The following is a 53744-nucleotide window of genomic DNA, read 5'->3' as shown; positions in this document are numbered from 1 at the left end:
GGGGCGTGAGATGACAAACAAGGAACATCATGGTCTGGCGTTGAGCGACGCGGTCAGGCTGGACGAATTCAATTTCGCCGAGATCGTCAAGGGTTTGCCGGCGAAGGCGCGCATGGTGCTGTCGGCGGCCATGAACCTGCCGCGCGGATCGCTGAAGGTCAGGATGCCGGACGGACGCGCCGTCCTGGTCGGCGGCAAGGGACCGGGCCCGGACGCCGAACTGGTGCTCAAGAACTGGCGCTTGCCCGGCCGTGCCTTTTCCGGCGGCACGATCGGCCTTGCCGAATCCTACATGGACGGCGATTGGGAAAGCCCTGACGTCACCAGCTTCCTGGAGCTGTTCGTGGTCAATTCGGCCATCGGCGAACGCGTTGCTGGTGGCGCCAGCTGGCTCATCAACACCGTCCAGCGCATCCGGCACTGGTTCAACGAGAACACGCGCACCGGCTCGAAGCGCAACATTTCGGCGCATTACGATCTTGGCAACGCCTTCTACAAGGAATGGCTCGATCCGAGCATGACCTATTCCTCGGCCCTCTATGCCAACGGCGCCAACGACCTCGAAAGCGCCCAGGCCGCCAAATATCGCGCACTGGCCAAGGATACGGGGATCGGTCCGAAGGATCACGTACTGGAGATCGGCTGCGGCTGGGGCGGCTTCGCCGAATTCGCGGCACGCGAGATCGGCTGCCGTGTGACCGGGCTGACGATCAGCCGCGAGCAGCACGACTTCGCCAAGGCGCGCCTCGCCAAGGCCGGGCTTGCCGACAAGGTCGACATCAAGCTGCAGGACTATCGCGACGAAACCGGCACCTACGACCGCATCGCCTCGATAGAGATGTTCGAGGCGGTCGGCGAGAAGTACTGGCCGGTGTTCTTCGGCAAGATGAAAGCCTGCCTGAGGCCTGGCGGCACTGCGGGCCTGCAGATCATCACCATCAACGAAGCCGCCTACGACACGTATCGCGCAAGGCCGGATTTCATCCAGCGCTATGTTTTTCCGGGTGGCATGCTGCCGACGCCGTCGATCCTGAAGGCACTCGGCAACGATCACGGCCTTGCCCATCTGCGCGAGCGCGTGTTTCCGGACGACTATGCGCGCACGCTCGCCGAATGGCGCCAGCGGTTCTGGGCGTCATGGGAAAAGATCGTCCCGCTCGGCTTCGACGACCGCTTCAAGAAGCTCTGGGAATTCTACCTGCATTATTGCGAGGCCGGCTTCCGCGCCAGCTATATCGACGTGCGCCAGGTGGTCTACAAGGCATAGGTCCACGCTGCCGTACCGGCGCGGACCTATGCCGACGGTCAGAGAAGGATTCGGTATTTCGCAAATCCCGCTTCGCCCTCTCCTACCGGCTCGATCTTCAGCGACTTCACCTCGGCAATGAAATCCTTGGCCTTGGCGCCGGTCTCGAACACGACGCTGGTTCCAGGCAGCGGCGCGAACGACCAGTTGCCGTCCGCCGACGGATTGATCGTGCCCTCGCTGACGATGTAGCGAACGATCACGTCGCGATTGGTGTCCGGCGCCTCGTAGATGATCTTCGAGGCATTGATGTCGGGGAAATTGCCGCCACCGCCGGCCCGGTAGTTGTTGGTCGCAACGACGAATTTCTGTTTGGGATCAATTGGCTTGCCGTCAAACATCAAGTCGACGATGCGATTGGCGCCGGCGTTCGCCAGTCCCCCCTTGGCATCGTATTTCGGCGGCTGCGACAGGTCTATCTTGTAGGTCACGCCGTCGATGACGTCGAAATTGTAGGACGGGAAGTCGGTGTTGATGAGGGCCTGGTCGGCCTTGCCCGGTTCGATCCGGTTGAAGATGCCGGCCGACATTTCCAGCCATTCCTTGACCTGCGCGCCGGTGATTTCCACGGCTCGCACGGTGTTCGGGTAGAGGTAGAGATCGGCGACGTTTTTGATGGCGATGTCGCCTGCCGGCACGTCTGTATAGTAGTCGGCGCCGCTGCGTCCACCGGCCTTGAAGGGTGCGGCGGCCGACAGCAGCGGCACGTCCTTCCATTGCGTGTTCTTGAGAATATCCTTCAGGTACCAGGTCTGCGCCTGGCTGACGACCTGCACCGACGGATCGTCGGCGACTAGCGCGAAATAGGAATACAGCGGCGCCGAGGTCTTGCCGACGGGACGGCGCACATAGGCCAGAGTTGCCTGGTGGTCCTGTTCGAGTGCCGCGATGATGCGCTTGTCGTCGGGGACGATCGACTTGGCCTTGTTGTCGACGCGTTCGAAGATCGGCCGCGCCTCGGAGGTGGCGGAAACGACCTTCCAGTTCGACCCGTCGCGCTCCAGCATCAGGTCGATCAGCCCCATATGCGAGCCCCAGAAGCCGCCCATCACGGCCGGCTTGCCCTGCAGCGTGCCTTTTTGCGTGTCGACGCCGTCCAGCGACTGGAAGTCCTTCTTGCCGGGAAAGACCAGATGCTGGTGGCCGGTGAATACCGCATCGATGCCGTCGACACCGGCGACGAAGAACGACGCATTCTCCATCATGTCGCCCTGCTTCACGTCGATGCCGGAATGTGAGAGCGCAATCACGATGTCGGCGCCTTCCTCCTTAATCTGTGGCACCCAGGCGTTGGCCGCCTCGACGATGTCGCGTGTCTTGACGTTGCCCTCCAGATTCTTGAGATCCCAGACCATGATCTGCGGCGGCACGAAGCCGATGATGCCGATCCTGATCGGCTGCTCGGCGCCTGACCCGTCCCTGATCTTCTTGTCGAGGATGACATAGGGCTTGAGATAAAGCTTGTCGTCACGCGGGTTCGCAGCAAGCTCGGTGCCGCGGATCAAATTGGCGCAGACAAAGGGGAAATTGGCGCCAGCCAGCACCTTGTCCATGAACGACAGGCCGTAATTGAACTCGTGGTTGCCCAGCGTCGAGCATTCGTAGCCGAGCAGGTTCATGGCCTTCATGATCGGATGCAGGTCGCCATCCTTCATGCCCCTCTCATAGGCGATGTAGTCGCCCATCGGATTGCCCTGCAGCAGGTCGCCATTGTCGATCAGCATCGAATTGACGGCTTCCTTGCGCACTGCGTCGATCAGGGAAGCCGTGCGCGACAGGCCCATCGTGTCGTTCGCTTTGTCGGCGTAGTAATCGTAAGGCAGCACGTTCACATGGATGTCGGTGGTTTCCATGATCCGAAGATGGGCCTGGTTGGCCTGGGCGCGGGCGGAGAACGGATGCAGCATGATCAACGCTCCTGCGGCGGCGGCACCGCCAAGGAGATCGCGGCGGGAGACGGGATGGAGCAGTCGAGACATGTTTTCTCCTTCGACGACGTGACAAGCCCTGCCCCGAAGCGAACTTTGCGCTGAAACCCATCCGAGTCCATTCAAGAAATTGCGCGCATCGGAACGCCACTCGATCAGCAACAGATGACGTGCGGATGAACGGGTCTGGGGAGAAGAAATCAGCCCTTGTCGTCGTCGCCCTGGGTGATCAGCCGCGCGCTGCGCTGGCCCGTCGCGTAGATCCATAGCCAGCTCAGTGAAACCGCAAGCCGGTTGCGAAAGCCGATCAGGAAATAGATGTGGGCTATGCCCCACAGCCACCATGCCGCCCAGCCGGTCAGCTTGATCCAGCCGAAATCAATCACGGCGGCGCGCTTGCCGATCGTGGCGAGGTCGCCGTTATGCCTGTAGCGGAACGGCCGTGGGCCGGTGTCGCCGGCAAGCCGCGCCTTCAGCGTGGCGGCGACATGGCGGCCCTGCTGCTTGGCGGCCGGAGCCACGCCGGGAACGGGCCGCCCGTCCGGCCGCAGCACATGCGCGGCATCGCCGACGACGAAAATCTCCGGGCTGCCCGGCACGCTCAAGTCAGGCTCGACGAGCACCCTGCCCGCCCGGTCCGCCGCCGCGCCTAGCCATTCGGCGGCCGGCGAGGCGGCAACGCCCGCTGCCCACAGGATTGTGCCTGCCGACAAGTGCCTGTCGCCGAAGACTACGCCCTCTGCGTCGCACCGTGTAACAGCCCGGCCGAGTTCGATTGTCACACCGAGCCGCTCGAGCGCCTTCACCGCGTAGTTGGAAAGCCTCGGTGCAAAATTGGCCAGAATACGATCGCCGGCCTCGATGAGCATGACACGCGTTTGTCGTGTATCGATGTTGCGGAATTCACCGCGCAGCGTGTCATGCGCCAGTTCGACGATGGTGCCGGCAAGCTCGACGCCGGTCGGCCCGCCACCGACGATCGCAATGGTCAGCAGCGCCTCGCGCTTGACGGGATCGGCCTCCCGCTCGGCCTGCTCGAAGGCCAGCAGAATGCGCCGCCGAACCGTGGTGGCATCCTCCAGCGTCTTCAGGCCGGGCGCGAAAGGTTCCCATTCATCGTGGCCGAAATAGGCGTGGCGCGCGCCGGTGGCGAGCAGCAGCGTGTCATAGGCGACCGCACTGCCATCATCGAGCAGCACGCGCTTGCCGGCGCGATCGACGCCGACGACATTGGCAAGCAGCGTCGTCACATCCTTGCGCTTGCGCAGGAGGTGGCGGACCGGCCATGCAATTTCGGACGTCGCCAGCGCCGTGGTCGCCACCTGGTAGAGCAGCGGCTGGAAGAGGTGATGATTACGCTTGTCGATCATGGTGATGCGGACCGGCGCACCGCCAAGCGCTCGGGTGAATTCGAGACCGCCGAAACCTGCGCCGACAACAACGACATGATGGCTGGCGTGGTTCATCTCATTCACCGCTAACGGGCAAGATTGCCTAGGCTAGATGTAGGTACTTTTGTGCATCGCAGCAACGCGGGGGAGGTGCCTGAGACTCGTCGTTCTATGTCGTGAACGCACATGTCGTATCGTGTCACGAGGTATAGCGTGATCAAATACGCGATGAGGTAAAGCATGGCTAGCAATCATGACGACCAAGGTCCGGCGCAATATGCCTCTCCTCCCTGCTTCATGCATGAACTCGATCCCGCGTTTCAGACACCACTAGCCGACTGGACCGACGTCCGGCGCTGGCGCAAGGCCGAGCGCGAACGCCTGATCGCCGCGCGTCTCGCCGTTTCGGCCGACGCGCGAACGGTGATGTCGCAGCGCATTGCGCAAGGTCTCGACGCAATCGTCGGCGAGATCGTCGGCCGCATGGTCAGTCTCTACTGGCCGTTTCGCGGCGAGCCGGACCTGCGCCCATGGATGGCGTCCGTCAATGCGCGCGGCGGCCGCACCGCCCTGCCCGTTGTCATCGAGAAAGGTCAGCCGCTGATCTTTCGCCCCTACGCGCCGGGCGACCGGCTGGAAAAAGGTGTCTGGAACATCCCGATCCCGGCCGAGGGCGATCCGGTGCTGCCCGACATCGTCATTGCGCCAATCGTCGGCATCGATCCTCGAAACTACCGCCTGGGCTATGGCGGCGGGTTCTTCGATCGCACGCTGGCGGCGATGCCGTTCAAGCCGCTGGTGATCGGCGTCGGCTATGAGTTGCAGCGTATCGCCACCATCTACCCGCAGCCGCACGACATCCCGATGGATCGGATCGTCACCGAGGCCTAACACCCTGTTTGGAAAATGAGACCGGCTGGATTTCTGTTCCGCTGCGAAGCAGCGCAAATGTCATGTGACAAAAATCCGACTTGGTCGATAAATAGTCTGATCTTCAAGGGAACCATGCCGCGGCGTTTCGACATGCGCTCCGGGCGGATCCAACAGTGTCCGGTAACTCCTAGGATTGGCTGCGTCACAACGGATGATAAGATGATCGGACGAACCACAGCGGCTGCCCTTGCAATTGCGTTTTCCGTTTCGCCTTCGCAGGCGCAACCACAGCATCGTTTACCGAGCGGCTATAAATGGGGCCGCTGCCTGCTTACTGTTGACGGTCAGACTCGCATATCCGGAAGATGCTACTATCAAATCGAGAAGGGCGGCGATTTTAATATCCAGGGGCCTCGGCAAGTTTTTGCAGGTATCGACTATCCTGATACGCATAGTGGGGCTGGTGAAATGTCCAAAGACTACTGGGCAGTTGTTTACAAGGACGGTGATCTTTGGGAAGGCTATAGCAACTCGGACGTTTCCGAAACTCACGGTGACGAACGCTGGGAAGACCTTCGCCGCGAAGGGGCATGCTATGTTGGGAAGGACGTCCGGGTATGCCTTTGGCGTTAAGCCATTTCCGGCTTCATGCCCATCGCCGTGCGGTCGACGATCTCACGCAAGGCGAATGACGAGTTGATCTTGGTCACATGCGGCATCGCCGACAGCCATTCCTTGTGGATGCGTTCGTAGTCGACGAGATCCTTGGCCGCGATGCGCAGGATATAGTCGTATTCGCCCGACATCAGGTGGCAGGACAGCACATTCGGGCAGCGCTTGATTGCCGCCTCGAAATCCGACAGCGTCTTCTCGAACTGTCCTGACAGCGAAATATGCACGATCGCCGTCATCTGATGGCCAAGGGCGGCATTGGAAAGCCGGGCATGGTAGCCGCGGATGGTTCCGGATTTCTCCAGATTGTCGAGCCTGCGCGAACAGGCCGACTGCGACAGGCCAACCTTCTCGGCCAGTGCAGCATTCGGTATCCTGCCATCCTTCTGCAAAGTCTCGAGAATGGCGATATCAATCCTGTCGAGCGGCATTTTCCGTGAATCCTGCGAATATCTCACCACTTTGCGCAACGATTATCGAAAACCGCCCGTTGGCGCAAGCGCATTCGCAAACACCTGCGCAGCGATTTGTGGTTCACTCCACCTATACAGGGAACGAGCCCAAAAGGGCCGGATCAGGAGAAGAAAATGCGCGTCGGCTGCCCCAAGGAAATCAAGAACCACGAATATCGCGTCGGCCTCACGCCCGGCTCCGTCCGCGAATATGTCGCCCACGGCCATGAAGTGCTGGTCGAGACCGGCGCCGGCGCCGGCATCGGCGCCGATGACAATGCCTATCGCGCTGCCGGTGCGACAATCGCCAAGACGGCTGCCGATGTGTTCGCCAAGTCGGACATGATCGTCAAGGTCAAGGAGCCGCAGCCCAACGAATGGGCGCAGCTTCGCGAAGGCCAAATTCTCTACACCTATCTCCACCTGGCTCCGGACCCGGAGCAGACCAAGGGCCTGCTCGCTTCCGGTGTCACCGCAATCGCCTACGAAACCGTCACCGACGACCGTGGCGGCCTGCCGTTGCTGGCGCCGATGTCGGAAGTTGCCGGTCGGTTGTCGATCCAGGCCGGCGCCACGGCGCTGCAGAAGGCCAATGGCGGCCGCGGCGTGCTGCTCGGCGGCGTGCCCGGCGTGCTGCCCGGCAAGGTCACTGTGCTCGGCGGCGGCGTCGTCGGCCTGCATGCTGCCAGGATGGCGGTGGGGCTTGGCGCTGACGTCACCATCATCGATCGCTCGATCCCGCGCCTGCGCCAGCTCGACGACCTCTTCACCGGCCGCGTGCACACCCGTTACTCGACCGTCGAGGCGCTCGAGGAAGAGTGCTTCTCGGCCGACATCGTCGTCGGCGCGGTGCTGATCCCCGGCGCCGCGGCGCCGAAGCTCGTCACGCGCGAAATGCTGTCCGGCATGAAGAAGGGTTCCGTGCTGGTCGACGTTGCCATCGACCAGGGCGGCTGCTTCGAGACCTCGCACGCCACTACCCATGCCGAGCCGACGTACGAGGTCGACGGTGTCATCCATTACTGCGTCGCCAACATGCCCGGCGCGGTACCGGTGACGTCGGCCCACGCGCTCAACAACGCGACGCTCCATTATGGCCTGCAGCTTGCCGACAAGGGCCTGAAGGCGCTGGTCGATGACCACCATCTGCGCAATGGCCTCAATGTCCACAAGGGCAAGATCACCAACCGCGCGGTCGCCGAGGCGCTCGGCTACGAACTGGTTGAGCCGAAAGCCGTTCTCGCGGCCTGATTCTCCTTCAGAATTCCTCCGTCAGCCCGCCGGTTCTTGCCGGCGGGTTTTTTCTTGGGCGCGAAGGTTTTCTTGAGCGCGAGGCCGGGCAACAAAAAAGCGGAGCCAAAGCCCCGCTTCCTCGATATCGAGATTTGCCGCCGGTTCATCCGCGGTCGGCAAATCGATCGACAATGGCTTTCTAGCGCGATTGTGCGACGGGAGTACGACAGGCCCTCGCCCAGCGTTCCAATGCCTCAGACGCGCTCGATGCGACACTGGTAGCAATTGTTGCGTGCCGAGCGGACATGAACGTAGGCGATATCGTCGCGCTCGAAGAGGGCCTCGGCTCGCGCTGCAATTCTTCCGGTCGGGATGACACCGCCGCTGCCGTAGACGATACGATTATCCCTGCCGTAGCCGCGCACGATGTAGTCAGGGCTTTCGAGAATCTCAGGTAGCACCTCGCTCTCGGCGGCGCGGTCGCATTCTTCGGCATGCAGGAAGATCGGCCCGGTTTCGGCATAAGGCTGAAGCTCCGGGAATGGCCGATAGGCCAGAACGAGGTAAACGTCGCCAGCGGCGATGTTCCTCAGACAGTGCCGACAAGGCATGCCATCGCCGTCGGAAATCTTTCGTTCGGGCGTTTGGCCGTAGGCATCCGAGCCGCCGTGCTGCAATGCCCTGACATTTTCGGTCGGCAGCGCTTTGAACTGAATGGTCATGGTGGGATCTCCGGTGTAGTCCACCGGAAATTATGCCCTCAAGTTGACGCTTCCCACCCGATTCCTGCGCAGTGGCGGATGCTTCGGATTTTTGGCTGATGTCACGGCCTCATGACGCTGGCCGAGCGTTCTCCGAAAGGCAGCGGATGCACGATTTCCTTCTTTTGCGCCACCGGCGCAAAGCCGAGCTTCTGGTAGAGCGGCAAAGCCGCCGGATGATCGAGTGTGCAGGTCTGCACTGTCACCCGCTTCGGCCCGTACGACCACGCTGCTGCGATCGCCGCCCCCAGGAACCAGCGGCCGATGCCTTGCCCGGTCGCATGTTCCATCATGCCGAAATAGGCGAGCTCGACTTCTTCCGGCAGATGCGGCTTGAGGTCGAAGAAGCCGGCCGGCGCGCCGTCGAGGTAGAGCACTCTGATGTCGCGGTCCTCGCGGTGGATGCCGGCCGAAAGCTCCTCGTCATCCAGCCTCAGCACGTTGACCCAGTGCCATTTGCGTCCCACCCTATCCATCAAATAGCGGTAGAAATGCAGGGGAATGTCCTTGGTCTTCAGCAGGGCGACCTGACGGTTGTAGGGCACCGGCGGCGAATAGGCTGGAGGCACATGCATTTCGAGGAACGTGACCGTGACATCGATGTCTTCCAGCGCACCGTTTTCCATCGTCTTCATTCCTTGCCGGTCACGACCGGCGTGTCGGAGAGCCCACCCCACTCCGTCCATGAGCCGTCGTAAAGTCTGTTGTCGGTATGGCCAAGCGTTTCCAGCGCCAGCGTCGCCACCGCGGCTGTAATGCCGGAACCACACGAGGTGATGACGGGTTTCGACAGATCGATGCCGGCCGCCTCGATCACCTTGCGCAAGCGGTCCTTCGACAAGAGCTTGCCATTTTCCGACAGCGCCGAGTAGGGCAGATTGCGCGCGCCAGGCATATGGCCGGAGCGGATACCGGCGCGCGGTTCTGGCTCCGTGCCGGCAAAGCGGCCCGGTCCACGGGCGTCGGCGATCTGGCTTTCCCCGGTATCGACGATCCGGCGCATGTCGGCGAGGCTGGCAACGCGACCGGCGTCGAAATCGGCATGAAACACACTTGGCGCGATCCTGGTCGGTTCGGCCGTCACCGGCCGGCCGGCCGCTTTCCAGCCATCGAAGCCGCCGTCCAGAATATAGGTCTGGAAGACGCCCATCACTCGGAACATCCACCACGCCCGAGGCGCCGAGAAGAAGCCCGGACCATCATAGATGATGATGGTGTCGTCGGCCGAAACGCCCATCGATCCGACATACTGGGCAAAATGCTGCGGTGACGGCAGCGTATGCGGCAGCGGCGAATCCGGGTCCGAAACCGCGTCCTGATCCAGAAATCGTGCGCCCGGAATGTGGGCCGCGCCGTATTCGCCGCGCGCATCGCGCTTTTGCGCCGGCAGATACCAGGATGCGTCGATGATCGTCAGGCCCGGCTCGCCGAGGCGCTGCTGCAGCCAATCCGCGTCGACGGTGAAAGGACTGTCCTCGGCCATTTTTTCTCCTGCTCGCCGTTTGGCGGTGATTGTCCGATTAAAGTGCGTCGCGTTGAAGCGGATTCAAGCGACGCGCTTTAAGTCTTTGTTCTCATGCAAGTCGTTGACCCAACATCGAGGCCACTTTCTTGGGCGACATGCATCAGGTCGCCGGCATCGTGCCGAAGCGGATGCGGAAGCGTCTGTTTTCACGGCCCTTCTTCTCGATCTTGCCGATATGGATTTCGCCGACCTCACCAGTGCTTTTGACATGGGTGCCGCCGCAGGGCTGGCTATCGACCGAAGCGTTATCACCGATGCAGACCAGGCGGATCTTACCGGTGCCAACAGGCGGCCGGACGTTCTTGGATTTCACCAGGCCCGGGTTGGCGGCCAGCTCCTCGTCGCTGATCAGCCTGGTGAAGATCGGGTGATCGGCCCGCACCAGATCCATCAGGCTCGCCGTTACGTCTTCCCTGGTGAAGCTGGCGTCGGGAATATCGAAATCGACGCGGCTGTCATCCTCGGAAACGGACGCACCGGTGATCGGGAACGGGCAGACCACAGTGAGCAGGTGGCAGGCCGCGTGCATGCGCATCAAAAGATGCCGGCGCTCCCAGTCGATCGCCAGGCTCAAGCGTTCACCGACCTCGGGAACCCTCTGCTCCAACGCCGGGACATGGATGATCTCGTCCTTGGTCTCGCCCGTAATGGTGGCGGCGATGGCGATGCGGCTGCCGTCGGCGCGCTCCAGATGACCGATATCGCCCGGCTGGCCGCCCGATGTGGCGTAGAAGATCGTCCTGTCGAAAATGATGCCGCCGCGATCGTTGACGGCAATGATTGTGGCGTCCGCTGTCCGCAGATAGGCGTCGTCGCGAAACAGCGCTTCGGTCCTGTGCGCCATCACGCGACCTTTTCGAACGGCACAGAAATCGTGCTCCGCTGCTCCATCCAGCCCGGTATCGGCAGGTTCTTCTCGCGCAGGAATTCCGGGTTGAACAGCTTCGATTGATAGCGCGTGCCATAGTCGCAAAGAACAGTCACGATGGTGTGGCCGGGGCCCAGTTCGCGCGCCAGCCGGATCGCGCCGGCAATGTTGATGCCGGTCGAACCGCCGACGCACAGTCCTTCTTCCTGGATCAGGTCGAAGACAATCGGCAGCGCATCTTCGTCCGGGATCTGGAACGAAAAATCCGGCGTGAAGCCATCGAGATTGGCGGTGATGCGCCCCTGCCCGATGCCTTCGGTGATCGAGCTGCCATCGGACTTCAACTCACCGCTGGTGTAGAAACTGTAGAGCGCGGCTCCCAGCGGATCGGCCAGCGCGATCTTGACGTCCTTGCGCCTGGCCCTCAATCCGAAGGCGACGCCGGCCAGCGTTCCACCCGAACCGACCGCCGAGACAAAACCGTCGACCTTGCCGCCGGTCTGGTTCCAGATTTCCTCCGCGGTGGTGCGGATATGGCCGTCACGGTTGGCGACATTGTCGAACTGGTTGGCCCAGATGGCGCCGTTCGGCTCCGTCCGCGCCATCTGCTCGGCCAGCCGCCCCGACAATTTCACGTAATTGTTGGGATTCTTGTAAGGTACCGCGGGCACCTCGATCAGCTCGGCGCCGAGCAGTCTGATGGTGTCCTTCTTTTCCTGGCTCTGTGTGTCTGGAATGACGATGACCGTGCGGTATCCCAGCGCCTTGGCGACCAGCGTCAGCCCGATACCGGTGTTGCCGGCCGTTCCCTCGACGATCACACCGCCGGGCCTCAGCAGCCCGCGCTGCTCGGCGTCGCGGATGATGAACAGGCCGGCGCGATCCTTGACCGACTGGCCTGGATTCATGAACTCGGCCTTGCCCAGGATCTCGCAGCCGGTTTGTTCAGACGCTTTGTTGAGGCGGATCAGAGGCGTGTTGCCGATCGCGTCGATCACAGAACGGGGCATTCAGGATTCCTTGTGCAGCTGTGCCGAAACCGTAGAAACCCGAAGCTTCGGTTTCAAGGCAAGAATTTGTCTGGACCAGTCGCATTTGCGGCATTGTTATCGCGGCCAACGCTTCTCAATATCGCCTTCATGCGCCACAGTTCATTTCCTCACTGTGATGAAAGCACTCTTTTCATTCGATTTCTTCATCGCTAGAGCAAGGTACGAGCAAGTCGACAGGGCGCAGCATGACACTCTATCGGGCCAATCCGAAGCACGGCGTCGCCTGGATCACGGGCGGCAGCAGCGGCATTGGCCGTTCGCTGGCCAGGGATCTTGCGGCCCAAGGCTATACCGTCGCGGTGACGGCGCTCGACGACGATCCGATCGACACGCTTGTCGTCGAGACCGCGCAGATGCCGGGCAGTGTCACGGCCTTTCCCTGTGATGTCACCGACGAGCCGCGCATGGCAAGGACGGTCGCCACGATCGAGAAGGAACTCGGGCCTATCGTGCTCGCCGTCTTCAATGCCGGGAACTACATTTCGACGCCGGGTGAGAATCTTGTCGTCAACGACTTTCGCCGGTCCTTCGATGTCAACTATTTCGGCATCATCAACGGCCTGGTGCCGGTCATCCAGCGCATGCGTGTGCGGGCACGCGGCCATGTCGTGCTGGTCGGCTCGGTCACCGCCTATTTCGGCTGGCCGACCACGGCCGCCTATGGCGGCACCAAGGCGGCGATCAACATCCTGGCCGAGTCGCTGAAATACGACTTCGACAAGATGAATGTGCGTGTCCAGGTGATCAACCCGGGCTTCATCGACACCGCTCTTACAGAGAAGAACATGCTGCCGATGCCGGGGCTGATGCCAGTCAGCCGCGCGACGCGCCGCATGGCGCGGGGCATCAAGTCCGGCGGCTTCGAAGTCACCTTCCCGCGCCGGCTGAGCTGGCCCCTGAAAGTGCTCAGCCTGCTGCCGAGGCCGCTGTGCAGAGGGGTGATCGGCCTGATGACCAACTGGAAGGCGCGGCCGCTGCACTACGACCGGAAGCCCCAAAGCGAATAGAACGCCATCGAGATTGGCAGGCTCCCTCTCCGGGGCATGGCGTTGCCCGATAGTGACCGCCGCCATAGGTTGAGAAATTGTTCTTTGGAGTCTGCGATGGGGCGACGGATCGTGCTTGCTGTGCTTGGCCTTGTCGTTGTCCTCGCACTGGCTTTCGTGCTTGGCCCGCGCGTACCCGTCGACACCACGATCCGTTTCGATCCCTCGGTCATCGGCGACGATCCGCAGGCCTATGTGGCGAAGACAGAGGGCGCCATACCCGGAATCCGTGACGGGCTGGAGAAAGAGATCGTCTGGGCCAATCCGATGGTGCATGCCAGGACGCCGCTGTCGATTGTCTATATCCACGGCTTTTCCGCATCGAAGGGCGAGGTCCGCCCGCTGTCGGACGAGGTGGCCGACCAGCTCGACGCCAATCTGTTCTACACCCGCCTTACCGGTCACGGGCAGGACGGCGCGGCGATGACGCAAGGCAGCGTCAATGCCTGGATCAACGACTATGAGGAGGCGCTCGCCATCGGCAGGGCGATTGGCGACAAGGTGATCGTCATCTCGACCTCGACAGGCGGCTCGCTGGCGACATGGGCTGCAACGCAGCCGGGCGCATCGGACGGGGTGGCGGCGATCGCGTTCATCTCGCCGAATTTCGGCGTCAGGGCGTCCGGCGCCGAACTGCTGACCATGCCCTGGGGCAAGCAGATTGCCGAGCTTGTCGGCGGCAAGGAACGCAGCTTTCCGACCCGTAACGCCCTGCACGAAAAATTCTGGACGCACAAATATCCGATGGCCGCGACACTGCCGATGGCGGCGCTGACGGAGCTCGCCTACGCAGCGCCGGTGGAAAAGGCGACCATCCCTGCCCTGTTCATCTTTTCCGATTCCGACAGGGTGGTGCGCGAGGACCGCACCCGCGAAATCGCCGGGCGCTGGGGCGCGCCGCATGAACTAGTGCCGGTCGACGACACTGGCGATCCCGACCACCACGTCATCGCCGGCGACGCGCTGTCGCCTTCGACCACGGCCTATCTCGCGCAAAGGATTGCCGTCTGGGTCGAGGCGGTGGCCAAATAGGCTCCTGACGAAAAAAGGGCGACCGAAGTATCGCTTCGGCCGCCCTTTCCTTGTCAGTCACGGCAATCAGCCAGCCCAGGCTTGACCGATTACAACGCGGTCTGGCTTACGCAGCCCGCGCCGCCGGACGCTTGCCGCCGAAGCGGCGCTTGTTGTTGCCCTTGAAAGGCTTGGCGCCTTCCGGCTTACGCTCGCCAGCGAAGGCCGGCTTGTCGCCGAAGCGCTTCTTGCCGAAGCCGTTGCCCTTGTTCTCACCACCCGGCCGCCTGCCGTCACGACGACCATTGCGGTCGTTGCGGTCATTGGCGGGCTCGAAGCGCTCGTTCTTTTCAGCCGGATTGCGCAGCGGATCAGGGCTGCCGAGATGGTCGGCAACGATCGGCAGCTTGGTGCGGATGATGCGCTCGACCTGACGCAGCTTGCTGTTCTCCGAAGGATCGCAAAGCGTGATGGCAATGCCGTCCATGCCGTTGCGGCCGGTCCGGCCGATGCGATGGACATAGCTTTCGGCTTCGTCCGGCAGGTCGAAATTCACGACATGGCTGATGCCGGGCACATCGATGCCGCGCGCCGCAATGTCGGTCGCCACCAGAATGCGCACCGAGCCCTCACGGAAATCGTTCAGCGCCTTCTGACGGGCGTTCTGCGACTTGTTGCCGTGGATGACGGCGGCCTTGAAGCCGTCGCGCTCGAGGTCCTTGGTCACCCTGTCGGCACCGTGCTTGGTGCGCGAAAAGATGATGACGGACTTCATCGCCTCGTCGGCGAGCATCGTCGACAGCACCTGGCGCTTCTGCTTGGTGCGGGCAAAGACGACGCCCTGCACGATCTCGGCGGCCGCGGTGCTTTGCGGCGCGACTTCGACGCGGATCGGGTTCTTCAGCAGACCCTTGGCCAGGTCGGCGATTTCATTGGGCATCGTCGCGGAGAACAGCACCGTCTGACGGTCGGGCGCGGTCGCCTTGGCGATGCGCTTGACGTCGTTGATGAAGCCCATGTCGAGCATGCGGTCGCCCTCGTCCAGCACCAGCCACTTGGTGTCGGCAAGCATGAGGTCGCCTTCGCGCACCAGATCGGTCAGGCGACCGGGCGTTGCGATCAGGATGTCGACGCCGGGCGCGACCTTCTTCACCTGGCTGAAGCGCGAGACGCCACCCAGCACAAGTGCGGTCGAGACATGCGCGCCCTTGGCGAGGATCTTGATGGTGTCCTCGATCTGCACGGCAAGTTCGCGCGTCGGCGCCAGGATCAGCGCACGCGCCGTCTTCGGCCGGCGCTTGGTGCCGAGAGCGATGATCTTCGACAGGATGGGCAGCGCGAAGGCAGCCGTCTTGCCGGAACCAGTCTGGGCGATGCCGAAAATGTCACGGCCTTCCATCTGCGGCGGGATCGCCTGCGCCTGGATCGGCTTCGGATCGGTAAAGCCGGCGGCATGGGTCGCCTTGAGCAGCGCACCCGTAATTCCCAGTGCTGCGAAACCGGAGAGTTCCCCAGTTTTATCAGCAAGCAAAGTGTTTTCGTTGGTCAAAATATTCTTCTTTCACGCGGCCTCTGGCCGCAAACATCAATGGCGGCAGGGCGCAACCTGCCGTCGGATAAATTGTCATGGAACGACAAGGCGGGCGGACGGTTTCGTCCACTCGGCTGCGCTGTCGTGCCCGCAGGCATCATGCCACGGGGCTTTTTCGCCACTTTGTGATTTACCGGAAAGAGGGGCCGATATACCGGAAAGAGGGAAAACAGACGCAACCAGTCTCATTTGTCGAGAAGGCCGGATTGTTCCCGGCCCAAGCGCCTATGTCGCCGCATATGGCCCAGTTCGCGGTCAAATGCAAGGGCCGTCATGCTGCAGCGCAACAAAACCACGGCGCAAGCGGTCCTTGCGCTCGCCCGCCCGCACGATTACCACGAAATGCCGCTGGCTTGGGAGGTAACCGATGAAGGACGTGCTGAAAGAACTCGAGCGCCGCCGTGACATCGCCCGCATGGGCGGCGGCCAGGCCCGCATCGATGCACAGCACAAGAAGGGCAAACTCACCGCGCGCGAACGCATCGAGGTGTTTCTCGACGAGGGCTCGTTCGAGGAGTTCGACATGTATGTCGAACACCGCTCGACCGATTTCGGCATGGAGAAGACCAAGATCGCCGGCGACGGTGTGGTCACCGGCTGGGGCACCGTCAACGGCCGCCCGGTCTATCTCTTCGCCAAGGACTTCACCGTGTTTGGCGGTTCGCTGTCGGAAGCGCATGCCGAAAAGGTCATCAAGGTGCAGGAGATGGCGCTGCGCAACCGCGCGCCGATCATCGGCCTCTACGATGCCGGCGGAGCGCGTATCCAGGAAGGCGTGGCCGCACTGGGCGGCTATGCCGAGATCTTTCAGCGCAACGTGCTCGCCTCCGGTGTCATTCCGCAGATTTCGCTGATCATGGGCCCCTGCGCCGGCGGCGACGTCTATTCGCCGGCGATGACCGACTTCATCTTCATGGTGCGCGACACCTCCTACATGTTCGTCACCGGACCGGATGTGGTGAAGACCGTCACCAACGAGACGGTGACCGCCGAGAGCCTTGGCGGTGCCTCGGTGCACACGACGAAATCCTCGATCGCCGACGGCGCCTATGACAATGACGTCGAGGCGCTGCTGCAGATGCGCCGGCTGGTCGACCTGCTGCCCGCCTCCAACACATCGGAGCTTCCGGAGATCGAATGCTATCAGTCGGTGACCGACCATGATCAGTCGCTCGACCGGCTGATTCCCGACAACGCCAACAAGCCGTACGACATCAAGGAGTTGATCCTTAAAGTTGCCGACGAAGGCGACTTCTTCGAGATCCAGCAGAATTTCGCCAAGAACATCGTCACCGGGTTCGGACGGGTCGAGGGCCGCACCGTCGGCTTCGTCGCCAACCAGCCGATGGTGCTGGCCGGCGTGCTCGATTCAGACGCCAGCCGCAAGGCGGCGCGTTTCGTGCGCTTCTGCGATTGCTTCTCAATCCCGATCGTCACCTTCGTCGATGTTCCGGGCTTCCTGCCCGGCACGGCGCAGGAATATGGCGGGCTGATCAAGCATGGGGCGAAACTCCTGTTCGCTTATGCCGAGGCCACCGTGCCGAAGATCACCGTCATCACCCGCAAGGCGTATGGCGGCGCCTATGACGTGATGGCGTCAAAGCATCTGCGCGGCGACATGAACTATGCCTGGCCGACGGCGCAGATCGCCGTGATGGGCGCCAGGGGCGCGGTCGAGATCATCTACCGCAAGGACATCGGTGATGCAGAAAAGATCGCAGCCCATACAAAGGCTTACGAAGATCGCTTCCTGTCGCCCTTCGTCGCCGCCGAGCGCGGCTATGTCGATGAGGTGATCATGCCGCACTCGACCCGTCGCCGCATCGCGCGCGCGCTCCGGATGCTGCGCAACAAGGACATGCAAAACCCCTGGAAGAAGCACGACAACATCCCGCTGTGAGGCGCTGATGTCGCGTCTGGTCCTTTCTATGGGAACGAGCTTCGGCAGGTTTGCCATCCTGCTTTTTGCCCTACCGCTTTTCTGCCCTGTGCTGCTGTGGCTGTTGTTGCTTGACCGAAATCCGCTCGCGGTTGTCGCAGGCGGTGTTGTCGCCATACCGGCCGCAATGCTGGCTTTTGTTCTGTTGATCGGAGCATTGTTCGCCGGCTTTCGGTCCAGCCAGGTACAAGGCATCTCCCAGCATTCGGCCCCCAAATTATGGGCTGTGTGGGAAGGTGTTGCTGGCAAATATCGTGCCGGTCGAACAACGATTGTGCTGAGCGACAACCTCAACGCCAGTATAGGGGAAGAGCGTCCGTTTCTCGGCCTGCTTGGTCGTCGGGTGATCTTGACGGTCGGTATTCCGTTGCTTGCGGTGACCGACGACAAGGCGTTTGCGGCGATCTTGGCCCATGAGGACGCGCATCTGAGAAACAGAGATACAAACGGCGGACTCAATCTTGCCGAACTCGACAAAAGCTTCGACTTGATCTTCGACTACGCCCCTCCGGGGAGGACCGTTTCCGGCAGTTTGTTTTACTGGTTGCTCAGTCCACTGTCATCCGCCATGGAACGCGAAGGAATACGGTTGTCACGACGGGCGGAGATCGATGCCGATCGTCATGCAGCGACGTCCGGCGATGCATACCAGGCAGCGCGTGCACTGCTGCTGATCGGCGCAGCCGACGCGTTCTTCGAGCATCGGGTTTATGATCCACTCAAGCGTGAATTGCTTGGCACGATGGTTCCACCTCCTCCACCGCTCGATAGAGTTTTGAGGGCAGCCAAGGAACTGACGAGCCACTCCATCCTGCAAGAGTATGCTCAAAAGGCCTGGGATGCCCCAGACAACGAAAGTGCCGATCATCCGCCATGGTCCGAACGTCTGGCTGCGCTCGGATACAGCTCGGTCCCTGCGATGGAGCCGGTTTTGGTTTCAGCCCTTTCCAGCCTTTTGAGCAATGAAGTTGTTACCGAGCGCGTTCATCATTTCGATGGTGAATGGACATCGAAGGTCGCCGACCATCTTGATCGATAGGTAGCCACCCGGATTGTTTCTGGGAGCGGCTACTCCTCTTCCGCCGCGCCAAATCCTGCCCCCATGGTGGCACGGACGGAACTGCCCCAGGGCGTCGCGTGGTTGTCGATGCGCATCTGGAAGATGAAATAGGTCGGCGAGCAGAAGCCGATACCCTTGATCTTGCCGATGCCAGGGGTATCGGGCGGCAGCGATTGGCACATATAGTCCTCGCGGCAGAAATGATCGGCCGAACAGGCCGGCCGGTTGCCGCGGTTGACGGCGCCGCCAAGGCATTGGTCGAAATTGTTGGTGGCCACGCAGATGTCGAATTTCTTGCCGCCGACCAGCCCGCAGATCTCGTTCGGCATCGGCTTGCCGGATTTGAAGCCCGCGAAGGCGCGGTCCTTGTCGTCGCAGCCGCGATAAGCGATGCCGCCAGGCACGCCGATCTTCGGCGGACGGCAGGTGTAGCCAGTGCGCGAGACATCCTGCGCAAAGGCCGCGAACTGGCCTGATATTTTGAAGCGATCGTTGAAAGGCTGCGTTGCGTTGCTGGCGATCGATCCGGTCAGGCAGGGATGGCCGGAAAACATGTCGGGACTGTCCTTGGGCAGCAGGCATTGCGCCAGCTTCGTCCGCACACCCGAAGCGCTGGCCAGCGGCGTGCAGATGGTGCCGCCGCCGCACTGCCAGGTCTTGCCGAAGCGTGCGGCATCGTCCGGCATCAGGCACGGCATTGCCATCTCAGCCGGCGCGTAGTCGATCGCGCCGGCGTCCGTCCAGGCAGCCGGTGGTGCAATGGAGAGCGGGCGGAAGCGGTTCGGCTCCTTGCCTTGCGCCATGGCGCGCAGCCAGGCCTGGCGGCGCGGTATCTCGGCGTGAAGATGCGGCGAAATGCCGACCTCGATGCGGTTGAGCGGCGAGGTCGTCTTGTCGTCGAGGCCGATGAAATGGAAACCGGCGGTGGAACCAGCCTGATGGCAACCCTGGCAGGCGCCATTGTCCAGCCGTTCGATGAGAGCTTCCGGTGTGCGCAGCAGTTTGAGCCCGGAATAGTCGAGCGATGCGAATTCCCCGGGCTTAAGCAGTGGCGTGAACGGGTGGTTGGCCTGCCGCGCGCTGCCGAAGGTCGACCACGAGATGACCTTCCTGGCCAGGAATTCGTCGGGGATTTCGTAGACGCCTTCGTCGACGGCCGGCAGATTGGCGCTGACATAGGCGGCGAGCCTTGCTTTCAGGGCCGCGTCTTGCGAAAGCCGTGCGGAGTCAGGCGTGTTCTCCAGCGGCTTCTCGCTGACGGAGCCGCCATCGATGCCGAATATCCGCATGAGATAGGCGGCCTGGCCGCCGAACTCGGTTTCCTGGCCAGAGGGAAAGCGCACCACCTGGGCGTTGAGTTCCAGCTGCTTGAAGGTCAGCCCGGCTTTCTCCAGCGGACCGCCAGTCAGCCAGCCAGCATCGACGGTCTCGTCAAGCTGTGGCGTCCAGCGTCCGGCAACGCCGACACAGCCGCCGTCGGCATCGGGCGCCGCGCTGTAGACGGCGTTGAAATTGAACGGCAGACGCGACGCCAACAGCTTGCCATTTTTGCGAAAACTGTAGGCAAGGCGGTAGATGAAACGCACCTCGCCGCAGCTCTTGTCACCCAGCAGGGCCGCGAAGTCGCGACGGTCGAGCCGGTTGACGACGCCGACCAGCCGGAAGCGCGCGGCATCGGTCTTCAGCCAGCGCATGTCCATGATGCGGCCGACATTGCCGTCGGTGACCTCGTAGAGCGGCCGCCCGCCGGCCTTCATGTCGGCGCGCAGCGCGGCGACATCGGCCGCCACAGTGTCGACGACAGCGTGATAGGCCGGCGCCTTGTCGTAGAGAGCTTTCAGGTCGCCCGCGCCCGCCGCGCCAAAAATATCGGCAAAGCCGTAGCCCTTGGCATCAAGTGCGGCGAGTACCGCCGGATCATCGACGATCGTCACAGGACCTTCGGCGCGCGCTGCCGACGCCACGAAGACAGCAAGGAGGGTGGCGAGCAGCAGAGCCAGGGCGCGGCTCATCGAGCGGCCGAACGTGCTTCGACAAGGTCGCGCAGCACCGGCACCAGCGCCGGCGGCAGATCCTCGGCGATCAGCCCCGGTCCGAACCGGCTGCCGGCTTCAGCATGAATCCACACCGCGGCGCAGGCCGCTTCGAAGGCGGGCATGCCTTGCGCCAGCAGCCCGGCGATGACGCCTGACAGCACGTCGCCCGATCCTGCGGTGGCCAGCCACGGCGCGCCGTTGGCGTTGATCGCCGCCCTGCCGTCAGGAGCGGCGATGACGGTGTCGGCGCCCTTGTAGACGATGACGGCATTGGCACGCACGGCGGCTGCGCGGGCCTTGTCGAGCTTGGAGGACGCAACGTCATCGGCGATATCGGGAAACAGCCTGGCGAACTCCCCTTCGTGCGGGGTCATCACCAGGGCCGGCGCGCCCGGTTGGCGAGAAGCTTCGAACAGGACGTCCGGCGCCTCACGAAAAGAGGTGATCGCGTCGGCATCGAACACGAGGCCGTCAATCCGGGTTGACGTGCCGCTAGGCTGGGCAGGGCTGAGCAGCGCGAGTGCAAATTGCCGCGTCTTTTCGCCAATGCCGAAACCGGGCCCGAGGACAAAAGCCGACGGCCGGCGTTCGCCGATGAACGAGTCGATGTCGACGCTGTCATCGGCCTTGCGCAGCATGATCGAGGTGAGATGCGCAGCGTTCACCTGCATGGCATTGGCCGGCGACAGCACGGTGACCGCCCCTGCCCCGCTTCTCGCGGCGGCTAGTGCCGACAGCCGCGCCGCGCCGGTGGCGCTCGGACCGCCGGAAAAGACGCCGACATGGCCGCGCTTGTATTTGTGCGTGTCCACCGCTGGCACGGGAAATTCCCGCGACCACAGGTCCGGCACATTCTCAAAAGTCGACACGGCGAGTTGGGCGACGATGCCGTCACCTATGCCGATATCAGCGAGCACGATTTCACCACATTGCTCTCGTCCCGGGAGCAGCAGGTGGCCGGGCTTTTGCCGCGCGAAGGTGACGGTGACCTCGGCGTGAAACGCCCTGCCCAATATTCCGCCGCTCGCTCCTGAGACACCCGAAGGCAGGTCGACCGCGACCACAGGCAGGCGCAGAGCTGTTGCAGTGTCGACGGCATTCGCGGCATCGCCCGCCAGCGGCTTGGACAGCCCTGCCCCGTAAAGCGCGTCGACGACGATCGAGCCGGCCTCGGCGGCAAAATCCGAAATTGGCCGAGGCTTGACCGGGCATTGCGCGGCGGCGAGCGCCGCATCGCTTTGCGGCCTCGGCGTGCCGCTCGCCCAGATCGTCGTGCTGACGCCGCTGCCGGCCAGCGACCGGGCAACGACATAGCCATCGCCGCCATTGTTGCCGGGGCCGCACAGCACATGGACACGCGTCGCTGCGGGATAACGCGCCAGGATCACGGCCGCGACCGCTTCGCCGGCACGGCGCATCAGCCCGAAGCCATCGAGCGGACCGGCGGCAATCGCCAGCCGATCGGCCTCGCTCATTTCGGCCGGGGAAAGAAGTTCGTTGCTCATGGATTGCCGATCCGCGTTCGATCAAGCATTGTCCAATTTTCGATCCGAAGCAAACAAAGGGGAGTGGCGAAATTTGCGGCCATATCGTTGGAATGAGGCGCCGCAGGCACAAAACTGCCCGCTGAATAGGCGATATGCCTAATTATTGTGCGGTCGAACTTGCTGGCTCCATCGTGGCTCCAGCGGCCCATGGCGCACCTGATGCAGTGAATGACGCTAATTTGCTTCCCGGCGCGGCGCGGCTTTGAAATCGTATGAGACCGCTTCAAATCCGTCCAATTGGCACAGTTCGTGCTTGATGGAGGCGCAAGCGGGGGTTCACAACCCGTTTTTTTGGCAGTGGAGGCCACTTTTTACATGAAAAAGATCGAAGCGATCATCAAGCCATTCAAGCTGGACGAAGTGAAGGAAGCGCTTCAGGAGGCCGGACTGCAAGGCATCACCGTCACCGAGGCCAAAGGCTTCGGGCGCCAGAAAGGCCATACCGAACTCTATCGCGGCGCCGAATATGTCGTCGATTTTCTGCCCAAGGTGAAGATCGAGGTCGTGCTTGGCGACGACGCGGTCGAAGGCGCGATCGAAGCCATCCGCAAGGCGGCCCAGACAGGCCGTATCGGCGACGGCAAGATCTTCGTCTCCAACATCGAGGAAGTCGTGCGAATCCGCACTGGCGAAACCGGCATGGACGCGGTCTGATCCGACCCGCCATCCGCCTGAAAAACCGTCATCATCAAAAAACGTCATCAAACAGGGATACATGACATGACGACAGCCAAAGACATCATGAAGCAGATCAAGGACAACGACGTGAAATTCGTCGACCTGCGCTTCACCGATCCGAAGGGCAAGCTGCAACACGTGACGATGGATGTCATCGAGGTCGAGGAAGACATGTTCGCTGATGGCGTCATGTTCGACGGCTCCTCGATTGCCGGCTGGAAGGCCATCAACGAGTCCGACATGGTGCTGATGCCCGATGCGGACACGGTCCACATGGACCCGTTCTTCGCGCAGTCGACCATGGTCATCCTGTGCGACATCCTCGATCCGGTTTCGGGTGAATCCTACAACCGCGATCCGCGTGGCACGGCCAAGAAGGCCGAGGCCTACATGAAGTCGGAAGGCATCGGCGACCAGATCTTCGTCGGCCCCGAAGCCGAATTCTTCGTCTTCGACGATGTGAAATACAAGGCCGACCCTTACAACACCGGCTTCAAGCTTGATTCCACCGAACTGCCCTCGAACGACGACACCGACTACGAGACCGGCAATCTCGGCCACCGTCCGCGCATCAAGGGCGGCTATTTCCCGGTGCCGCCGATCGATTCCGCGCAGGATATGCGCTCGGAAATGCTGACTGTGCTCGCCGAAATGGGCGTGCGGGTCGAAAAGCACCACCACGAGGTGGCGGCCGCCCAGCACGAACTCGGCATCAAGTTCGATACGCTCGTGCGCAACGCCGACAAGATGCTGATCTACAAGTATGTCGTGCACCAGGTCGCCAACGCCTACGGCAAGACGGCGACGTTCATGCCGAAGCCGATCTTCGGCGACAATGGTTCGGGCATGCACGTCCACCAGTCGATCTGGAAGAACGGCAAGCCGACCTTCGCCGGCAATGAATATGCCGGCCTGTCGGAAAGCTGCCTGTTCTACATCGGCGGCATCATCAAGCATGCCAAGGCGATCAACGCGTTCACCAACCCGCTGACCAACTCCTACAAGCGTCTGGTGCCGGGCTACGAAGCGCCTGTGCTGCTCGCCTATTCGGCGCGCAACCGCTCGGCATCCTGCCGCATCCCGTTCGGCTCATCGCCCAAGTCCAAGCGCGTCGAGGTCCGCTTCCCCGATCCGGGCGCGAACCCCTACCTCGCTTTCGCCGCCATGCTGATGGCCGGTCTCGACGGCATCAAGAACAAGATCCATCCCGGCCAGCCGATGGACAAGGATCTCTACGACCTGCCGCCGAAGGAGCTGAAGAAGATCCCGACCGTCTGCGGTTCGCTGCGCGAAGCACTGCAGAGCCTCGACAAGGATCGCGGCTTCCTGAAAGCCGGCGGCGTCTTCGACGACGATCAGATCGACAGCTACATCGAGCTGAAGATGGCCGAGGTGATGCGCTTCGAAATGACCCCGCATCCAGTCGAGTACGACATGTACTACTCGGTCTAAGATTCGATATACTATTCAAGCCCTTGAAAGAGTTCCCTCTTTCAAGGGCTTTTTGCTGCGCTCCGGTGGGCCCCGCCTGTACCGACAGGTCCGCGCCCATCGCGATGGACGCACCTTTGCCATTGAGCTTTTCGGCGTGTGTGAATGCCTGGGTTGCTGAGCCCGCGTTTCATGGGCTGGCAGAAACAGTTCGGTCGATGGTGAACATGAAAGCCAGGAGCGAGCGGCGCACTGCCTCAGGCTACAGTGACCGCTCGTCCGGCGCCCACGCCTATGCTGCCGTTCAAGTAAACCCCGCCCGTCCGAACAGCATCGCGTGACGTAACCCCAAGCGCTTCGAATACGCATGCTGCACTGCGATCTGTCAACGCCGCCAAACCGGCTGCGGACAGCCGATTCCGCAACATGAACAGATGGTTATGGAAGGGTGCGAGGTCACGGATAGTGCTCAAAATGCCAGTTTTCCGGGCTTTCTGGCGGGCTGCCGCCGGAAACTGGAACAGTGGCAGCCAAGGGCTCGACCGGATTCGCGACCGCCTGCATTGCCTGACTTTTTCTGGGTATGTTTTGCCCGAGGCCCGATCCGCCGGGCAACGGCAAAAAAGAACCCCAGCTTTCGCCGGGGTTCTTGGATGGACTTGGATGAATCTCAGACTGTCACGGCATGGACGTGAAGTCCCGATTCGAATGACTATGCGGCTGCCGAAACCTCAGCGCTCGCCGGCACCGAGGCGATCGTCTTCAGAATCTGCGAGGCGATCTGGTAGGGGTCGCCCTGGGAATTCGGACGGCGATCTTCCAGATAGCCCTTGTAGTCGTTCTTGATGAAGGAATGCGGGACGCGGATCGAAGCACCACGATCGGCGATGCCATAGCTGAACCTGTTCCACGGCGCGGTCTCATGCTTGCCAGTCAGGCGCTTGTCGTTGTCCGGGCCATAGACGGCGATGTGATCCATCAGGTTCTTGTCGAAGGCCGCCATTAGCGCTTCGAAATAAGCCTTGCCGCCGACTTCGCGCATATAGGCGGTCGAGAAGTTGGCGTGCATGCCCGAGCCGTTCCAGTCGGTGTCGCCGAGCGGCTTGCAATGGTATTCGATGTCGATGCCGTATTTCTCGGTCAGGCGCTGCATCAAATAGCGGGCCATCCACATCTGGTCGGCGGCCTTCTTGGAGCCCTTGCCGAAAATCTGGAATTCCCACTGGCCCTTGGCCACTTCGGCGTTGATGCCTTCGTGGTTGATGCCGGCTGCAAGGCAGAGATCGAGATGCTCTTCGACGATCTGGCGCGCGACGGAGCCGACATTGGAATAGCCGACGCCGGTGTAGTACGGGCCCTGCGGTGCCGGATAGCCGCTTTCCGGGAAGCCCAGCGGACGGCCGTCCTTGTAGAAGAAATACTCCTGCTCGAAACCGAACCAGGCGCCCTCGTCGTCGAGAATGGTGGCGCGCTTGTTGGAGGCATGCGGCGTGACGCCGTCAGGCATCATGACTTCGCACATGACAAGCACGCCGTTGCTGCGGGCCGGATCCGGATAGACAGCGACCGGCTTCAGCACGCAATCGGAGCTGTGGCCTTCGGCCTGCTGTGTCGACGAACCGTCAAAGCCCCACAGCGGAAGCTGCTCGAGCGTCGGGAATTCGGCGTATTCCTTGACCTGCGTCTTGCCGCGAAGGTTGGGGACCGGGGTGTATCCATCGAGCCAAATGTACTCGAGCTTGTATTTCGTCATTCTAGCCTCTCGTTGCTTGATCACCGAACACTGGACGGCGTCGACATGCGTCTGCCACCAGCAGCCGGCCTGCCGGATCACTAAAATGCAATTCGTGTGCCACTCTTGAGCTGCAGGGTGCGGCAAAATTGACGCCGCATTCGATTGAAGTTGGCAAGCCGCCTAAGCAATGCGTCGAGATCAATCACAATCGCAATTCGCACAAATAATAGGCAAATACTGATCTTTTCATAGGCATATTGCCTAACTTGATTGCAGACCTTATCTTCGAGGTAGGTTGAATCGACAAGGTTCGGCATAAGAAAGGAGCCCGACAATGGAAATCATTTCCACGCGTCCGTCGGCAAAAATTCTGATGTTCCCGGCGGCAGCGCGCGTCTCTGCCTCAAATTTGAGCGGCAAGGCTAAGTTTGCGGCAGAGCTTGCCTCACTGCGCGGTGTTCGGGCGGATTTCGGCGACGGCTGGTATCACGATGCGGCGATAGAGGACGCGAAGCAGGACCGTCAAAGCTAAGCCCCATCGCATGACTATCATTGAAAAACCCGGCGCGATCGCTCGCGCCGGGTTTTCGTTGACTACCGAGCAGTCGTTACTGCTTGGTGTTCAGATCGGTTCCCAGCGTGTCCCTGACGAAGATCATGCCGATGACCAGCGACATCGCGGCGATCACCACCGGGTACCACAGACCAAAGTAGATATCGCCCCTGTAGGCACTGAGTGCGAACACCGTCGCCGGCAGCAGGCCACCGAACCAGCCATTGCCAATGTGATAGGGCAACGACATGCCGGTGTAGCGGATGCGGGTCGGGAACATCTCGACCAGGATCGCGGCAATCGGGCCGTAGACCATGGTCACGAACAGGACCAGGATGAACAGGATGCCGATCGTCATCGGCCAGTTGATTCCCGCCGGATCGGCGAACATGGCGAAAGCGCCGCCGCCCGGTATATTGTAGACGGTGACCTCGGGCGCACCCGCGGCCTCGTCGGCGGTCAGCAGCTTGTCCTTGATCGCCTGATCGGTCGGGACCGTCGCCTTCTCGCCGGCGCGAATGGCGGCCGCATCGAGCTTCAGTTCCGGGTTGGCGGCGACAAACGCGTCAAGCTTCTGGTCCGGGATCTTGATCGCCGCGCGCTTCAGCGGATAGCCGCCGTCCCGCAGCGACATGTTGACGGCTTTGATGAAGGCGGCGTCCTTGGCTTTCGCCTGATCGCCAGCGGCGATGGCATCGTAGGATTCCACCGTCTCGTTGCCGATCTTGACCGACGCGGCCGTCCCGGCCGCGGCCGTCGACACCACGTCATAGGGAACCGAGTTCTTGGTCAGGAACGAGGTCGCGATGTCACAAGACGTCGTGAACTTCGCCGTGCCGACCGGATTGAACTGGAACTTGCAGTCGCCGGGTGCCGCCGTCACCGTAGCACGTGTGTTCTGCTGGGCCGTGGCGAGCGCCGGATTGGCGGCCCAGGTCAATGCCTTGAACAGCGGGAAGGTGCAGACGATCGCCAAGGCAAGGCCCGCCATGATGATCGGCTTGCGCCCGATCTTGTCGGAGAGCCAGCCGAAGACGACGAAGAAGATCGAGCCGAGGGCGAGCGCTATGGCGATCATGATGTTGACCGACTGCGCGTCGACCTTGAGCACGTTCTGCAGGAAGAACAGCGCGTAGAACTGGCCATTGTACCAGACCACGGCCTGACCGGCGGTGAGGCCGAGCAGCGCCAGCAGCGCGATCCGGGCATTCTTCCATTGACCAAACGCTTCCGAAAGCGGGGCCTTGGAGCCCTTGCCCTCATCCTTCATACGCTGGAAGGTCGGCGATTCTGAGAGCGAAAGCCGGATCCAGATCGAGATGCCGAGCAGCAGGAAGGAGACAATGAACGGAATGCGCCAGCCCCATGAGGCGTAGGTTTCCTTGCTCATCGAACCCTGGACAATCAGGATGACGACCAGCGACAGGAACAGGCCGAGCGTCGCCGTCGTCTGGATCCACGAGGTGTAGTAGCCGCGCCGGTTGTCGGGTGCATGCTCGGCGACATAGGTGGCCGCGCCGCCATATTCGCCGCCCAGCGCCAGGCCTTGCAGCATGCGCAGGACAATCAGGATCACGGGAGCCGCGATGCCCAAAGTCGCATATCCAGGCAGCAGGCCGACCAGGAAGGTCGAAAGGCCCATGATCGTCATGGTGACAAGGAACGTATACTTGCGGCCGACAAGGTCGCCGATGCGGCCGAACAGCAGCGCGCCGAACGGTCGTACCAGGAAGCCGGCGGCGAACGCCAGCAGCGCGAAGATGTTACGCGTCGCTTCCGGAATGGTTGGACTGAAGAAGGTCGAACCAATGAACACCGCGAGCGAGCCGTAGAGATAGAAATCATACCATTCGAAAACGGTGCCCAGCGAGGAAGCGAAGATGACCTTCTTTTCCTCCCGCGTCATGCCGCGGCTTGCTCCGCCGGCAGTCGATGCCATTGCCATAGAATTGTCCTCCCGTGAGACCTTGTCCTCGATGCTGTGCCTCATTGTCCGCGTTCTCCTCCGAACATGGACTCATGCACTGCGATCACGGAAAAAATGACAGAAAGCGTGCGCCAACGTCAGGGCGTCTTTGGGATTATGACTTTGGTATTAGGTGCGCTGCGGGATGAAGCGGAGCCAGCGGCGGAGCCGTCAGCCCTTGAGCGCTTCCAATAGCCCGGCGGCGGCCATCATGTCGCGCTTGCGGGCCGAGCGGCGCGCGACTGCTTCGGCGTCCTGTCCCCAATGCTCGATCTGCCAGTCCTCGTCGACATGGCCGGCCGCCCAGGCCGCCTCGGCGTCGAGTTCGCCGAAATCGACAGCCAGCGCCAGCAGCGCCGAACCGGTCAGCGAGGTCATCACATGGATGGCAGCGAGCCGCAGCGGTTCGGCACGCTGGGCAAGATGACTTCCCAGCACGGCGATCGTCTCACGCGGCTGCTCGACATGGATGATGCCTTCGGCGAGATTGAAGCGAGCCCCGAGGCTGCCGCGCACCCAATCAAGGACCGGGTCCCAATGTTCGTTCTGCCGCTCCACCAAGCCTTGCGGCGCATCGGCGCGGTAGCAGAGCAGATCGGACGAAGCGAAGCGCAGAATGTCTTCCAGCACCGCCTGCGGATCGCTGGCGACGCCGTCGATAGCAGTGTTGACGAGGCGCATCACCGGCATCGTCACCGGGTTGATGGTTTCGCTCTGCGCTGCAAACTCGTCGGCGACGAGTGCAGCCGCCGCCTCGGTCGGCAGCGCCAGCAGCGCCTTGCCCGGCGTGCGCACCGGCTTGCCGTCGAGATGCACGGCAAAGCCGTCTTCCACCGGCGCCACCGCGACGGTCTTGTAGAAACGCTTCGGCAAAGGCGTCTTCATCTGGATCTGGGCACGGCGCACCGGATCCGGATCGGAAAGCTGCTTGCCCGCTTCGAAATCGTTGAGGATATCACGCATTGAAAGGCTCTCTCAAACCGGCACGAGCTTGCGCGACGGCCTGTTGACGATGATCAGGCCGGCGGCAATCAGGCCAAGTGCCAGGAAGATGCGCATGGTCAGCGGCTCATTCAAGAACATGGCGCCGCACAGCACGCCGAAAACCGGCGACAGGAAGGTGAAGCTGGACAGGCCTGAAGCCGGATAGCGCCTCAGCAGCCAGAACCAAAGCACATAGGTGAAGGCAACGATGTAGACTGCCTGGAAAAGCAGCGCCAACGTCGACAGCACGGCAGGGTCGCGGATGGGCGCACCGGCGAGAGGCAACACCAGTATTCCGACGATTGCCGCACCGGCGAGTTGATAGAGCAGCAGCTTCTCGGCACTCGCCTCGACCAGCTTCGACCGCTTGATGAGGATGTTGGTCAAGGCCCAGAAAAATCCAGAGCCAAGACTCAAGAGATCGCCGAACAGCATGTCCCCGCCGCCGCCAAGCTTGTCGGAAAACACCGCGGCAAGGCCGGCAAAGGCCAGCAGCAGGCCAAGGAACTTGCGCAAGGCTATCTGCTCGCCAAGCAGGAAATGGCCGCCGATCAGCATCCAGAACGGCATTGTATTGACCAGCAGCGTGTTGCGGGCGACGGTCGTGTGCTCCAGGCCGACATAGAGGCAGAGGAACTCGATGCCGAACAGCGCGCCAACCGCGATACCGGCGGGCAATGTCCCGTCGCGCGTGAAAAGCGCGATGCCGCGCCAGCGGCACCAGGCGAAGACACACAGGCCGCCGATGACCGAGCGCGCGATCGACAGGAAGACAGGATCGTAACCGGCGTAGGAGATCTTGGCGGCGACGTAGTTCAGCCCCCAGGAAAAGGTCAGGCCGACCATGATTGCGGCGGCGGCCATATCGACCGTGTCGCGCCGGTCGAGCGTATCGGTCACGCCGCTCACGATCAGTCCTCCGCGCTGGCGTCGTCGAAGCCGATCAGGTTCCAGCTCTGGCGCATATGTGGAGGCATCGGCGCGGTGACATCGATGACACCCTTGTCCGGGTGCGGAATGATGATGCGGCGCGCATGCAAATGCAGGCGGTTCTGAATGCCACCGGGGAAATCCCAGTTGGTGTCGGCCTCGAAATATTTCGGGTCGCCGATGATCGGGCAGCCGATATAGGCAGCATGAACACGAAGCTGGTGCGTGCGGCCGGTGTAGGGCTCCATTTCCAGCCAGGTCATCGTCTGCGCCGCCTGCTCGATGATGCGGTAGTAGGACACGGCGTGGTCGGCGCCCTTTTCGCCATGCGCGGCGATGCGCACGCGATCGCCATCGGGCGTCGGCTCCTTGATCAGCCAGGTCGAGATCTTGTCCTCACGCTTGGGCGGCACGCCCTTGACCAGAGCCCAATAGGTCTTCTTGGTCTCGCGGGCGCGAAACGCTTCCGACAGCTTCATGGCGGCAAGCCGGGTGCGGGCGACGACCAGTACGCCCGAAGTGTCGCGGTCGAGGCGATGGACCAGCCGCGGCTTCTCGCCCTTCTGGTTGCGCCAGGCTTCCAGCATGTCGTCGACATTGCGGGTGACCCCCGAGCCGCCTTGCACCGCAAGGCCCGCCGGCTTGTTGAAGACGAAGACCTTGGGATCTTCATGGATCAGCATTTTCGCCAGGACGTCGGCATCGCCCTGGTTGCGGATCGAGTGACCGGTCAGCGCGCTCTCGCCCTTCTTGTCCACCTCAAGCGGCGGAACGCGCACCATCTGGCCGGGTTCGACGCGGGTGTCGGCCTTGACCCGGCCGCCATCGACGCGGATCTGGCCGGAGCGCAGCAGCTTTTGCAGATGGCCGAAGCCCAGGCCCGGGAAATGGGTCTTGAACCAGCGATCGAGCCGCATGCCCGCCTCGCCGGCCTCCACTGTGATCTGTTCAACGCCTGCCATATTTTTTCGCTTATCCGTTTCCCGAGCAGGGTTCGGCCCGCTCTTGGCGCGGCAATAACACTATGAAACGGTTCTTGCGAGCCAAAGTCCCAGAAACAGGGCGATAATGGCGCCAATGACGCTGGCAAGGGCATATCCAAACGCCGGCAGCGTGGCTCCCCGCTCCCACAAAGTCGCGAAATCGAGCGAAAATGCGGAAAAGGTGGTGAAGCCGCCAAAGATGCCGGTGGCGACGAACAGTCTGAGTTCGTTCGATCCGCCGCGGCGCGCCAGGGTGGCTATGAACAGGCCCATGGCGAACGAGCCGACGATGTTGATTGCCATCGTCCCCCAGGGATAGTTGGGGCCGACAAGGCGCAGCGCGCCGATGTTGGTGAGGTGACGAATGCCGGCGCCGATGCCGCCGCCTACCACAACGAGAAGCAGATTGAACATGACCGTTTACTGCCTCCACAAGGGCGGCATGGTCAATCCCCTGAAGCTGACGACGATGCGGTTGGGACCGCGCAGACGATCGGGCGCGAACCGCCTTTCGCGGCCATCGTCGAGTTGGTCAGAGCGTGTCAACCTGATCGTCACCACTCAGGCGTTGTCCAGCCTGGGTATTTTTTCCTGAACTCGCCGTAAAGGGCATCGAGTTCCGTTTTGCTGACCGGGCGCATCTGTTCATAAAGGTAGCCCTTGACGCCGCCGGACAGTTGATATGTCGCAATGCGCTTATAGGCGGCGCCGACACCCTTCCCTTCGACAATATCCTGGTCCGGTATCGTGACGCAGATCTGCGCACCCGATTGCAAATGGGTAACAGGAGGATCGGTTACGACGACATATCTCGATTTCAATGCCTCCGGTGCGAATTGATCGCGACTATCAACCTGGCAAGACCATCCGACACGAGGGAAAAGGTCCATATCCATTTCAAACAACAGCGAGCTATTCATGACCGCGCCTGAGGCAAACACCGAGAAGCGGTCCTCGGGCCGCATTTCCCTGACAAGATCGTCGATGAGGCGCCTGTATTCGGGAAGATTGTCGAGGTGAAGAGGAAGCGTATCTTCCCTGGCAAAAACATAGCCGATCGGTGACAGCAACTGGCGGCCGATCGGGAAAAAGGTACCCAGATACGCAAACCCGGCGACGACGGCTATGACGACGGTTGACCACCGAGATTTCAGCGCCGGCATCGAAACGATCGAGACGATTGCCTGGGCATATGCAGGAAAGAGCCAAAGAAACATCGGCATCGAATGATGACGGTCCGGATCCTGCGTCCGGGTGAAGAGGAAGAAGGTCAGTGCCGAGGCGAGAGCACAGAACAAAGCGAAACTGTTGCGGCGTATGAAGGAGATATAAAGGCCCACGACGATCAACAGCCAGTTCACATAGCTCAGCCGCGATCCTACCTGGTCGATCTGCGAAACGAAGTTGGTTTTGTATCCGCTGTAAAGGTCACCGTAGCTCGTTCCCAGAATCTTGAGGATCAGGGGTTGCTGGAAGGCCAATGCGGCTCCGGCAATCACAAAAAGCGTGCACACGCCCCCTAACGCCGCGTTCCGGAATGCCGCGAAGTCGCGGTCTTTTGCGACCTGCAACGAACAAAAGAAGGCTGCAGAAAGTGCGATCCCTATGACGGCAAATGCATACCAACGGCGCAGCATGAACGCCAACCAGAGGCATATGCCGATGCGTATCCCGTTGATCACCGGTTGGCGTGTCAGGAACCTCGATTTCCAGAGAAAATAAGTTGCCGCGGAAAGCGCGAGGCAGCCGGCAATATCCGGCAATCCACGAAGCGTCGCCGACCAGAACGGCGTGTAGAGAAAGGCCGCGATCCACACGACAAACCAGCTTCGGGGCGAAGGAGTGTCGGAGACCGCCTCCAGGTAGCTCATTCGTCCTATGAAAAGAGCGGTCGGGACCAGGTAAACGATGACTATTCCAGCGATATAGGAAAGCCTTGAACCGCCGAAAAACATGTGAAACGGCATAAGCGGCACCAGAATTGCCGCGCTGTAGTCATCCCTCGCGACAGACGCCCGCAATTGGCTCAGCCACTGGAGCGGGCTCTCGGCCAGGAGTGAGCCATACTGGTCAAACCCATTGAAGTAAGCGGCAAAATCCCAATAGTAGACGGGCTCCTCAAGCCTTACGTATATCGCGGCGAAAGCAACGCCCAGCAACGCGGTACATATGTAGATTTTTAGCCAGAATCCGAGGGTTTCGTTCTTCGTCACTTGAGGCCGCCAAGGAAGGGAAGAGGCAGGACTGTCGAGGCAAACCGGGACTCCTGCCGATGCAGCCAGGAAGCCGTTTCGGCAAACAGGAACCCCACGCGATTCGTATCAGGAACTGTTGAGAGCTTGGCGGGATGTATACTTGAACGCGTGGCCATCGCAAGCATTGAGAACGCCCCCAGAAGACACGGGGCGGAACAGCGATGCACGTGGCGGTGGATGACTAGCGCGTTAAAAACGCCTCAATGCCGCCGGCAGGGCCGGCAGCATTGACGATTTCAGGCTCAGGTCGTCCCGACCTTCTTCGGCTTGGTCGAACCGATCATCTTCCAGTTCTTGTAGAACATCGAGTTGATGCGCTCGACACTCACCGAGACGACGGCAAGCATGCCGGCGATCAGCCCGGGAACCGGGGATGGTCTGATAATGTCCATGAACACGCAGTAGCGGCGGCCATCATGTTCGTTGACCGACCGATGCAGCAGCGTGTCGTCGAAGATGAACAGCGGATTGTCATACCAGTAGTTCTTGACGTTGCCGCATTCGACGAAAATCTCCGACTTCACCGGGATCAGATTGTAGAGAATGCGCAGGCTGAGCCGCAGCGGGCCGAAGTGCCATGAGGTCGATTCGCGCTTGCTGAAGACGGAAACGGCGATGGTCTTGATGTATTTGAAGTCCTTGTTGAACTCGGCGACGTTGTCGATCTTGTGCTTGCCGTACCACTGATAGACATACATGCCGCGCCGGCCGGCGCCGAAATTGGCGTCGATGTCGGCGATGATCTCGTCCTTGCGCGCCTTGAAGATGTCCAGGACCTCATTGACCTCGCGCTGATAGTCGGCGGGGAACTGTTCCAGTTTCCAGACGCCGGGATTGCGGTAGCACAAGAGATCGACCAGCAGGTTGAAAGGTGAAAGCAGCCAGGTGAACAGGCCGTTGCCGAGGAAATAGCCCGAGAACAGCGACAGGTCCTTGCGGTCGTTGCGCAGGACATCGATGAGGCCGAGGACGATAAAGACCGATGTCAGGATCGGGATGAAGTAAAAGCCAAGGGCGAGAAGCGGGATGGCAATGGCGAATTTGCGAAGGGTTTTGCGAAGGGTTCTTGTCATTTTTCCACGCGCGAAGCGCGATCCTGTTGCGAATGAGGCGCCAAAATCATGGCAACGACCACCCCCCGGCCGTGCGCCTTGATAAGGTTTTTTGGGTCACCACACAACGGCCGCGGTATCGTGGCCGGCTGGCTGCCTTGTGAAGCCTGCCGGATTTCGGTCAATGCACCGCCGGCAGGCCAAGCTCGTCCCATTTTTCCCTGGGGACCAGATCGCCAACCAGGAACTCAAAGCCGACGACGCTTTCGCCGTCCCCAGCCAATTGGCATCTGAACTTCAGGCTATACCAGTTTCTGCGACTACGGAAAGCCGCGCCATTCGCGGCGATGGTGGTTCCAGTGATTTTTTCCTCCGCCATTGCGTAGGGCACGACCCGCTCCGGCTTGAAATCCGTACGCCATTCGCGGATCTGATCCATGGCTTCGAGATTGCACAGCTGAACCATGCGCTCGTCGGAAGCGAAGGTGGCGAGATCGGCGCGCGCCTGCCGGCTGCGGGGATCGGCCAGTGTCTTGGCCGACAGCATTTCGGTCGGCCGGATCATGGCCGGCGCGGCGGGCGGTTGCGGTTCGGGCGGGATCGAGGCAGGCGGAGGCGCCGCTGCAGGCGCTTCAGGCAGTGCCGGCGTCACTGGAGCAGGCGGTGGCCTGGTCGCCGCCTCGAATTGTTGCGGCGTCAGGATGTCGACCGACACCCGGTCCTCCTCGAGCCGCTTGGGCCGCTTCGGCAACGGCATCAGAGCCAGCGTCGCAGCCAGCAGCGTGTGGAGAACGACCGAAGCGGAGATGCCCCAAGGCGAAGCCTGGTTTGGAAGCGTGACGACGACCGGGGCACGCAAGCCTGCTATTCCCGCTCTTTGCGCAGCTTCGCCCAATAGTCGAGCCGCTTTCTGATGTCGCGCTCGAAGCCGCGTTCAGGCGGATCATAAAAGGTCTGCCGGCCCATCTTCTCGGGAAAATAGTCCTGGCCCGAAAAGGCATCCGGCTCATCGTGGTCGTAGCGATAGCCAGCGCCGTAATCCTCCTCTTTCATCAGCTTGGTTGGCGCGTTGAGGATGTGTTTCGGCGGCAGCAGCGAGCCATGTTCCTTGGCCGCACGCGTGGCTGCCTTGAAGGCGGTGTAGACGGCGTTGGATTTGGGCGCGGTGGCGAGATAGACGGTGGCCTCGGCAAAGGCGAGTTCGCCCTCGGGCGAGCCGAGATAGTCGTAGGCGTCCTTGGCGGCGTTGGCCACGACAAGCGCCTGCGGGTCGGCAAGGCCGATGTCTTCCATGGCCATGCGCACCAGCCGGCGGCCGAGATAGAGCGGATCCTCGCCGGCATCGAACATGCGCGCCAGATAATAGAGCGCGGCGTCGGGATCCGAACCGCGCACCGATTTGTGCAGCGCCGAGATCAGATTGTAGTGGCCGTCCTGGCCCTTGTCGTAGATCGGCGCGCGGCGCTGGACGACGCGCTGCAGACCTTCGGGGTTGAAAATCTCGCCTGGCTTTGCAGCCCGCCACACCTCTTCAGCAAGCGTCAGCGAGGCGCGGCCGTCGCCATCGCTCATGTGGATGAGCATCGCCCTCGCCTCGTCGTCGAGCGGCAACGCGCTGCCCTCGGTCTCCTCGGCTCGCGCCATCAGCTTGGCGATGCTTTCCTCGCCCAATGAATGGAAGACCAGCACACGCGCGCGCGACAACAGAGCCGCGTTCAGTTCGAAGGACGGGTTTTCGGTGGTGGCACCGACGAGCACGACGGTCCCATCCTCCATGACGGGGAGAAAAGAATCCTGCTGGGCGCGGTTGAAGCGATGGATCTCGTCAACGAACAACAAGGTCTGGCGACCGTTGGTGCGCCGCAGCTTGGCGGCTTCGAACACTTTTTTCAGGTCGGCGACGCCGGAGAACACCGCCGATATCTGCTCGAAAGCAAGGCTGGTTTCGCCGGCCAGCAACCGCGCCACCGTGGTCTTGCCGGTGCCGGGCGGTCCCCAGAAGATCATCGAGCCGAGTGAGCCGGAACCAATCAGCCGGGTCAGCGCGCCATCAGGGCCGGTCAGATGCTCCTGGCCGACGACCTCGCCGAGGTTTTTCGGCCGCAGCCTGTCGGCGAGCGGCCGCCCGGGCGACGCCTTTTCCGGTTCATCGACGCTGAACAGATCGGCCATGCACTTCTTTTTGGTTGGAGCATGAACCCGAAGGGACGTGCTTTAATAACGCAATACCTGACGCAGTATCTGCCCGCCGCGCTCGACGGTAAAGCGCCACCAGCGCGTATCCGCCTGGGCGGCCTGCTCCAGGGTTGCCGCGGTATCGATGGTGGTGCCGTTCACCTCGCGCACGATATCGCCCGGCTGGAATCCGAAATCGGCGGCCGGCGAGTCGCGGTTGATGTCGACCACGGTGACGCCCTTGATGTCGGTGCGCAGGCCAAGCTTCTGGGCAAGCCGGGGCGACAGTTCGGCGACCTTGGCGCCCGAGAACGGGCTGCGGCCGTGCAGCGTCACTTCAGCCGCCTTCATGCCTTCCGGAGCGCGCTCCAGCGCGATGTCCATCGCCGCCTGCTGGCCCTTGGTCAGAACCGCGAAATTTGCATTGGTGCCAATCGACAGCGTCGCCATCCGGTAATCCAGCGCTTCGATGCTCTCGACCGGCTTGCCGTTGAGCTGCATCACGACGTCGCCAGGCTTGAGCCCCGCCTTGGCGGCCGGGCCGGTCGCCTCGACCGACGAGACCAAAGCACCGGTCGGCTTCTCCATGCCGAGCGATTCGGCAATCTGCGGCGTCACCGCTTCGAACTCGGCACCGATATAGGGCCGTTCGAAGAAGTCGAGCCCGGCCTTGGCCGCATCGGCGAAGGCACGCACCATGTTGGCGGGGATGGCAAAGCCGATGCCGATCGAGCCGCCGCTGCGGCTGTAGATCGCCGTGTTGATGCCGACCAGCTGGCCGCCCATGTTGATCAACGCACCTCCCGAATTGCCGGGATTGATGGCGGCGTCGGTCTGGATGAAGAAGCTTGAATCGGCGACGCCAATATGGCTGCGGGCAAGTGCCGAAACGATGCCGCTGGTGGTGGTCTGGCCGACACCGAAGGGATTGCCGATGGCCAGCACAAGATCGCCGACCTCGAGCGCGTCGGAATCGCCGATGGCGATGACCGGAAACGGTTTGTCCGAGGTTATCTTGAGCACTGCAAGGTCGAGTGTCTCGTCCTTCAGCATCACCTTGCTGTCGAACTCACGCCCGTCCGCGGTTGCCACCTTGACCTGGTCGGCGTCCTTGATGACGTGGTAATTGGTGACCACGATGCCGGTCGGGTCGACCAACACACCGGACCCCAGGGAAGACTGCGCGCGCGGCTGCGAACGGCCAAAGAACTCCTCGAAGAACGGATCGCCGTCGAAGGGCGACGTTACCTTGGCGGTCTGCGAGGCATAGACGTTGACCACGGCCGGCGCCGTCTGCTTGACCAGCGGGGCGAACGACAGTTGCACCTCTTCGCGGCCGAACGGCACGCGCTTGTCGGGACCGGATGTAGAGTTCTCGCCTTCGACGCCATGCAAGAGGTCGGTCAGCACGTCGGACAGGCCGGGATCGGTCTTGGTCTCCTCGGCCAATGCCTGCCTGGCCACCGGTGCGGCTGCGAACGCCATCATGGCGAAGAGCAGGACAAGGGACAGTCGGTTGGCGCGCATTCACGAATCCTCCAAGGCGAGTTCGGGGGCATTGTCCCGACGATTGTGCAAAATGAAAGGCTAAGCCGCTGAAATCCGATTATTTTGGCCAAAGAGCCTCGGTTCCGGCCTGAAGATCGGCTTTGGCTGCAATCTCCTGCTTTCAGAAAACAAAAAGGGGCCCGTGGGCCCCTTTGCATTCACTCCGGAAAACCAAGCCTTATGCGGCTGCGGCGTCCGCGTCGGTGCCTTCGGCTTCGATGCGGGCGCGGTCGCCGGCGCCCTTGGCCGAGGTGTCGCGATCGACGAACTCGATGACAGCCATGGCGGCATTGTCGCCGTGACGGAAGCCCGCCTTCATGATGCGCAGATAGCCGCCGTTGCGGGTAGCGTAGCGCGGGGCGATGGTGTCGAACAGGCGCTTGACGACGCCTTCATTGCCGATCTGCGCGATCACCTGGCGGCGGGCGTGCAGGTCGCCGCGCTTGCCGAGCGTCACCAGCTTCTCGACGATCGGACGCAGATCCTTCGCCTTCGGCAGGGTGGTGACGATCTGCTCGTGCTCGAGCAGCGACACGGCCAGGTTGGCGAACATCGACTTGCGGTGGCTTATGCTGCGGGCGAACCGGCGGCCCTTAAATCCGTGGCGCATGGCTCTTCTCCTTCATTGCGGGTTCAGAGGCAACGCCTCAATATTGATCTTCGTAACGCTTGGCGAGGTCTTCGATGTTTTCCGGCGGCCAGTCCGGCACTTCCATGCCGAGGTGCAGGCCCATTGCCGCCAGGACTTCCTTGATCTCGTTCAGCGACTTGCGGCCGAAGTTCGGGGTGCGCAGCATCTCGGCTTCGGTCTTCTGGATCAGGTCGCCGATATAGACGATGTTGTCGTTCTTCAGGCAGTTGGCCGAACGCACCGAAAGCTCGAGCTCGTCGACCTTCTTGAGCAGCGCCGGGTTGAAGGCGAGCTCGGTGACGGCTTCGGCGGCGACTTCCTTCTGCGGCTCGTCGAAGTTGACGAACAGGCCGAGCTGGTCCTGCAGGATGCGAGCAGCGAAAGCCACCGCGTCCTCGCCGGTGATCGAACCGTCGGTCTCGATCGTCATGGTCAGCTTGTCATAATCGAGAACCTGGCCCTCGCGGGTGTTCTCGACCTTGTAGGAGACCTTCTTGACCGGCGAATACAGGCTGTCGACCGGGATCAGGCCGATCGGCGCGTCTTCGGCGCGGTTGCGGTCGGCCGGCACGTAACCCTTGCCGGTGTCGACGGTGAATTCCATGCGGATTTCAGCGCCCTCGTCCAGCGTGCAGATGACGTGGTCGGGGTTGAGAATTTCGACGTCGCCAACCGTCTGGATGTCGCCGGCCAGAACCGCACCCGGTCCCTGCTTGCGCACGACCATGCGCTTGGGGCCATCGCCTTCCATGCGGATGGCGATTTCCTTGATGTTCAAGACGATGTCGGTCACGTCCTCACGCACGCCGGCGATGGACGAGAATTCATGCAGAACGCCGTCGATCTGCACGGCGGTAACAGCCGCACCGCGCAGCGAAGACAGAAGCACGCGGCGCAGCGCGTTGCCGAGCGTCAGGCCAAAGCCACGCTCGAGCGGCTCGGCGACCAGCGTGGTCAGCGTCTTCTTCTTCGACGAGAACTCGATCTTGTTCGGCTTGATCAGTTCCTGCCAATTTTTCTGGATCATGATGCTTTCCTTCCGTTGACCCGCCACCATCCAATCGTGGCGGGCGACCTGGAATGCCGTGGAGGAGCGCCACAAAGGGCGCTCGCGCGGCGTTCGGTAATTTTTTAGACGCGGCGCTTCTTGCGCGGGCGGCAGCCATTGTGCGGGATCGGCGTCACATCACGGATCGACGTGATGGTGAAGCCGGCCGCCTGCAGGGCGCGCAGTGCCGATTCACGACCGGAGCCGGGTCCGCAGACCTCGACTTCGAGCATGCGCATGCCGTGTTCCTGGGCCTTCTTGGCAACGTCCTCGGCAGCCATCTGGGCAGCGAACGGGGTCGACTTGCGCGAACCCTTGAAGCCCTGGGCACCGGCCGACGACCAGGCAATCGAATTGCCCTGTGCGTCAGTGATGGTTATCATCGTGTTGTTGAAGGTCGAATTGACGTGGGCAACGCCCGACGAGATGTTCTTGCGTTCGCGACGGCGAACACGAGCGGCTTCCTTGGCCATGATAGTCCTTTCAGTTGATCTCTACACCGCCGTAATGCCAGCGGCTCCACCTTGCAAAAGCGAGTAGGGCGTAGCGAATGGTGGGTAGAAACCTATTCGCCACGAGCTAATCGCTATTCGCTCAATTACTTCTTCTTGCCGGCGATCGACTTGGCCGGGCCCTTGCGGGTGCGCGCATTGGTATGCGTGCGCTGGCCGCGAACCGGCAGCGAGCGGCGGTGACGCAGGCCGCGATAGCAGCCGAGGTCCATGAGCCGCTTGATGTTCATCGAGACTTCGCGGCGCAGGTCGCCCTCGACCTGGTAGTCGCGGTCGATGGTTTCGCGGATCTGCAGCACTTCCGCGTCGGTGAGCTGGTTGACGCGACGCTCGGCCGGGATGCCGACCTTGTCGACGATCTCCTGGGCGAACTTCTTGCCAATGCCGTGAATGTACTGAAGCGCGATGACGACGCGCTTGTTGGTCGGAATGTTGACGCCGGCTATACGAGCCATATTCTTCTCTTCTCCATGTGGGCCGGACGAACCGGCGCTATCTTAAGTTGCCCCGCGTCCGGTGGAGGCCGGCCCATGCGGGAGTTTCCAGTTCAAAGCGGCTGCCTTGCCCTTGCGGACAAGCAAAGCCGATGCCTGATAGGAAGACGGGCCGCCATACCGCAGCGAACCGCTCCCGTCAAGTGCAATCGTTTAAATTCCCCGCGTTGCGTCCCTTAGCACCGCTTCGATCTGTCCCGTCACGGCGTCGATATCGGCCATGCCGTCGACGCTGCGGAGCGTGCCCTTGGCATAATAGTAGCCAATCAGCGGCGCCGTCTTCTTGTAGTATTCCCTCAGACGCTCCTCGAACACGGTCGGATTGTCGTCCTTGCGCACGGGCTGGCCGGCGGCTTGTGCTTCGTTGGCCCGCTTGACGATACGGCCAACCAGCGCCTTGTCGTCGACGACAAGTTCAATGACCGCATCGAGGCCCTGCGAGCGATCCGAAAGCATCTGCTCAACCGCGTCCGCCTGCACCAGGGTCCGCGGATATCCGTCGAGGATGAAACCCTTCGCGCAATCCGGCTGATCGATACGTTCGGCGACGATGGCGTTGACGATGGCGTCGGAAACCAGTTCACCGGCATCCATCACCGCCTTGGCGCGTTTGCCGACTTCGGTGCCAGCCTGGACTGCAGCACGCAGCATGTCACCCGTCGAGAGCTGGGGTATGCCGTGTTTTTCTACCAGTCTTTGTGCTTGTGTCCCCTTGCCCGCCCCTGGCGGCCCAAGCAATATCAACCTCATCTGGCTTTCTTCCCCCCGCGCAGCTTCGACTTCTTGATCAGGCCTTCATACTGGTGCGCGATCAGGTGGCCCTGAATCTGCGCAACCGTATCGAGCGTGACACTGACCACGATCAGAAGCGATGTGCCACCAAGGTAGAATGGTACGCCAGTCGCCGAGATCAGGAACTCCGGCAGCAAGCACACCAGCACCAGATAGATGGCGCCGACGACGGTGATGCGGGTGAGAACGTAGTCGATGTAATCGGCGGTGCGCTCGCCCGGACGATAGCCCGGGATGAAGCCCGAATGCTTCTTGAGCTGGTCGGCGGTGTCCTTCGGGTTGAAGACAATCGCAGTGTAGAAGAAGGCGAAGAACACGATCATCGCCGCGTAGAATGCCATGTAGAGCGGCTGGCCGTGGCCGAGCGACGCCAGCACGGTGCTGGCCCAGGCCGGCATGTTGGTCGTCTGCGAGAAGCCGGCGACGGTGGCCGGCAGCAACAGCAGCGACGACGCGAAGATCGGCGGAATGACGCCTGACGTGTTGAGCTTCAGCGGCAGATGCGAGGTATCGCCCTGGAACATGCGGTTGCCGACCTGGCGCTTCGGATACTGGATCAGCAAGCGGCGCTGGGCGCGCTCGAAGAACACGATCAAGGCGATGACGACAACGGCCAGCACGATGATCGCCAGGATCAGGCCGGTCGACAGCGCGCCGGTACGGCCAAGCTCCAGCGTGCCGGAGATGGCATGCGGCAGGCCGGCGACGATGCCGGAGAAGATGATCAGCGAGATGCCGTTGCCGATGCCGCGGGCGGTGATCTGTTCGCCCAGCCACATCAGGAACATGGTGCCGCCGACCAGCGTCACGACGGTCGAGATACGGAAGAACATGCCGGGATCGCTGACGATGCCGTTGCCGCCCTCCAGGCCGACCGAAATGCCATAGGCCTGAACAAGCGCAAGCAGCACGGTGCCGTAGCGCGTGTATTGGTTGATGACCTTGCGGCCCTGTTCGCCTTCCTTCTTCAGCGCTTCCAGCGACGGGATAACCGACGTCATCAGCTGCATGATGATGGAGGCGGAGATGTAAGGCATGATGCCGAGCGCAAAGATCGCCATGCGCTGCACGGCGCCGCCGGCGAACATGTTGAACATGCCGAGCACGCCCTTGCTCTGCGATGAGAAGGCCTGAGCGAAGGCGTCGGGATTGATGCCGGGAAGCGGAATATAGGTGCCGAGGCGATAGACGAGCAACGCGCCGATGGTGAACCAGATGCGTTTCTTCAGGTCCTCCGCTTTGGCGAAGGCCGAGAAATTCAGATTCGAGGCTAGTTGTTCAGCAGCCGAAGCCATGCCTGATTCTCCGCTTGGTAACGCTTGATGGCCCTTGAGCTCAGGCGGCGCGTTTCACCGAAGCTCACGAGATAAGCTCCGGGCTCTAAACATGCAAGCGGCCGCGTTGACGCGGCCGCCTAATTGAGCAGATCAAAGCACGATCGTGAGCAAAAACGGATCCCGCTCGCGCTTCAAATTGCCGTTACTCGGCAGCTGCCTTTTCCGGCAACTTGACCGAGCCGCCGGCCTTCTCGATCTTCTCGATCGCGGCCTTGGAGGCGCCGGCGACGTCAAAGGCGAGCTTCGCCTTGATCTCGCCGTCCGAGAGGATGCGCACGCCGTCCTTGACGCGGCGGATTACGCCGGCAGCGACCAGCGATTCAGCCGTCACGGTTGCCTTGGCGTCGAGCTTCTTGGCGTCGATGGCCACCTGGATACGGGCCAGCGAGACGACGGTGAAGCTCTTGGCGAAAATGTTGTTGAAGCCACGCTTCGGCAGACGCCTGTAGAGCGGCATCTGGCCACCCTCGAAGCCGTTGATGGCGACACCGGAGCGCGCCTTCTGGCCCTTGACGCCGCGACCGCCGGTCTTGCCGGAGCCGGAGCCGATGCCACGGCCGAGACGCTTCTTGGAGTGCGTCGCGCCGTCCTTGTCACGCAGATCGTTGAGTTTCATCTGGGTTCTCCTGCGCTCTGGCTCAGCCCTCGTCCACGACGCGGACGAGATGCTGGACGGCAGCGATCATGCCGCGCACGGAGGGTGTATCTTCCAGCGTGCGCTGCTTGTGCATCTTGTTGAGGCCGAGCCCGACCAGCGTCGCGCGCTGTTCCTTCGGGCGGCGGATCGGCGAGCCGATCTGCTCAACGGTGACGGTCTTTGTTGCTTTCTTGGCCATGGTCAAAATCCCTGGTCAGATCGACTATTCTTCAGCCGCAACGGCGGTGCCGCGGCGGGCCTGAAGGGTCGAATACTTGATGCCACGAGCAGCAGCCACATCCTTGGGATGCATCTGGCTCTTCAGCGCGTCGAAGGTGGCGCGAACCATGTTGTAGGGGTTCGACGAACCCATCGACTTGGCGACCACGTCATGCATGCCGAGCGTCTCGAAGACGGCGCGCATCGGGCCACCGGCGATGATGCCGGTACCTTGCTTGGCAGCGCGAAGCAGAACGCGTCCCGCGCCCCAGCGTCCTTCGACGTCGTGGTGCAGCGTACGACCCGAGCGCAGCGGCACGAAGATCATGTCGCGCTTGGCCGATTCAGTTGCCTTGCGGATAGCTTCCGGCACTTCGCGCGCCTTGCCGTGACCAAAGCCGACGCGGCCCTTCTGGTCGCCGACGACGACGAGTGCTGCAAAACCAAAGCGACGGCCGCCCTTGACGACCTTGGCGACGCGGTTGATGTGGACGAGCTTGTCCACCATGCCGTCATCGCGTTCTTCACGATCGCGGCCGCGGCCGCCATCCCTACGTTCCTGTGCCATATCCTGTTCCTTGTTTTTTTCCGGAAGCACGGTTGCTGATAAGATCCGGCGCCTCTGTGGGTCACCGGGGGCGAAATTCCTTAGATTTAGAAGCTCAGACCACCTTCACGGGCGGCCTCGGCGAGCGCCTTGACGCGGCCGTGATAGATGTAGGCGCCGCGGTCGAAGACGACTTCCTTGACACCGGCCTTGGTGGCGCGCTCGGCGATCAGCTTGCCGATCGCGGCGGCAGCGGCGGTGTCGGCGCCGGTCTTGAGCGAACCCTTGAGGTCCTTCTCAAGCGTCGAGGCAGCGACGATGGTGTGGCCCTTGGCGTCGTCGATGACCTGCACATAGATGTTCTTCGACGTGCGGTGAACCGACAGACGCGGACGCTCGCCGGCGACCTTCTTGATCTGGCGACGGACGCGCTGCGCACGGCGCTGCGTGGATTCCTTGGTACCCATGATAGTCTTCCTTGCCTTCAAAAAACGGGGGCCGCCATATGCGGTAGGCGAAAGCGCCTCCCGCGACCGCTCCCCGCGGCGTTACACTTCTTTGGCTTGGCCCTTTCCGAAAAGTCTGCAACTTTTCGGGGCCATGCCCACTACTTCTTCTTGCCTTCCTTGCGGACGATCTTCTCGCCAGCGTAGCGGACGCCCTTGCCCTTGTAGGGCTCGGGACCACGGTATTCGCGGATCTCGGCGGCAACCTGGCCGACCTGCTGCTTATCGATGCCGGTCACGGTGATTTCCGTCGGCTTCGGCACAGCGATCGTGATGCCCGCCGGCGTCTCGTAGACGACGTCATGGCTGAAGCCAAGTGCCAGCTGCAGGTTCTTGCCCTGCATGGCGGCGCGATAGCCGACGCCGGTGATCTCGAGCTTCTTCTCGAAGCCGTCCTTCACACCCTGCAGGATGTTGACGATCTGCGTGCGCGACATGCCCCACTTGGAGCGCGCCGTCTTGGTCTGGTCGCGCGGCTGGACAGCGATCTCGCTACCTTCCATCTTGACCAGCACTTCTTCGTTCACCACGAACTTCAGCTCGCCCTTGGGGCCCTTCGCCGTCACGGTCTGGCCGTTGACGGTCGCGGTCACGCCCTGCGGCAGCGAAACGGGTTTCTTTCCAATACGAGACATTTTGTTGTCCTCGTCACTTCTCTTGTTTCAGGTCTCTGTCTTCGGGCATGACCCCGAAGACCGGATTCCAATTTTTCCGATCACGCCAGATCAGAAGATCTGGCAGAGGATTTCACCACCGACGTTCTGTTCACGCGCTTCGTGGTCGGCCATCACGCCCTTCGGTGTCGAAAGGATGGCGATGCCGAGGCCGTTGGCGACGTGCGGAATCGACTTGGCCGAAACGTAGACGCGGCGGCCAGGCTTCGAAACGCGGGCGATTTCGCGCACGACGGGTGCGCCGTCGAAATACTTCAGCTCGATCTCGATTTCGGACTTGCCGTTGTCGAAGTCGGTCTGGCTGTAATCGCGGATATAGCCTTCAGCCTTCAGCACGTCGAGGACGCGGGTACGCAGGCGCGAGGCCGGCGTCGAGACGCTCGACTTCTTGCGGCCGTAGGCGTTGCGGATGCGGGTCAGCATATCGCCGAGAGGATCGCTCAATGACATGTTATGTCCTCCTTACCAGCTCGACTTGACCAGGCCCGGGATCTGGCCGTTGTTGCCGAGATCACGGAGCGCGATGCGCGATACTTTGAGCTTGCGATAGTAGGCGCGCGGACGGCCGGTGACTTCGCAGCGGTTGCGGATGCGGATCTTGGCCGAGTTGCGCGGCATGGCGGCAAGCTTGAGCTGAGCGCGGAAACGCTCTTCCATCGGCTTGGACTGGTCCATGATGATCGCCTTCAGCGCAGCGCGCTTGGGACCGTACTGGTCGGCAAGCTTGCGGCGCCTGTTGTTCTTCTCGACTGAGCTGGTCTTTGCCATTTCAGATTTTTCCTTTTCTCGCTGCCGTTACTGGCGGAAGGGGAAGTTGAAAGCCTTGAGCAAAGCCCTGGCTTCGTCGTCCGTCTTCGCAGTCGTACAAACGATGACGTCCATGCCCCAGATCTGATCAACCTTGTCGTAGTTGATCTCCGGGAACACGATGTGTTCCTTGATGCCCATGGCGTAGTTGCCACGGCCATCGAAGCTCTTCGGATTGAGCCCGCGGAAGTCGCGGACGCGTGGCAGTGCGATGTTCACGAGGCGGTCGAGGAACTCGTACATGCGTTCCTTGCGTAGCGTGACCTTGGCGCCGATCGGCATCTTCTCGCGGACCTTGAAGCCGGCGATGGAGTTGCGGGCGCGGGTGACGACGGCCTTCTGGCCGGCGATCATCGCCAGGTCTTCGGCCGCGATCGAAGGCTTCTTCGAATCGCCGGTCGCTTCGCCAACGCCCATGTTCAGCACGATCTTGTCGATGCGCGGAACCTGCATCTCGTTGTCGTAGCCGAACTGCTCCTGCAGCGCCTTGCGGATGGTCTCGTTGTAGACCTGCTTGAGGCGCGGCGTGTTCTGAGCCTTGGACTGCTTGCTTTCAGCCTTGGGCTTCGTGGTTTGAGCCTTAGCCATTGATGACTTCTCCCGAGCGCTTGGCGACGCGCACCTTCTTGCCGTCCTTCTGGAAGATGAAGCCGACGCGGGTCGGCTTGCCATCCTTAGGGTCGGCCAGCGCGATGTTCGACAGCTGGATCGGCGCTTCCTTGGTGATGATCCCGCCCTCTTGGGACTGGGACTGCTTCTGGTGACGACGGATCATGTTGACGCCGCGCACCAGCGCGGTGTCTTCCTTCGGCTGAACCGAGAGGACTTCGCCCGAACGGCCCTTGTCCTTGCCGGCCAGCACGACGACCTTGTCGCCTTTTCTAATCTTTTGCATTGGTCCGGCTCCTTACAGCACTTCTGGCGCGAGCGAGATGATCTTCATGTGGTTCTTGGCGCGAAGTTCGCGCGGAACCGGTCCGAAGATACGCGTGCCGATCGGCTCTTTCTTGTTGTCGACGAGAACGGCTGCGTTCTTGTCGAAACGGATCACGCTGCCGTCCGGGCGGCGGATGTCCTTGGCCGTGCGAACCACGACCGCCTTCATCACATCGCCCTTCTTCACGCGGCCGCGCGGGATGGCTTCCTTGATCGACACCACGATGATGTCGCCCACGGAAGCGTATTTCCGCTTCGAGCCGCCCAGCACCTTGATGCACATGACACGACGGGCGCCGGAATTATCCGCGACGTCGAGGTTTGTTTGCATCTGAATCATGACTGGCCGCCTTCTTCTTTTCTAACGGGACGGGCTCAAAGCCCCTCCCCGGTCTGTCCAAAATTCGTTGTTTACGCCTGGTCCGAAGACACGACGATCCAGCGCTTGTCCTTGGAAATCGGCTTCGATTCCTGGATGAACACCTGATCGCCAACCTTGTGGGCGTTGTTCTCGTCGTGCGCCTTGTACTTCTTAGTCATGCGCACGGTCTTCTTCATCACGGGATGCGTGAAGCGCCGTTCGACCTTGACGACAACCGTCTTCTCGTTCTTGTCGCTGACGACGGTGCCCTGCAGAATGCGCTTTGGCATGGTTTTCGTCCTTAAGCCTTCTTAGCCACGGACTTTTCCGCAGCGATGGTCTTGATACGCGCAATGTCCTTACGGACCTGTCTCACGCGCGCGGTCTTCTCGAGCTGGCCGGTGGCCTTCTGGAAGCGCAGGTTGAACTGCTCCTTCTTCAGGCTGGCCAGGTCGTCGGTCAGCTGGTCCTGGGTCTTGGTCCGGATGTCTTCGGCTTTCATGATCAGCCCGTCCTTATTCTGCGATGCGCTGCACGAAGCGCGTCTTGACCGAGAGCTTGGCCGCGCCGAGACGCAGTGCCTCACGGGCGGTTTCTTCATTGACGCCGTCGATCTCGAACATGATGCGGCCCGGCTTGACGCGCGCCGCCCAGTAATCGACAGCGCCCTTGCCCTTGCCCATGCGGACTTCGGTCGGCTTCGAAGTGACCGGCACGTCCGGGAAAATACGGATCCAGACGCGACCGGCGCGCTTCATTTCACGGGTGATCGCGCGGCGGGCCGCCTCGATCTCACGTGCGGTGACGCGGTTCGGCTCAAGCGCCTTCAGCCCGAAACCACCGAAATCCAGATTGGTGCCGCCCTTTGCGGTACCATGGATACGGCCCTTGAACTGCTTGCGGAACTTTGTGCGCTTTGGCTGCAGCATCGTTCTAACTCCAAATTCCTAAATGTCTCACGCGTTTTCGCGACGACGACCGCGTTCGCGATCACCACCACCGCCATGTGCAGCATCACCCTCGGTCGCACGACGTTCCGAAGCCATCGGGTCGTGCTCAAGGATCTCGCCCTTGAACACCCAGACCTTGACGCCGCAGATGCCGTACGCCGTGTTCGCCTCGGCCGTGCCGTAGTCGACATCGGCGCGCAGTGTATGCAGCGGCACGCGGCCTTCGCGGTACCATTCCATGCGCGCAATCTCAGCACCGCCAAGACGGCCGGCGCAGTTGATGCGGATGCCTTCGGCACCGAGGCGCATCGCCGACTGCACGGCGCGCTTCATGGCGCGACGGAACGCGATACGACGCTCGAGCTGCTGGGCGATCGACTGGGCGACCAGCGTCGCGTCGATTTCCGGCTTGCGCACTTCAACGATGTTGAGGTGCGTCTCGGACTTCGTCATCTCCATCAGCTTCTTGCGAAGCTTCTCGATGTCGGCGCCCTTCTTGCCTATGATCAGACCCGGGCGCGCGGCGTGGATGGTGACGCGGCACTTCTTGTGCGGACGCTCGATGACGACCTTCGAGATCGCAGCCTGCTTGAGTTCCTTCTCAAGATACTTGCGGATCTTGATGTCCTCATGCAGCAGCTTGCCGTACTCGCCGGTGTTCGCGAACCAGCGCGAATCCCAGGTGCGGTTGATGCCGAGGCGAAGACCGATCGGATTGACTTTCTGGCCCATTATGCGGCCTCCCCTTTTTCTTCGACTTCACGAACGACGATCGTGAGGTGCGAGAACGGCTTCTCGATACGGCTGGCGCGACCACGGCCACGGGCATGGAACCGCTTCATGACGATCGACTTGCCGACATAGGCTTCCGCCACGATCAGTGCATCGACGTCGAGGTCGTGGTTGTTTTCCGCGTTGGCGATTGCCGATTCCAGCGTCTTCTTGACCGTGCCGGAAATCCGCTTGGCCGAAAATTCGAGATCGGAAAGCGCTGTCGCGACCTTCTTGCCGCGGATCAGCGCGGCAACGAGGTTCAGCTTCTGCGGGCTGATACGGATCGTGCGCAATACGGCGCGCGCTTCGTTGTCAGCAAGCCTGCGCGGAGCTTTGGCCTTGCCCATGATTATTTCCTCTTCGCCTTCTTATCCGCGCCGTGACCGTAATAGGTCCGGGTCGGAGCGAATTCACCGAACTTGTGACCGACCATGTCCTCGTTCACCGAGACGGGAACATGCTTCTGGCCGTTGTAGACACCGAAGGTGAAGCCGACGAACTGCGGCAGGATGGTGGAGCGACGGCTCCACATCTTGATCACCTCATTGCGACCACCTTCACGAACCTTGTCCACCTTCTTGAGAAGGTAGCCGTCGATGAAGGGGCCTTTCCAAATAGAACGAGTCACTTGGCGTTACCTCTTCTTAGCTCTTGCGCTGATGGCGCGAGCGCAGGATGAACTTGTCGGTCGCCTTGTTGGACCGCGTCTTCTTGCCCTTGGTCGGCTTGCCCCAGGGCGAAACCGGATGGCGGCCACCCGAGGTGCGGCCTTCGCCGCCGCCGTGCGGATGGTCGACCGGGTTCATGGTCACGCCGCGATTGTGCGGACGCTTGCCACGCCAAACCGTACGACCGGCCTTGCCGTCGTTGATGTTGCCATGGTCCGGATTGGACACGGCACCGACGGTGGCCATGCAGGAGCCGTGCACGACACGCTGCTCGCCCGAGTTGAGGCGCAGGATCGCCATGCCCTGGTCGCGGCCGACCAGCTGGCCGTAGCCACCTGCCGAACGGGCAACCTGGGCGCCCTTGCCCGGCTTCAGCTCGATGTTGTGGACGATGGTGCCGACCGGCATCGAGGCCAACGGCATCGCATTGCCCGGCTTCACGTCGACGGCTTCACCGGAAACGATCTTGTCGCCGGGGGCCAGACGCTGCGGAGCGATGATGTAGGACAGCTCGCCGTCGTCGTACTTGATGAGCGCGATGAAAGCGGTGCGGTTCGGATCGTATTCGATGCGCTCGACCGTGCCCACAACGTCGAACTTGCGGCGCTTGAAGTCGATGATGCGGTACGAACGCTTGTGGCCACCACCGATGAAGCGGGCGGTGATGCGACCGTAATTGTTGCGGCCGCCCGACTTGGTCAGGCCCTCGGTCAGACCCTTGACGGGCTTGCCCTTGTAGAGGCCCGAGCGGTCGACGATGACCAGCTGGCGGGTGCTCGGCGTTACCGGGTTGAATTTTTTCAGTGCCATTGTTCTGTCCTCGCGACCTTGCTCAGAGACCCGTCGCGACGTCGATCGACTGGCCGTCGGCCAATGTCACAATCGCCTTCTTGACGTCGCTCTGGCGGCCGATCGTGCCGCGGAAGCGCTTGATCTTGCCCTTGCGGACAAGCGTGTTCACGGCCATCACCTTGACGCCGAACAGCGCTTCGACGGCGGCCTTGATTTCCGGCTTCGACGCCTTCTTGGCGACGTTGAAGACGACCTGGTTCTGCTCGGAGGCCATGGTCGACTTTTCGGTGATCGCCGGCGAGACGATCACGTCATAATGACGAAGGTCGGTCATTTAAAGCGCTCCTCGAGAGCCTCGACGGCGGCCTTCGAAAGGACCAGCGTGCCGCGGCGCAGAATGTCGTAGACGTTGATGCCCTGGATGGGCAGCACGTCGATGTTGGGGATGTTCGTCGCCGCCAGCTTGAAGTTCTTGTCAAGCTCGGCACCGCCGATCACCAAAGCGTTGGTCAGGCCCAGCGTCGCGAAATTCGCGATCAGCGCCTTGGTCTTGGCCTCGGTCAGCTTCAGCTCGTCGATGATGATGATCGACGCGCTCTTGGCCTTGGCCGAGAGAGCATGCTTGAGGCCAAGCGCGCGAACCTTCTTCGGCAGTTCGTGCTCATGGCTGCGAACGACCGGGCCGTGAGCCTTGCCGCCGCCGCGGAACTGCGGAGCGCGTGCCGAATGGTGACGGGCGCGGCCCGTACCCTTCTGCTTGTACATCTTGGCACCGGTGCGCGCGATTTCGGCGCGGCCCTTGGCCTTGTGCGTGCCCTGCTGCTTCTTGGCGAGCTGCCAGCGCACGACGCGCTGCAGGATGTCCTCGCGCGGATCAAGGCCGAAAATCTCCTCGGAGAGTTCCACCTTGCCGGCGTCCTTGCCGCCAAGCGTTGTGATCTTGAGATCCATTATTCCGCTCCCTCTGTGGCCGGAGCCTCGTTCTTAGCAGCACTCCCTGCTGCAACTGGGCGGATCGCGGCAGGCTTCGGCGCATTGGCCGGCAGTGCCACCTTGGCCGCATCGCGGACCAGGATCCAGGCGCCCTTCGATCCGGGAACCGCACCGCGGATCAGGATCAGGCCGCGGTCGGCGTCGGTCGAAACGATCTCGACATTCTGCGTGGTGACGCGGGTGTCGCCCATGTGGCCAGCCATATGCTTGCCCTTGAACACCTTGCCCGGGTCCTGGCGCTGGCCGGTCGAACCGTGCGTACGGTGCGAGACCGAGTTACCGTGCGTCGCGCGGCCACCACCCATGTGGTGGCGCTTGATGACGCCCTGAAAACCCTTGCCGATCGTCGTGCCCGTCACATCGACCTTCTGGCCGGGGACGAAATGCTCGACGGTGATCTCGGCGCCGACATCGATCATGTTGTCGGCGGAGACGCGGAACTCGGCGACCTTCGCCTTCGGCTCGACGGAAGCGGTCGCGAAATGGCCGCGCAGCGCCTTCGACGTGTTCTTCACCTTGGCAAGGCCAACGCCGAGCTGAACGGCAGTGTAGCCATTCTTCTCCTGCGTGCGCTGCGCCACGACCTGACAGTTCTCCATCTGGAGAACGGTGACGGGAACATGTTCCCCGGCATCGTTGTAGATGCGGGTCATTCCCACCTTCTTTGCAATCACACCTGAACGCATCGGTTCAATTCCTTTAGAGTTCCGGGCCAGGGGCACCGCCCCTTACCGCGCTCTCATTCCCTTAGAGCTTGATCTCGACGTCCACACCGGCGGCCAGATCGAGCTTCATCAAAGCATCGACCGTCTGCGGGGTCGGATCGACGATGTCGAGCAGACGCTTGTGCGTGCGCATCTCGAACTGCTCGCGGCTCTTCTTGTCGACGTGAGGCGACCGGTTGACCGTAAACTTTTCGATCCGCGTCGGCAGCGGAATGGGGCCGCGGACGTTGGCACCGGTGCGCTTGGCCGTCGACACGATTTCCTTCGTCGAGGCGTCGAGCACGCGGTGATCAAACGCCTTCAGGCGGATGCGGATATTCTGTCCGTTCATGCGTCACTTCCTTGTTCTGGCGCGGCGCGGGCAACTCCTGCGCCCGCGACAGATCGGTTTAAGTCCAAATTACTCTTTGATGGTGACGACGATGCCGGCACCGACGGTGCGGCCGCCTTCACGGATAGCGAAGCGCAGCTTCTCTTCCATGGCGATCGGCACGATCAGCTCGACATCGACCGTGATGTTGTCGCCCGGCATCACCATCTCGGTGCCTTCCGGCAGCGACACGATGCCGGTCACGTCCGTCGTGCGGAAATAGAACTGCGGACGGTAGTTGGTGAAGAACGGCGTGTGACGGCCACCTTCGTCCTTGGTCAGGATGGCAGCGACACGATGCCGGTCACGTCCGTCGTGCGGAAATAGAACTGCGGACGGTAGTTGGTGAAGAACGGCGTGTGACGGCCACCTTCGTCCTTGGTCAGGATG

Annotated in this window: 62 protein-coding genes and 1 pseudogene; 11 read left to right on the top strand and 52 right to left on the bottom strand. The window is 61.8% G+C overall.

What is annotated here, in order from left to right:
- The first annotated feature begins 10 nt into the window (after positions 1–10).
- The gene (locus AC1DYW_RS17835) at positions 11–1267 is read left to right on the top strand and encodes a class I SAM-dependent methyltransferase (protein ID WP_477227105.1); all 1257 of its coding nucleotides are present in this window, start codon (positions 11–13) and stop codon (positions 1265–1267) included.
- Between the two features lie 38 nt (positions 1268–1305).
- Here AC1DYW_RS17835 and AC1DYW_RS17830 read toward each other — a convergent pair whose 3' ends face one another.
- Both AC1DYW_RS17830 and AC1DYW_RS17825 read right to left on the bottom strand, forming a co-directional pair.
- Entirely contained in the window at positions 1306–3285 is a 1980-nt protein-coding gene (locus tag AC1DYW_RS17830; protein WP_477227104.1) for a bifunctional 2',3'-cyclic-nucleotide 2'-phosphodiesterase/3'-nucleotidase, read from the bottom strand.
- 149 nt (positions 3286–3434) lie between these two features.
- Positions 3435–4700: an NAD(P)/FAD-dependent oxidoreductase gene (locus tag AC1DYW_RS17825; RefSeq protein ID WP_477227103.1), complete on the bottom strand. Its 1266-nt coding sequence runs from the start codon at positions 4698–4700 to the stop codon at positions 3435–3437.
- A gap of 165 nt (positions 4701–4865) precedes the next feature.
- Here AC1DYW_RS17825 and AC1DYW_RS17820 point away from each other — a divergent pair, with 165 nt between their 5' ends.
- Positions 4866–5516 (top strand): 5-formyltetrahydrofolate cyclo-ligase, encoded by a 651-nt coding sequence (locus AC1DYW_RS17820; RefSeq protein ID WP_457154487.1) that lies wholly within the window; start codon positions 4866–4868, stop codon positions 5514–5516.
- A gap of 201 nt (positions 5517–5717) precedes the next feature.
- Complete coding sequence (locus tag AC1DYW_RS17815) at positions 5718–6131, top strand: hypothetical protein (RefSeq protein WP_143748960.1); 414 nt, start codon at positions 5718–5720, stop codon at positions 6129–6131.
- Here AC1DYW_RS17815 and AC1DYW_RS17810 read toward each other — a convergent pair.
- Complete coding sequence (locus AC1DYW_RS17810) at positions 6128–6601, bottom strand: Lrp/AsnC family transcriptional regulator (RefSeq protein ID WP_010909317.1); 474 nt, start codon at positions 6599–6601, stop codon at positions 6128–6130. The two genes, AC1DYW_RS17815 and AC1DYW_RS17810, sit on opposite strands and share 4 nt — an antisense overlap.
- Before the next feature lie 156 nt (positions 6602–6757).
- On the opposite strand from AC1DYW_RS17810, the gene ald reads away from it, so the two are divergent.
- Complete coding sequence (gene ald, locus AC1DYW_RS17805; RefSeq protein WP_095091638.1) at positions 6758–7873, top strand: alanine dehydrogenase; 1116 nt, start codon at positions 6758–6760, stop codon at positions 7871–7873.
- Between the two features lie 21 nt (positions 7874–7894).
- Here the strand turns inward: ald and AC1DYW_RS17800 are convergent, their stop codons facing one another.
- The 6 genes from AC1DYW_RS17800 to AC1DYW_RS17775 form a co-directional block, all read right to left on the bottom strand.
- Positions 7895–8047 carry a hypothetical protein gene (locus AC1DYW_RS17800; protein ID WP_457153863.1) on the bottom strand — a complete coding sequence of 51 codons (153 nt, stop codon included), beginning with the start codon at positions 8045–8047 and terminating at the stop codon, positions 7895–7897.
- 62 nt (positions 8048–8109) lie between these two features.
- Positions 8110–8577 carry a DUF1203 domain-containing protein gene (locus AC1DYW_RS17795; RefSeq protein WP_457153864.1) on the bottom strand — a complete coding sequence of 156 codons (468 nt, stop codon included), beginning with the start codon at positions 8575–8577 and terminating at the stop codon, positions 8110–8112.
- 101 nt (positions 8578–8678) lie between these two features.
- Positions 8679–9242, bottom strand: coding sequence for a GNAT family N-acetyltransferase (locus AC1DYW_RS17790; protein WP_095091816.1), 564 nt, complete (start codon positions 9240–9242; stop codon positions 8679–8681).
- Between the two features lie 5 nt (positions 9243–9247).
- Positions 9248–10099: a 3-mercaptopyruvate sulfurtransferase gene (gene sseA, locus AC1DYW_RS17785; RefSeq protein ID WP_457153865.1), complete on the bottom strand. Its 852-nt coding sequence runs from the start codon at positions 10097–10099 to the stop codon at positions 9248–9250.
- Between the two features lie 142 nt (positions 10100–10241).
- The gene (locus AC1DYW_RS17780) at positions 10242–10985 is read right to left on the bottom strand and encodes an alanyl-tRNA editing protein (protein WP_457153866.1); all 744 of its coding nucleotides are present in this window, start codon (positions 10983–10985) and stop codon (positions 10242–10244) included.
- A complete protein-coding gene (locus AC1DYW_RS17775; RefSeq protein ID WP_457153867.1) occupies positions 10985–12019 on the bottom strand; it encodes a cysteine synthase A in 1035 nt (344 codons plus the stop codon). Before AC1DYW_RS17775 ends, AC1DYW_RS17780 begins: the two co-directional genes overlap by 1 nt.
- Positions 12020–12246: 227 nt before the next feature.
- Here AC1DYW_RS17775 and AC1DYW_RS17770 point away from each other — a divergent pair, with 227 nt between their 5' ends.
- Complete coding sequence (locus AC1DYW_RS17770) at positions 12247–13068, top strand: SDR family oxidoreductase (protein ID WP_095091643.1); 822 nt, start codon at positions 12247–12249, stop codon at positions 13066–13068.
- Between the two features lie 96 nt (positions 13069–13164).
- On the top strand, positions 13165–14139 hold the full coding sequence (locus AC1DYW_RS17765) for an alpha/beta hydrolase (protein ID WP_457153881.1): 975 nt from the start codon (positions 13165–13167) through the stop codon (positions 14137–14139).
- A gap of 106 nt (positions 14140–14245) precedes the next feature.
- Here AC1DYW_RS17765 and AC1DYW_RS17760 read toward each other — a convergent pair whose 3' ends face one another.
- Positions 14246–15667, bottom strand: coding sequence for a DEAD/DEAH box helicase (locus tag AC1DYW_RS17760; RefSeq protein WP_457153882.1), 1422 nt, complete (start codon positions 15665–15667; stop codon positions 14246–14248).
- A 409-nt stretch (positions 15668–16076) separates the two neighbouring features.
- On the opposite strand from AC1DYW_RS17760, the gene AC1DYW_RS17755 reads away from it, so the two are divergent.
- Positions 16077–17609, top strand: a complete 1533-nt coding sequence (locus AC1DYW_RS17755; protein ID WP_095091646.1) for an acyl-CoA carboxylase subunit beta — start codon at positions 16077–16079, stop codon at positions 17607–17609.
- Between the two features lie 7 nt (positions 17610–17616).
- A complete protein-coding gene (locus tag AC1DYW_RS17750) occupies positions 17617–18687 on the top strand; it encodes a M48 family metallopeptidase (RefSeq protein ID WP_477227102.1) in 1071 nt (356 codons plus the stop codon).
- Positions 18688–18716: 29 nt separating this feature from the next.
- Here the strand turns inward: AC1DYW_RS17750 and AC1DYW_RS17745 are convergent, their stop codons facing one another.
- Both AC1DYW_RS17745 and AC1DYW_RS17740 read right to left on the bottom strand, forming a co-directional pair.
- Complete coding sequence (locus AC1DYW_RS17745; RefSeq protein ID WP_477227101.1) at positions 18717–20720, bottom strand: hypothetical protein; 2004 nt, start codon at positions 20718–20720, stop codon at positions 18717–18719.
- Complete coding sequence (locus tag AC1DYW_RS17740) at positions 20717–22249, bottom strand: NAD(P)H-hydrate dehydratase (RefSeq protein WP_477227100.1); 1533 nt, start codon at positions 22247–22249, stop codon at positions 20717–20719. Before AC1DYW_RS17740 ends, AC1DYW_RS17745 begins: the two co-directional genes overlap by 4 nt.
- 357 nt (positions 22250–22606) lie before the next feature.
- On the opposite strand from AC1DYW_RS17740, the gene AC1DYW_RS17735 reads away from it, so the two are divergent.
- Positions 22607–22945, top strand: a complete 339-nt coding sequence (locus AC1DYW_RS17735; protein ID WP_006205430.1) for a P-II family nitrogen regulator — start codon at positions 22607–22609, stop codon at positions 22943–22945.
- A 66-nt stretch (positions 22946–23011) separates the two neighbouring features.
- Positions 23012–24421, top strand: a complete 1410-nt coding sequence (gene glnA / locus AC1DYW_RS17730; RefSeq protein ID WP_095091650.1) for a type I glutamate--ammonia ligase — start codon at positions 23012–23014, stop codon at positions 24419–24421.
- 691 nt (positions 24422–25112) lie between these two features.
- Here glnA and AC1DYW_RS17725 read toward each other — a convergent pair.
- Positions 25113–26153 (bottom strand): glutamine synthetase beta-grasp domain-containing protein, encoded by a 1041-nt coding sequence (locus AC1DYW_RS17725; RefSeq protein WP_477227099.1) that lies wholly within the window; start codon positions 26151–26153, stop codon positions 25113–25115.
- Between the two features lie 316 nt (positions 26154–26469).
- Between AC1DYW_RS17725 and AC1DYW_RS17720 the strand changes: the two genes are divergently transcribed.
- Positions 26470–26667: a DUF2735 domain-containing protein gene (locus AC1DYW_RS17720; protein ID WP_457155357.1), complete on the top strand. Its 198-nt coding sequence runs from the start codon at positions 26470–26472 to the stop codon at positions 26665–26667.
- A 76-nt stretch (positions 26668–26743) separates the two neighbouring features.
- On the opposite strand, the gene AC1DYW_RS17715 is transcribed toward AC1DYW_RS17720, so the two are convergent.
- From AC1DYW_RS17715 to AC1DYW_RS17525, 39 genes and pseudogenes are all read right to left on the bottom strand, one after another.
- Positions 26744–28633 carry an MFS transporter gene (locus AC1DYW_RS17715; protein WP_477227540.1) on the bottom strand — a complete coding sequence of 630 codons (1890 nt, stop codon included), beginning with the start codon at positions 28631–28633 and terminating at the stop codon, positions 26744–26746.
- Between the two features lie 192 nt (positions 28634–28825).
- Positions 28826–29617, bottom strand: coding sequence for an ATP12 family chaperone protein (locus tag AC1DYW_RS17710; protein ID WP_477227098.1), 792 nt, complete (start codon positions 29615–29617; stop codon positions 28826–28828).
- A gap of 12 nt (positions 29618–29629) precedes the next feature.
- Entirely contained in the window at positions 29630–30502 is an 873-nt protein-coding gene (locus tag AC1DYW_RS17705; protein ID WP_477227539.1) for a DMT family transporter, read from the bottom strand.
- Positions 30503–30549: 47 nt separating this feature from the next.
- Positions 30550–31530 carry an RluA family pseudouridine synthase gene (locus AC1DYW_RS17700; protein WP_095091656.1) on the bottom strand — a complete coding sequence of 327 codons (981 nt, stop codon included), beginning with the start codon at positions 31528–31530 and terminating at the stop codon, positions 30550–30552.
- A 60-nt stretch (positions 31531–31590) separates the two neighbouring features.
- Positions 31591–31965, bottom strand: a complete 375-nt coding sequence (gene crcB / locus AC1DYW_RS17695; RefSeq protein WP_095091657.1) for a fluoride efflux transporter CrcB — start codon at positions 31963–31965, stop codon at positions 31591–31593.
- 140 nt (positions 31966–32105) lie between these two features.
- Positions 32106–33764 (bottom strand): hypothetical protein, encoded by a 1659-nt coding sequence (locus tag AC1DYW_RS17690; RefSeq protein WP_477227097.1) that lies wholly within the window; start codon positions 33762–33764, stop codon positions 32106–32108.
- A gap of 284 nt (positions 33765–34048) precedes the next feature.
- A complete protein-coding gene (locus AC1DYW_RS17685) occupies positions 34049–34879 on the bottom strand; it encodes an aspartyl/asparaginyl beta-hydroxylase domain-containing protein (protein ID WP_477227096.1) in 831 nt (276 codons plus the stop codon).
- A 160-nt stretch (positions 34880–35039) separates the two neighbouring features.
- Positions 35040–35717, bottom strand: coding sequence for a DUF930 domain-containing protein (locus AC1DYW_RS17680; RefSeq protein WP_477227095.1), 678 nt, complete (start codon positions 35715–35717; stop codon positions 35040–35042).
- 5 nt (positions 35718–35722) lie between these two features.
- The gene (locus AC1DYW_RS17675) at positions 35723–37030 is read right to left on the bottom strand and encodes a replication-associated recombination protein A (RefSeq protein WP_477227094.1); all 1308 of its coding nucleotides are present in this window, start codon (positions 37028–37030) and stop codon (positions 35723–35725) included.
- Between the two features lie 42 nt (positions 37031–37072).
- Positions 37073–38560: a DegQ family serine endoprotease gene (locus AC1DYW_RS17670; protein WP_095089691.1), complete on the bottom strand. Its 1488-nt coding sequence runs from the start codon at positions 38558–38560 to the stop codon at positions 37073–37075.
- Between the two features lie 199 nt (positions 38561–38759).
- The gene (gene rplQ / locus AC1DYW_RS17665; protein ID WP_056588614.1) at positions 38760–39191 is read right to left on the bottom strand and encodes a 50S ribosomal protein L17; all 432 of its coding nucleotides are present in this window, start codon (positions 39189–39191) and stop codon (positions 38760–38762) included.
- A 37-nt stretch (positions 39192–39228) separates the two neighbouring features.
- Complete coding sequence (locus tag AC1DYW_RS17660) at positions 39229–40239, bottom strand: DNA-directed RNA polymerase subunit alpha (protein ID WP_013531438.1); 1011 nt, start codon at positions 40237–40239, stop codon at positions 39229–39231.
- A gap of 104 nt (positions 40240–40343) precedes the next feature.
- On the bottom strand, positions 40344–40733 hold the full coding sequence (gene rpsK / locus AC1DYW_RS17655; RefSeq protein ID WP_006205444.1) for a 30S ribosomal protein S11: 390 nt from the start codon (positions 40731–40733) through the stop codon (positions 40344–40346).
- A 125-nt stretch (positions 40734–40858) separates the two neighbouring features.
- Positions 40859–41227, bottom strand: a complete 369-nt coding sequence (rpsM, locus tag AC1DYW_RS17650; RefSeq protein ID WP_006205445.1) for a 30S ribosomal protein S13 — start codon at positions 41225–41227, stop codon at positions 40859–40861.
- 192 nt (positions 41228–41419) lie between these two features.
- Positions 41420–42016 (bottom strand): adenylate kinase, encoded by a 597-nt coding sequence (locus tag AC1DYW_RS17645; RefSeq protein ID WP_095089687.1) that lies wholly within the window; start codon positions 42014–42016, stop codon positions 41420–41422.
- On the bottom strand, positions 42013–43353 hold the full coding sequence (secY, locus tag AC1DYW_RS17640) for a preprotein translocase subunit SecY (protein WP_379097713.1): 1341 nt from the start codon (positions 43351–43353) through the stop codon (positions 42013–42015). The genes AC1DYW_RS17645 and secY overlap by 4 nt, the downstream gene beginning before the upstream one ends.
- Positions 43354–43537: 184 nt before the next feature.
- The gene (rplO, locus tag AC1DYW_RS17635) at positions 43538–44011 is read right to left on the bottom strand and encodes a 50S ribosomal protein L15 (RefSeq protein ID WP_027028844.1); all 474 of its coding nucleotides are present in this window, start codon (positions 44009–44011) and stop codon (positions 43538–43540) included.
- Positions 44012–44033: 22 nt separating this feature from the next.
- Positions 44034–44231, bottom strand: a complete 198-nt coding sequence (gene rpmD, locus AC1DYW_RS17630) for a 50S ribosomal protein L30 (RefSeq protein ID WP_023736690.1) — start codon at positions 44229–44231, stop codon at positions 44034–44036.
- 24 nt (positions 44232–44255) lie between these two features.
- Positions 44256–44819, bottom strand: a complete 564-nt coding sequence (gene rpsE / locus AC1DYW_RS17625) for a 30S ribosomal protein S5 (RefSeq protein ID WP_006333394.1) — start codon at positions 44817–44819, stop codon at positions 44256–44258.
- 86 nt (positions 44820–44905) lie between these two features.
- Entirely contained in the window at positions 44906–45265 is a 360-nt protein-coding gene (gene rplR / locus AC1DYW_RS17620) for a 50S ribosomal protein L18 (RefSeq protein ID WP_023757972.1), read from the bottom strand.
- 140 nt (positions 45266–45405) lie between these two features.
- Positions 45406–45939, bottom strand: a complete 534-nt coding sequence (gene rplF / locus AC1DYW_RS17615; RefSeq protein WP_095089683.1) for a 50S ribosomal protein L6 — start codon at positions 45937–45939, stop codon at positions 45406–45408.
- A gap of 90 nt (positions 45940–46029) precedes the next feature.
- Positions 46030–46428 (bottom strand): 30S ribosomal protein S8, encoded by a 399-nt coding sequence (gene rpsH / locus AC1DYW_RS17610; protein WP_006205453.1) that lies wholly within the window; start codon positions 46426–46428, stop codon positions 46030–46032.
- 12 nt (positions 46429–46440) lie between these two features.
- On the bottom strand, positions 46441–46746 hold the full coding sequence (rpsN, locus tag AC1DYW_RS17605; protein WP_013895695.1) for a 30S ribosomal protein S14: 306 nt from the start codon (positions 46744–46746) through the stop codon (positions 46441–46443).
- Between the two features lie 27 nt (positions 46747–46773).
- A complete protein-coding gene (rplE, locus tag AC1DYW_RS17600) occupies positions 46774–47373 on the bottom strand; it encodes a 50S ribosomal protein L5 (RefSeq protein WP_095089681.1) in 600 nt (199 codons plus the stop codon).
- Positions 47366–47680, bottom strand: coding sequence for a 50S ribosomal protein L24 (gene rplX, locus AC1DYW_RS17595; RefSeq protein ID WP_013531428.1), 315 nt, complete (start codon positions 47678–47680; stop codon positions 47366–47368). The genes rplE and rplX overlap by 8 nt, the downstream gene beginning before the upstream one ends.
- A gap of 12 nt (positions 47681–47692) precedes the next feature.
- Positions 47693–48061: a 50S ribosomal protein L14 gene (gene rplN / locus AC1DYW_RS17590; protein ID WP_006205457.1), complete on the bottom strand. Its 369-nt coding sequence runs from the start codon at positions 48059–48061 to the stop codon at positions 47693–47695.
- Positions 48062–48132: 71 nt separating this feature from the next.
- Positions 48133–48372, bottom strand: coding sequence for a 30S ribosomal protein S17 (gene rpsQ, locus AC1DYW_RS17585; protein ID WP_010909280.1), 240 nt, complete (start codon positions 48370–48372; stop codon positions 48133–48135).
- An 11-nt stretch (positions 48373–48383) separates the two neighbouring features.
- Positions 48384–48584: a 50S ribosomal protein L29 gene (gene rpmC, locus AC1DYW_RS17580; RefSeq protein WP_457154019.1), complete on the bottom strand. Its 201-nt coding sequence runs from the start codon at positions 48582–48584 to the stop codon at positions 48384–48386.
- A gap of 13 nt (positions 48585–48597) precedes the next feature.
- Complete coding sequence (gene rplP / locus AC1DYW_RS17575; protein WP_013531427.1) at positions 48598–49011, bottom strand: 50S ribosomal protein L16; 414 nt, start codon at positions 49009–49011, stop codon at positions 48598–48600.
- Positions 49012–49038: 27 nt separating this feature from the next.
- Positions 49039–49764 carry a 30S ribosomal protein S3 gene (gene rpsC / locus AC1DYW_RS17570; RefSeq protein ID WP_013895697.1) on the bottom strand — a complete coding sequence of 242 codons (726 nt, stop codon included), beginning with the start codon at positions 49762–49764 and terminating at the stop codon, positions 49039–49041.
- Positions 49764–50153 (bottom strand): 50S ribosomal protein L22, encoded by a 390-nt coding sequence (gene rplV / locus AC1DYW_RS17565; protein ID WP_006205462.1) that lies wholly within the window; start codon positions 50151–50153, stop codon positions 49764–49766. Before rplV ends, rpsC begins: the two co-directional genes overlap by 1 nt.
- A gap of 2 nt (positions 50154–50155) precedes the next feature.
- A complete protein-coding gene (rpsS, locus tag AC1DYW_RS17560; protein ID WP_006205463.1) occupies positions 50156–50434 on the bottom strand; it encodes a 30S ribosomal protein S19 in 279 nt (92 codons plus the stop codon).
- Positions 50435–50450: 16 nt separating this feature from the next.
- Positions 50451–51284 (bottom strand): 50S ribosomal protein L2, encoded by an 834-nt coding sequence (rplB, locus tag AC1DYW_RS17555; protein WP_095089679.1) that lies wholly within the window; start codon positions 51282–51284, stop codon positions 50451–50453.
- A gap of 22 nt (positions 51285–51306) precedes the next feature.
- Positions 51307–51600, bottom strand: a complete 294-nt coding sequence (locus AC1DYW_RS17550) for a 50S ribosomal protein L23 (RefSeq protein WP_010909275.1) — start codon at positions 51598–51600, stop codon at positions 51307–51309.
- Positions 51597–52217 (bottom strand): 50S ribosomal protein L4, encoded by a 621-nt coding sequence (gene rplD, locus AC1DYW_RS17545; RefSeq protein ID WP_006333366.1) that lies wholly within the window; start codon positions 52215–52217, stop codon positions 51597–51599. Before rplD ends, AC1DYW_RS17550 begins: the two co-directional genes overlap by 4 nt.
- On the bottom strand, positions 52217–52945 hold the full coding sequence (gene rplC, locus AC1DYW_RS17540; RefSeq protein ID WP_184874355.1) for a 50S ribosomal protein L3: 729 nt from the start codon (positions 52943–52945) through the stop codon (positions 52217–52219). Before rplC ends, rplD begins: the two co-directional genes overlap by 1 nt.
- A gap of 61 nt (positions 52946–53006) precedes the next feature.
- Positions 53007–53315 carry a 30S ribosomal protein S10 gene (rpsJ, locus tag AC1DYW_RS17535; RefSeq protein WP_010909272.1) on the bottom strand — a complete coding sequence of 103 codons (309 nt, stop codon included), beginning with the start codon at positions 53313–53315 and terminating at the stop codon, positions 53007–53009.
- 69 nt (positions 53316–53384) lie between these two features.
- A pseudogene (locus AC1DYW_RS17530) lies at positions 53385–53645 on the bottom strand (EF-Tu C-terminal domain-related protein); the annotation flags it as partial.
- Positions 53633–53740, bottom strand: a complete 108-nt coding sequence (locus AC1DYW_RS17525) for an EF-Tu C-terminal domain-related protein (protein ID WP_477227538.1) — start codon at positions 53738–53740, stop codon at positions 53633–53635. The pseudogene AC1DYW_RS17530 and the gene AC1DYW_RS17525, both read right to left, overlap by 13 nt.
- Between the last annotated feature and the right edge of the window lie 4 nt (positions 53741–53744).

The organism is Mesorhizobium sp. P2_D5 (assembly GCF_056404355.1).
Note: the sequence above shows the minus strand (reverse complement) of the source record. Positions and strands in the feature narration are given on the sequence as shown.

Bases quoted from the DNA above. Each gene is read 5' to 3' on its own strand.
- rplF (WP_095089683.1), bottom strand. From the start codon at position 45,939: ATGTCTCGTATTGGAAAGAAACCCGTTTCGCTGCCGCAGGGCGTGACC.
- rpsJ (WP_010909272.1), bottom strand. From the start codon at position 53,315: ATGAACGGACAGAATATCCGCATCCGCCTGAAGGCGTTTGATCACCGC.
- sseA (WP_457153865.1), bottom strand. From the start codon at position 10,099: ATGGCCGAGGACAGTCCTTTCACCGTCGACGCGGATTGGCTGCAGCAG.
- AC1DYW_RS17775 (WP_457153867.1), bottom strand. From the start codon at position 12,019: ATGCCCCGTTCTGTGATCGACGCGATCGGCAACACGCCTCTGATCCGC.
- rplN (WP_006205457.1), bottom strand. From the start codon at position 48,061: ATGATTCAGATGCAAACAAACCTCGACGTCGCGGATAATTCCGGCGCC.
- AC1DYW_RS17705 (WP_477227539.1), bottom strand. From the start codon at position 30,502: ATGGCCGCCGCCGCAATCATGGTCGGCCTGACCTTTTCCTGGGGGCTG.
- rpsN (WP_013895695.1), bottom strand. From the start codon at position 46,746: ATGGCAAAGACCAGCTCAGTCGAGAAGAACAACAGGCGCCGCAAGCTT.
- rplR (WP_023757972.1), bottom strand. From the start codon at position 45,265: ATGGGTACCAAGGAATCCACGCAGCGCCGTGCGCAGCGCGTCCGTCGC.
- AC1DYW_RS17700 (WP_095091656.1), bottom strand. From the start codon at position 31,530: ATGGCAGGCGTTGAACAGATCACAGTGGAGGCCGGCGAGGCGGGCATG.
- rpsE (WP_006333394.1), bottom strand. From the start codon at position 44,819: ATGGCACAGGAACGTAGGGATGGCGGCCGCGGCCGCGATCGTGAAGAA.
- AC1DYW_RS17765 (WP_457153881.1), top strand. From the start codon at position 13,165: ATGGGGCGACGGATCGTGCTTGCTGTGCTTGGCCTTGTCGTTGTCCTC.
- AC1DYW_RS17815 (WP_143748960.1), top strand. From the start codon at position 5,718: ATGATCGGACGAACCACAGCGGCTGCCCTTGCAATTGCGTTTTCCGTT.
- AC1DYW_RS17770 (WP_095091643.1), top strand. From the start codon at position 12,247: ATGACACTCTATCGGGCCAATCCGAAGCACGGCGTCGCCTGGATCACG.
- AC1DYW_RS17735 (WP_006205430.1), top strand. From the start codon at position 22,607: ATGAAAAAGATCGAAGCGATCATCAAGCCATTCAAGCTGGACGAAGTG.
- rplP (WP_013531427.1), bottom strand. From the start codon at position 49,011: ATGCTGCAGCCAAAGCGCACAAAGTTCCGCAAGCAGTTCAAGGGCCGT.
- AC1DYW_RS17820 (WP_457154487.1), top strand. From the start codon at position 4,866: ATGGCTAGCAATCATGACGACCAAGGTCCGGCGCAATATGCCTCTCCT.
- AC1DYW_RS17825 (WP_477227103.1), bottom strand. From the start codon at position 4,700: ATGAACCACGCCAGCCATCATGTCGTTGTTGTCGGCGCAGGTTTCGGC.
- rplC (WP_184874355.1), bottom strand. From the start codon at position 52,945: ATGCGTTCAGGTGTGATTGCAAAGAAGGTGGGAATGACCCGCATCTAC.
- AC1DYW_RS17810 (WP_010909317.1), bottom strand. From the start codon at position 6,601: ATGCCGCTCGACAGGATTGATATCGCCATTCTCGAGACTTTGCAGAAG.
- rplV (WP_006205462.1), bottom strand. From the start codon at position 50,153: ATGGGCAAGGCCAAAGCTCCGCGCAGGCTTGCTGACAACGAAGCGCGC.
- AC1DYW_RS17795 (WP_457153864.1), bottom strand. From the start codon at position 8,577: ATGACCATTCAGTTCAAAGCGCTGCCGACCGAAAATGTCAGGGCATTG.
- rplX (WP_013531428.1), bottom strand. From the start codon at position 47,680: ATGCAAAAGATTAGAAAAGGCGACAAGGTCGTCGTGCTGGCCGGCAAG.
- rplO (WP_027028844.1), bottom strand. From the start codon at position 44,011: ATGAAACTCAACGATCTGCGTGACAAGGACGGCGCGACGCACTCCAAG.
- AC1DYW_RS17745 (WP_477227101.1), bottom strand. From the start codon at position 20,720: ATGAGCCGCGCCCTGGCTCTGCTGCTCGCCACCCTCCTTGCTGTCTTC.
- rplB (WP_095089679.1), bottom strand. From the start codon at position 51,284: ATGGCACTGAAAAAATTCAACCCGGTAACGCCGAGCACCCGCCAGCTG.
- rpsH (WP_006205453.1), bottom strand. From the start codon at position 46,428: ATGTCATTGAGCGATCCTCTCGGCGATATGCTGACCCGCATCCGCAAC.
- AC1DYW_RS17755 (WP_095091646.1), top strand. From the start codon at position 16,077: ATGAAGGACGTGCTGAAAGAACTCGAGCGCCGCCGTGACATCGCCCGC.
- rpmC (WP_457154019.1), bottom strand. From the start codon at position 48,584: ATGAAAGCCGAAGACATCCGGACCAAGACCCAGGACCAGCTGACCGAC.
- AC1DYW_RS17780 (WP_457153866.1), bottom strand. From the start codon at position 10,985: ATGGCGCACAGGACCGAAGCGCTGTTTCGCGACGACGCCTATCTGCGG.
- AC1DYW_RS17790 (WP_095091816.1), bottom strand. From the start codon at position 9,242: ATGGAAAACGGTGCGCTGGAAGACATCGATGTCACGGTCACGTTCCTC.
- rpsC (WP_013895697.1), bottom strand. From the start codon at position 49,764: ATGGGCCAGAAAGTCAATCCGATCGGTCTTCGCCTCGGCATCAACCGC.
- AC1DYW_RS17715 (WP_477227540.1), bottom strand. From the start codon at position 28,633: ATGGCAATGGCATCGACTGCCGGCGGAGCAAGCCGCGGCATGACGCGG.
- AC1DYW_RS17720 (WP_457155357.1), top strand. From the start codon at position 26,470: ATGGAAATCATTTCCACGCGTCCGTCGGCAAAAATTCTGATGTTCCCG.
- AC1DYW_RS17710 (WP_477227098.1), bottom strand. From the start codon at position 29,617: ATGCGTGATATCCTCAACGATTTCGAAGCGGGCAAGCAGCTTTCCGAT.
- rpsQ (WP_010909280.1), bottom strand. From the start codon at position 48,372: ATGCCAAAGCGCATTCTGCAGGGCACCGTCGTCAGCGACAAGAACGAG.
- glnA (WP_095091650.1), top strand. From the start codon at position 23,012: ATGACGACAGCCAAAGACATCATGAAGCAGATCAAGGACAACGACGTG.
- AC1DYW_RS17830 (WP_477227104.1), bottom strand. From the start codon at position 3,285: ATGTCTCGACTGCTCCATCCCGTCTCCCGCCGCGATCTCCTTGGCGGT.
- AC1DYW_RS17675 (WP_477227094.1), bottom strand. From the start codon at position 37,030: ATGGCCGATCTGTTCAGCGTCGATGAACCGGAAAAGGCGTCGCCCGGG.
- AC1DYW_RS17670 (WP_095089691.1), bottom strand. From the start codon at position 38,560: ATGCGCGCCAACCGACTGTCCCTTGTCCTGCTCTTCGCCATGATGGCG.
- AC1DYW_RS17725 (WP_477227099.1), bottom strand. From the start codon at position 26,153: ATGACGAAATACAAGCTCGAGTACATTTGGCTCGATGGATACACCCCG.
- rpmD (WP_023736690.1), bottom strand. From the start codon at position 44,231: ATGGCCAAGAAAGCAACAAAGACCGTCACCGTTGAGCAGATCGGCTCG.
- AC1DYW_RS17645 (WP_095089687.1), bottom strand. From the start codon at position 42,016: ATGAGGTTGATATTGCTTGGGCCGCCAGGGGCGGGCAAGGGGACACAA.
- ald (WP_095091638.1), top strand. From the start codon at position 6,758: ATGCGCGTCGGCTGCCCCAAGGAAATCAAGAACCACGAATATCGCGTC.
- crcB (WP_095091657.1), bottom strand. From the start codon at position 31,965: ATGTTCAATCTGCTTCTCGTTGTGGTAGGCGGCGGCATCGGCGCCGGC.
- AC1DYW_RS17740 (WP_477227100.1), bottom strand. From the start codon at position 22,249: ATGAGCAACGAACTTCTTTCCCCGGCCGAAATGAGCGAGGCCGATCGG.
- rpsM (WP_006205445.1), bottom strand. From the start codon at position 41,227: ATGGCTCGTATAGCCGGCGTCAACATTCCGACCAACAAGCGCGTCGTC.
- secY (WP_379097713.1), bottom strand. From the start codon at position 43,353: ATGGCTTCGGCTGCTGAACAACTAGCCTCGAATCTGAATTTCTCGGCC.
- AC1DYW_RS17660 (WP_013531438.1), bottom strand. From the start codon at position 40,239: ATGATCCAGAAAAATTGGCAGGAACTGATCAAGCCGAACAAGATCGAG.
- rplQ (WP_056588614.1), bottom strand. From the start codon at position 39,191: ATGCGCCACGGATTTAAGGGCCGCCGGTTCGCCCGCAGCATAAGCCAC.
- AC1DYW_RS17550 (WP_010909275.1), bottom strand. From the start codon at position 51,600: ATGACCGACCTTCGTCATTATGACGTGATCGTCTCGCCGGCGATCACC.
- AC1DYW_RS17835 (WP_477227105.1), top strand. From the start codon at position 11: ATGACAAACAAGGAACATCATGGTCTGGCGTTGAGCGACGCGGTCAGG.
- rplD (WP_006333366.1), bottom strand. From the start codon at position 52,217: ATGGATCTCAAGATCACAACGCTTGGCGGCAAGGACGCCGGCAAGGTG.
- rplE (WP_095089681.1), bottom strand. From the start codon at position 47,373: ATGGCTAAGGCTCAAACCACGAAGCCCAAGGCTGAAAGCAAGCAGTCC.
- AC1DYW_RS17685 (WP_477227096.1), bottom strand. From the start codon at position 34,879: ATGACAAGAACCCTTCGCAAAACCCTTCGCAAATTCGCCATTGCCATC.
- AC1DYW_RS17750 (WP_477227102.1), top strand. From the start codon at position 17,617: ATGTCGCGTCTGGTCCTTTCTATGGGAACGAGCTTCGGCAGGTTTGCC.
- rpsK (WP_006205444.1), bottom strand. From the start codon at position 40,733: ATGGCCAAGGAAGCCGCTCGTGTTCGCCGTCGCGAACGCAAGAACATC.